42 protein-coding genes (1 of these 42 cut by a window edge) are annotated in these 46812 nt (G+C 64.9%); 28 read left to right on the top strand and 14 right to left on the bottom strand.

Features of this window, described 5'->3' with window-relative positions; genetic code table 11:
• Positions 1 to 374 precede the first annotated feature (374 nt).
• Positions 375 to 1073 carry an ArsR/SmtB family transcription factor gene (locus ACS5Q0_RS16400; RefSeq protein WP_473127721.1) on the bottom strand — a complete coding sequence of 233 codons (699 nt, stop codon included), beginning with the start codon at positions 1071 to 1073 and terminating at the stop codon, positions 375 to 377.
• A 134-nt stretch (positions 1074 to 1207) separates the two neighbouring features.
• Here ACS5Q0_RS16400 and ACS5Q0_RS16395 point away from each other — a divergent pair, with 134 nt between their 5' ends.
• Entirely contained in the window at positions 1208 to 2137 is a 930-nt protein-coding gene (locus ACS5Q0_RS16395; protein WP_473127720.1) for a DMT family transporter, read from the top strand.
• 76 nt (positions 2138 to 2213) lie between these two features.
• On the opposite strand, the gene ACS5Q0_RS16390 is transcribed toward ACS5Q0_RS16395, so the two are convergent.
• Positions 2214 to 4868 carry a glycoside hydrolase family 113 gene (locus tag ACS5Q0_RS16390; protein ID WP_473127719.1) on the bottom strand — a complete coding sequence of 885 codons (2655 nt, stop codon included), beginning with the start codon at positions 4866 to 4868 and terminating at the stop codon, positions 2214 to 2216.
• A gap of 294 nt (positions 4869 to 5162) precedes the next feature.
• Complete coding sequence (locus ACS5Q0_RS16385; protein WP_473127718.1) at positions 5163 to 5495, bottom strand: hypothetical protein; 333 nt, start codon at positions 5493 to 5495, stop codon at positions 5163 to 5165.
• A 222-nt stretch (positions 5496 to 5717) separates the two neighbouring features.
• On the opposite strand from ACS5Q0_RS16385, the gene gatB reads away from it, so the two are divergent.
• Together gatB and ACS5Q0_RS16375 are read left to right on the top strand one after the other, a co-directional pair.
• The gene (gene gatB, locus ACS5Q0_RS16380; protein WP_473127717.1) at positions 5718 to 7193 is read left to right on the top strand and encodes an Asp-tRNA(Asn)/Glu-tRNA(Gln) amidotransferase subunit GatB; all 1476 of its coding nucleotides are present in this window, start codon (positions 5718 to 5720) and stop codon (positions 7191 to 7193) included.
• A gap of 2 nt (positions 7194 to 7195) precedes the next feature.
• Complete coding sequence (locus ACS5Q0_RS16375) at positions 7196 to 7684, top strand: GNAT family N-acetyltransferase (RefSeq protein WP_473127716.1); 489 nt, start codon at positions 7196 to 7198, stop codon at positions 7682 to 7684.
• Positions 7685 to 7936: 252 nt separating this feature from the next.
• On the opposite strand, the gene ACS5Q0_RS16370 is transcribed toward ACS5Q0_RS16375, so the two are convergent.
• Both ACS5Q0_RS16370 and ACS5Q0_RS16365 read right to left on the bottom strand, forming a co-directional pair.
• Positions 7937 to 9343 carry a DUF5939 domain-containing protein gene (locus ACS5Q0_RS16370; RefSeq protein ID WP_473127715.1) on the bottom strand — a complete coding sequence of 469 codons (1407 nt, stop codon included), beginning with the start codon at positions 9341 to 9343 and terminating at the stop codon, positions 7937 to 7939.
• A gap of 174 nt (positions 9344 to 9517) precedes the next feature.
• Positions 9518 to 9928 (bottom strand): DUF4345 domain-containing protein, encoded by a 411-nt coding sequence (locus tag ACS5Q0_RS16365; RefSeq protein WP_473127726.1) that lies wholly within the window; start codon positions 9926 to 9928, stop codon positions 9518 to 9520.
• A 102-nt stretch (positions 9929 to 10030) separates the two neighbouring features.
• On the opposite strand from ACS5Q0_RS16365, the gene ACS5Q0_RS16360 reads away from it, so the two are divergent.
• Together ACS5Q0_RS16360 and ACS5Q0_RS16355 are read left to right on the top strand one after the other, a co-directional pair.
• Positions 10031 to 10672, top strand: coding sequence for a glutathione S-transferase family protein (locus tag ACS5Q0_RS16360; RefSeq protein ID WP_473127714.1), 642 nt, complete (start codon positions 10031 to 10033; stop codon positions 10670 to 10672).
• On the top strand, positions 10669 to 11127 hold the full coding sequence (locus tag ACS5Q0_RS16355) for a GNAT family N-acetyltransferase (RefSeq protein WP_473127713.1): 459 nt from the start codon (positions 10669 to 10671) through the stop codon (positions 11125 to 11127). The genes ACS5Q0_RS16360 and ACS5Q0_RS16355 overlap by 4 nt, the downstream gene beginning before the upstream one ends.
• Positions 11128 to 11407: 280 nt before the next feature.
• Here the strand turns inward: ACS5Q0_RS16355 and ACS5Q0_RS16350 are convergent, their stop codons facing one another.
• Positions 11408 to 12121 (bottom strand): hypothetical protein, encoded by a 714-nt coding sequence (locus tag ACS5Q0_RS16350; RefSeq protein ID WP_473127712.1) that lies wholly within the window; start codon positions 12119 to 12121, stop codon positions 11408 to 11410.
• Between the two features lie 157 nt (positions 12122 to 12278).
• Complete coding sequence (locus ACS5Q0_RS16345; RefSeq protein WP_473127711.1) at positions 12279 to 12533, bottom strand: hypothetical protein; 255 nt, start codon at positions 12531 to 12533, stop codon at positions 12279 to 12281.
• Between the two features lie 188 nt (positions 12534 to 12721).
• Between ACS5Q0_RS16345 and ACS5Q0_RS16340 the strand changes: the two genes are divergently transcribed.
• Complete coding sequence (locus tag ACS5Q0_RS16340) at positions 12722 to 13429, top strand: glutathione S-transferase N-terminal domain-containing protein (protein WP_473127710.1); 708 nt, start codon at positions 12722 to 12724, stop codon at positions 13427 to 13429.
• Positions 13430 to 13536: 107 nt separating this feature from the next.
• Here ACS5Q0_RS16340 and ACS5Q0_RS16335 read toward each other — a convergent pair whose 3' ends face one another.
• Positions 13537 to 13941 (bottom strand): DUF2147 domain-containing protein, encoded by a 405-nt coding sequence (locus ACS5Q0_RS16335; RefSeq protein ID WP_473127709.1) that lies wholly within the window; start codon positions 13939 to 13941, stop codon positions 13537 to 13539.
• A 177-nt stretch (positions 13942 to 14118) separates the two neighbouring features.
• On the opposite strand from ACS5Q0_RS16335, the gene ndk reads away from it, so the two are divergent.
• Together ndk and ACS5Q0_RS16325 are read left to right on the top strand one after the other, a co-directional pair.
• Positions 14119 to 14541, top strand: coding sequence for a nucleoside-diphosphate kinase (gene ndk / locus ACS5Q0_RS16330; RefSeq protein WP_473127708.1), 423 nt, complete (start codon positions 14119 to 14121; stop codon positions 14539 to 14541).
• 85 nt (positions 14542 to 14626) lie between these two features.
• The gene (locus ACS5Q0_RS16325; protein WP_473127707.1) at positions 14627 to 16780 is read left to right on the top strand and encodes a molybdopterin oxidoreductase family protein; all 2154 of its coding nucleotides are present in this window, start codon (positions 14627 to 14629) and stop codon (positions 16778 to 16780) included.
• 113 nt (positions 16781 to 16893) lie between these two features.
• Here the strand turns inward: ACS5Q0_RS16325 and purN are convergent, their stop codons facing one another.
• Both purN and purM read right to left on the bottom strand, forming a co-directional pair.
• Positions 16894 to 17538, bottom strand: a complete 645-nt coding sequence (purN, locus tag ACS5Q0_RS16320) for a phosphoribosylglycinamide formyltransferase (RefSeq protein WP_473127706.1) — start codon at positions 17536 to 17538, stop codon at positions 16894 to 16896.
• Entirely contained in the window at positions 17538 to 18605 is a 1068-nt protein-coding gene (purM, locus tag ACS5Q0_RS16315) for a phosphoribosylformylglycinamidine cyclo-ligase (protein ID WP_473127705.1), read from the bottom strand. Before purM ends, purN begins: the two co-directional genes overlap by 1 nt.
• A gap of 247 nt (positions 18606 to 18852) precedes the next feature.
• Between purM and ACS5Q0_RS16310 the strand changes: the two genes are divergently transcribed.
• The 6 genes from ACS5Q0_RS16310 to ACS5Q0_RS16285 all read left to right on the top strand — a co-directional run bounded on the left by ACS5Q0_RS16310 (position 18853) and on the right by ACS5Q0_RS16285 (position 25788).
• On the top strand, positions 18853 to 19383 hold the full coding sequence (locus ACS5Q0_RS16310) for a CDP-alcohol phosphatidyltransferase family protein (RefSeq protein WP_473127704.1): 531 nt from the start codon (positions 18853 to 18855) through the stop codon (positions 19381 to 19383).
• A gap of 30 nt (positions 19384 to 19413) precedes the next feature.
• Positions 19414 to 20526 (top strand): AI-2E family transporter, encoded by a 1113-nt coding sequence (locus tag ACS5Q0_RS16305; protein ID WP_473127703.1) that lies wholly within the window; start codon positions 19414 to 19416, stop codon positions 20524 to 20526.
• Entirely contained in the window at positions 20519 to 21211 is a 693-nt protein-coding gene (locus tag ACS5Q0_RS16300; RefSeq protein ID WP_473127702.1) for a P-loop NTPase family protein, read from the top strand. The genes ACS5Q0_RS16305 and ACS5Q0_RS16300 overlap by 8 nt, the downstream gene beginning before the upstream one ends.
• A 146-nt stretch (positions 21212 to 21357) precedes the next feature.
• On the top strand, positions 21358 to 23526 hold the full coding sequence (locus ACS5Q0_RS16295) for an RNA degradosome polyphosphate kinase (protein ID WP_473127725.1): 2169 nt from the start codon (positions 21358 to 21360) through the stop codon (positions 23524 to 23526).
• A gap of 1 nt (position 23527) precedes the next feature.
• Entirely contained in the window at positions 23528 to 25051 is a 1524-nt protein-coding gene (gene ppx, locus ACS5Q0_RS16290) for an exopolyphosphatase (RefSeq protein ID WP_473127701.1), read from the top strand.
• A gap of 113 nt (positions 25052 to 25164) precedes the next feature.
• A complete protein-coding gene (locus ACS5Q0_RS16285; RefSeq protein WP_473127700.1) occupies positions 25165 to 25788 on the top strand; it encodes a 2OG-Fe(II) oxygenase in 624 nt (207 codons plus the stop codon).
• A gap of 147 nt (positions 25789 to 25935) precedes the next feature.
• Here the strand turns inward: ACS5Q0_RS16285 and rnd are convergent, their stop codons facing one another.
• Both rnd and ACS5Q0_RS16275 read right to left on the bottom strand, forming a co-directional pair.
• Positions 25936 to 27096 carry a ribonuclease D gene (gene rnd, locus ACS5Q0_RS16280; protein ID WP_473127699.1) on the bottom strand — a complete coding sequence of 387 codons (1161 nt, stop codon included), beginning with the start codon at positions 27094 to 27096 and terminating at the stop codon, positions 25936 to 25938.
• A 44-nt stretch (positions 27097 to 27140) separates the two neighbouring features.
• Complete coding sequence (locus ACS5Q0_RS16275) at positions 27141 to 27527, bottom strand: hypothetical protein (RefSeq protein WP_473127698.1); 387 nt, start codon at positions 27525 to 27527, stop codon at positions 27141 to 27143.
• A gap of 365 nt (positions 27528 to 27892) precedes the next feature.
• Between ACS5Q0_RS16275 and aspS the strand changes: the two genes are divergently transcribed.
• Both aspS and ACS5Q0_RS16265 read left to right on the top strand, forming a co-directional pair.
• Positions 27893 to 29701 carry an aspartate--tRNA ligase gene (aspS, locus tag ACS5Q0_RS16270; RefSeq protein ID WP_473127724.1) on the top strand — a complete coding sequence of 603 codons (1809 nt, stop codon included), beginning with the start codon at positions 27893 to 27895 and terminating at the stop codon, positions 29699 to 29701.
• Between the two features lie 276 nt (positions 29702 to 29977).
• Positions 29978 to 32281, top strand: a complete 2304-nt coding sequence (locus tag ACS5Q0_RS16265; protein ID WP_473127697.1) for an NADP-dependent malic enzyme — start codon at positions 29978 to 29980, stop codon at positions 32279 to 32281.
• Between the two features lie 168 nt (positions 32282 to 32449).
• Here the strand turns inward: ACS5Q0_RS16265 and ACS5Q0_RS16260 are convergent, their stop codons facing one another.
• Together ACS5Q0_RS16260 and erpA are read right to left on the bottom strand one after the other, a co-directional pair.
• Complete coding sequence (locus ACS5Q0_RS16260; protein WP_473127696.1) at positions 32450 to 34300, bottom strand: hypothetical protein; 1851 nt, start codon at positions 34298 to 34300, stop codon at positions 32450 to 32452.
• Positions 34301 to 34391: 91 nt separating this feature from the next.
• Positions 34392 to 34718: an iron-sulfur cluster insertion protein ErpA gene (erpA, locus tag ACS5Q0_RS16255; RefSeq protein ID WP_473127695.1), complete on the bottom strand. Its 327-nt coding sequence runs from the start codon at positions 34716 to 34718 to the stop codon at positions 34392 to 34394.
• Positions 34719 to 34910: 192 nt separating this feature from the next.
• On the opposite strand from erpA, the gene ACS5Q0_RS16250 reads away from it, so the two are divergent.
• The 12 genes from ACS5Q0_RS16250 to surE all read left to right on the top strand — a co-directional run.
• Positions 34911 to 36119 (top strand): deoxyguanosinetriphosphate triphosphohydrolase, encoded by a 1209-nt coding sequence (locus tag ACS5Q0_RS16250; protein WP_473127694.1) that lies wholly within the window; start codon positions 34911 to 34913, stop codon positions 36117 to 36119.
• A gap of 47 nt (positions 36120 to 36166) precedes the next feature.
• Positions 36167 to 37930 carry an arginine--tRNA ligase gene (gene argS / locus ACS5Q0_RS16245; RefSeq protein WP_473127693.1) on the top strand — a complete coding sequence of 588 codons (1764 nt, stop codon included), beginning with the start codon at positions 36167 to 36169 and terminating at the stop codon, positions 37928 to 37930.
• A 107-nt stretch (positions 37931 to 38037) separates the two neighbouring features.
• Positions 38038 to 39483, top strand: a complete 1446-nt coding sequence (locus ACS5Q0_RS16240; RefSeq protein ID WP_473127692.1) for an SPOR domain-containing protein — start codon at positions 38038 to 38040, stop codon at positions 39481 to 39483.
• 59 nt (positions 39484 to 39542) lie between these two features.
• Positions 39543 to 40562: a beta-N-acetylhexosaminidase gene (nagZ, locus tag ACS5Q0_RS16235; RefSeq protein WP_473127691.1), complete on the top strand. Its 1020-nt coding sequence runs from the start codon at positions 39543 to 39545 to the stop codon at positions 40560 to 40562.
• 39 nt (positions 40563 to 40601) lie between these two features.
• Positions 40602 to 41411 (top strand): segregation and condensation protein A, encoded by an 810-nt coding sequence (locus ACS5Q0_RS16230; protein WP_473127690.1) that lies wholly within the window; start codon positions 40602 to 40604, stop codon positions 41409 to 41411.
• Entirely contained in the window at positions 41408 to 42142 is a 735-nt protein-coding gene (gene scpB / locus ACS5Q0_RS16225; protein ID WP_473127689.1) for an SMC-Scp complex subunit ScpB, read from the top strand. Before ACS5Q0_RS16230 ends, scpB begins: the two co-directional genes overlap by 4 nt.
• Positions 42139 to 43263 carry an ABC transporter ATP-binding protein gene (locus tag ACS5Q0_RS16220; RefSeq protein ID WP_473127688.1) on the top strand — a complete coding sequence of 375 codons (1125 nt, stop codon included), beginning with the start codon at positions 42139 to 42141 and terminating at the stop codon, positions 43261 to 43263. The genes scpB and ACS5Q0_RS16220 overlap by 4 nt, the downstream gene beginning before the upstream one ends.
• A gap of 56 nt (positions 43264 to 43319) precedes the next feature.
• Positions 43320 to 43559, top strand: a complete 240-nt coding sequence (locus ACS5Q0_RS16215; RefSeq protein ID WP_473127687.1) for a twin-arginine translocase TatA/TatE family subunit — start codon at positions 43320 to 43322, stop codon at positions 43557 to 43559.
• Between the two features lie 60 nt (positions 43560 to 43619).
• Entirely contained in the window at positions 43620 to 44147 is a 528-nt protein-coding gene (tatB, locus tag ACS5Q0_RS16210; RefSeq protein ID WP_473127686.1) for a Sec-independent protein translocase protein TatB, read from the top strand.
• Complete coding sequence (tatC, locus tag ACS5Q0_RS16205) at positions 44147 to 44953, top strand: twin-arginine translocase subunit TatC (protein WP_473127685.1); 807 nt, start codon at positions 44147 to 44149, stop codon at positions 44951 to 44953. The genes tatB and tatC overlap by 1 nt, the downstream gene beginning before the upstream one ends.
• A 99-nt stretch (positions 44954 to 45052) precedes the next feature.
• A complete protein-coding gene (gene serS / locus ACS5Q0_RS16200; RefSeq protein WP_473127684.1) occupies positions 45053 to 46414 on the top strand; it encodes a serine--tRNA ligase in 1362 nt (453 codons plus the stop codon).
• Between the two features lies 1 nt (position 46415).
• Positions 46416 to 46812, top strand: the 5' portion of a protein-coding gene (gene surE, locus ACS5Q0_RS16195) for a 5'/3'-nucleotidase SurE (RefSeq protein ID WP_473127683.1). It continues 365 nt past the right edge of the window; only the first 397 of its 762 coding nucleotides appear in the window; the start codon lies at positions 46416 to 46418; its stop codon lies off the right edge, out of view.

The following is a 46812-nucleotide window of genomic DNA, read 5'->3' as shown; positions in this document are numbered from 1 at the left end:
TGGTCGACAACAAGTACCAGCTCGTGCTGGAGAATTACGGCCGCAACCTGTCCTGGGACGCCGCCTCGCACATGCTGATCGCCTATTGAGCCCAGCCGCCGACCGACCACACGAAAGGGGCGCGTGGAGCGCCCCTTTCATCTGGCGGCTAAAGCATCGGACGGGACATCGTCCCCACGTTCACGCTTTAAGCTGCAGAGTTATGTGCATCTTTCCACGCAAAACCGGTGCTCACTTTTGTGTCCGATGCCCTTGCGCATCGTGCGGATCCGGCGTCCGTTCCCGACGATGCGCTCTTCCGGCGAAGGAAGCTCTGGCCGATCCAGAAGCACCAGTCCACTTTCACGTCACGTGCTGAGGCGATGTTGCCTGGATCATTCCATTCCGATCCCGAAGCTCGATCTCAGGCCGTCGCAGCCCATCGCCGTGATCGTCAGGGCGCGGCTGTCCTTGATGCGCTCGACCCAGCCCAGATCGAGCATTCTCGTGCAGAGCGCGGCTCCGAGGCGGCCTGCGAGATGCGGGCGGCGCTCGCTCCAATCGAGACAGGTGCGGCAGATGGCGCGCTTGTCCTTCTGTCCGCTCTCCAGGTCGATCCCGAAGCTGCAGAGAAAGCGCCTGCCTTTCCCGGTCAGCGCGCCGGCGCTGTCCGACAGAACGAGATGGCCCTGCGTGGTGAGGGCGTCCGCGAGCGCGATGCCGAGCCGTCCGGCCAGATGGTCGTAGCAGGTTCGCGCTCTGCGCAGGGCTTCGTCCTTCGGGCCGACGGGGCGGTGCCGTTTCGGTCCGAGGGAGGCGACCGCCATCAGCGCCTCGATGGCCTGGGCGATCTCGGAGGAGGCGAGCCGGTAATAGCGATGCCGCCCCTGCTTCGTCATGGAGATCAGGCGGGCCTCGCTGAGCTTGGCGAGGTGCCCGCTCGTCGTCTGCGCGCTCACGCCGCTGTGCCAGGCGAGTTCGCTTGCCGTCAACGCCCTGCCGTCCATGAGGGACGAGAGGATATTCGCGCGCGCCACGTCGCCCATGAGGGCGGCGATTTCTGCAAGCGCCATGCCTGAAACGATCGGTGCCATGGGCCGATCATAGAGCAGGGCGGGGAGCCGGTCAGCCCGGAACGCTTCGGCCGCGGCCGAAGCGTTATGCCGCGACGGGGCAGGGCTCGTGTGCGAGTTTGCCGCATCCTACGATCAAGAACGGATGCACGACCATGTCGCCGACTTCCTCTCGCCCTCCCGTCTTCGAGCTGGCTCTGCTGGCCCTTCTCGCAACGCTCTGGGGGGCCTCCTACACCTTCATCAAGGTCGGAATCGAAACGATCCCGCCCGTCACGCTGATCGCGGCCCGTACGCTCATCGCCGGTGGCGTGTTGCTGGTCATCCTGCGCATGCGCGGACTTCGGCTCCCGCGGGATGGCGCGACCTGGCGGAATTTTGCGGTTCAGGCCTGCCTCAACAGCGTCCTTCCGTTCACCCTCATCGCCTGGGCCGAGCAATCGGTCGATGCGGGCCTGGCCGTGATCCTCAATGCCATGACGCCCGTTTTTACGTTCCTCATCACCTGGTTCTGGTCCCGGCACGAGGCGACGACGTTTCGCAAATTCGCGGGGATCATGATCGGGCTCTTGGGAACCTGCATCATTGTCGGCACGCAGGCGCTGACCCAAGTGGGACAGGAGCTGGAGCTGGTCGGACAGCTCGCAATCGTGCTGGCGACGATCTGCTACGCAGGCGCGGCTATCTTCGGGCACAACTTCAAGTCTCTCGACCCGATCATGCCGGCCACGGGATCGCTGATCTTGGGCGCCGTGCTGCTGCTTCCCGTCAGCCTCGTCCTCGATCGTCCCTGGACGCTCTCTCCGTCGGGGGGCTCCGTCCTGGCTCTGTTCGGGCTGGCCGTCCTGTCGACCGCCTGCGCCTTCCTCATCTATTTCCGGCTCATCCGCACCCTGGGATCTCTGGGCACCACGGCTCAAGGCTATCTGCGCGCGCCCATCGGAGTCGGCATCGGCGCCTATGTCCTCGGTGAACGATTGGATCCGTCCGCGTGGATCGGTCTGGTCTGCATCCTGATCGGGGTTCTGCTCATGACGCTGCCGGAGACGATGCGCTTCCGGGTTCTGAAGCCGGCGCGCTCATGAGAAAGAGCCGCAGCGATGCTGCGGCTCTTTTCGAAACGGCACTTCTTGGTGCCCAGGGATCGCGTGCGGGCCTTCGTCAGATGAACACGAAGTGGCTCGTGTTCAGAAGGGCCTTGTCGATATTGGCCAGTTTGAGGTTGTTGCCCGCGCCCAGGTCGATGACCGCGTCCGTTCCCGACATCGCGGTGCGGGCCATCAGCTCCTGGAACGTGCTGAGGGAAAGGCCGTTCGCGTTCTTTGCGATCGCAATGACCTCACCCAGAGTCGCGATGTCGAAGTCCGTGATCGTGTCGGCGCCGCTCAAGGCTCCGATGTCGAAACGATCGGCACCCGTGCCGCCACTGAGGATGTCGTTTCCGGCCCCACCCCAGAGAGTATCGTTGCCGGCTCCGCCGCTGATCGTGTCGTTGTTATACCCGCCATCGAGCTTGTCGTTGCCGGCCGTTCCCGTCCAGGCGAGCCCCGTCACATGCGCCGGGCTCGAATAATGCGTGGTCACGATGTCGTTCGCAGGCTTCCATTGGGTCGTGTAATCGAGCTCTGACACGCCCGCCGCAGTCATGTCCTGCTTGGAGGCATAGGGGTAATAACTCCAGAGGAAGGAGCCCCCGAGCCAACGGCCGCCGTAGTTCTCCATCACCTTGTACAGGGCCGTATAGGCATCAGCCTGCTCCTGGTAATCGACCGTGCCGCTGCCGCCATGAAGGCCCGGATCCTTGTTGGCTCCGTCCATGCTGCGGTACCCGACTTCGGTGAAGACGACCTGCTTGCCGTATTGCTCGGAGAGGCTCTTGTAGTAGTCGATCGCGGACTTGCCCTGGTACAGGGTGTCCCGGATCCAGCTGTTGAAATGCGGTTTGGTCCAGGCATCCACCATCTGGTCGACGGTCGGCGTATTGGTGGTTGAGAGCGGGATGTAGGGATTGACGCCGATGTTATCGACCGCGCCCCAGAAGCCGACCTTGGTCACTTCCTCGTAGGTCGCTGCATAGGTGACCTGCCCCGAGAAGACGCCGCGCACGGCGGAGATGATGTCGACCCATTTCTGCGTGTAGCTCACGCCGTCGCTGCAGACCTTGGTCGGGTCCGTCATGCTCTTCATTTCGGCGCCGACGCTGATCATGGATGCGCCTGCGGCCTGGGCGACCTTGGCGTATTCCACGATCATGGCCTTGTAGCTGTCGAACCACGCCTTGGGATCGGTCGGCGCGATGTCGGCGCGCCAGATGCGGTTGTCCGTCTCGAGATGCGGCTTGAGCACGACCTTCAGGCCGCGAGCCGTCGCGTCGAGAACGGCTTGCCTGACCTGATCGAAGGTGTCGCTTTCGCTGAGCCAGGGCTTCGTCGGATCCGTGCTCAGGTTGAGCTTCACCGAGTTGCTGTACTGGTTCGCCATGAAGAAGTTGGGCACGAGGGTGATGGTGTTGGCGCCCGAGGCCTTCACCTGATCCATGGCGGAAAGGCCGCCCGCCGTCTGGAAGTTGCCGCCCCAGTAGGAGGGCAGAGTCGTGCCTTCCCAGCTGAGGATGCCATCAGAAGGCGCGGAGCCGCCGCCACCACCATCGGGAGGGGGCGCCGGATCGAACTTGAACCAGCTCGCCTGAGGCGCCGTGCCGTTGGCCAATGTCACCGTCGTCCCGTCGCCGAGCCCGATCACGACATTCGAGCCCGATATGCTGATCTGCAATTGCTCGATACCGGTGATCCCCGTGCCGGTCAGGTCGATGAGATCGCCCTGCGCCGCGTTGAAATCGGTGATCGTGTCCTGGCCGCCCGCTTTCGAGAAGCGGAAGACATCCGCTCCGGTGCCGCCGGTCAGCACGTCGTTGCCGGCTCCGCCATCGACGGTGTCGTTGTTCGCGCCGCCGTCGATGGTGTCGTTGCCGGCCTGGCCCAGCAGCACGTTCGCGCCGTCGTTGCCCGTGATGCGGTTGGCGAGATCGTTGCCCGTGCCGGTCAGGTTCGCAGCGCCGGTGAGGACGAGGTTCTCCACATTGGCCGCGAGCGTATGGTTCAGAGCTGTCTGAACGGTGTCGGTGCCGTCGCCGGCATATTCGCGGACGATATCCGTGGTGCTGCGCACGATATAGGTGTCGTCGCCTGCGCCGCCTGCGAGCGTGTCGATCTTGCCCGCGGCATTCACGCCGCCGTCGAGCGTGTCGTTGCCTGCGCCGCCCGAGAGCAGGTTGGAACCCGCATTGCCGGTGAGCTGGTTGGCGAGGGTGTTGCCCGTGCCGTTGAGATTTGACGAGCCGGTGAGGACGAGGTTCTCGACATTGCTGCCGAGCGTGTAGGAAACGGAGGATTGGACCGTGTCGTTGCCCTCGTTGGCGAGCTCCGTGACGCTGTCGCGGGTGGAATCGACCACATAGTAATCGTTCCCTGCGCCGCCGCTCATTGCATCGTTGCCCAGCCCGCCGACGAGGCGATCGTCGCCGATGCCCCCGGTGAGACGATCGGCACCGTCTCCGCCCGTGAGCGTGTCATTGCCGCCCGCGCCATTCAGGGTGTCGTTGCCTGACCCGCCCGTCAGGGAATCGGCGCTATCCGTGCCGTTGATCTGCAGACCCGTCACCCTGGCGGTCTTAATGGTCCCCGCCGTCTTCACCAGGGTGGCGCTTGCCACATACGCATCCTGCTCGACCGGATACCACTGATGGGCCTTCTCAAACAGAACCCGGCCGGGCTTGGTCGAGGCCTCCAGGAACTCCGCAATGGCGGGAGTGGACATCAGGTGAGATTTCTTTTTCCGACTGGTCACGGCGTTGTCTCGCTCTCCGAGGCCCAACTTCTTGGGACGACTGCAGCTTTGGGAAAGGCAGCTGCTATGCGGCCCTTCTCAGTAAGAATATATTATTACTATGCTGCATATAGGCTCAATTGCAATTTATATGCATTTTTGCAATTGGCAGAAGCTCGGCTGCAGTCGACTATGCGCCTCGGCAGGAGAGGAACGGCCTTCAGGCAAAGCAAAAGGGCCTGACCGAAGTCAGGCCCTTGCGGCAGTTTTACGCAAGACGCGCGGTTACTGCTGCGGGGAAGCCGGAGCCGACGGCGAAGCGGGAGCCGACGGGGCTGCCGGAGCCGGAGAACTCGGGGAGGCCGGGGTCGCAGGGGCCGTGGACGAACCGCCAGCCGCGCCGCTCGGCCGCGAAGAGCTTTCCGTCTGCGTCCCGGTGCTGCCGGTCGTGCTCGGCTCGTTGCCGCCATCATAGAAGAGGAAGGCGAGCAAGCCGAGGGCGATAACAAGACCGCCGATCACGTAGGCAAGAGTATTGGAGCCGCGCGCACTGTTATCGTAGACGTTTGTCTCACGATTGTAGACGTTCGGTTCGCGATCCATGGGATCCATAGCCATTTGTAACCTCCTTGACCGTTTTACCTCCCGTTCAACGCCCAATGTTGGCAGCGGTTTCATCCGAGCGTGGCATTAATCTTAAATGTCTGTGCATAAAGCGGAATTAATCTTGGGCGTAGTGCGGCAAATCTGAACGGCTGTTCATCTTGAAAGGGGTTGACCCGGTATCGCGTCGCTCTTACTCCGGGCAGGCAGACGCAAGAGATTGAAGGCGCAAGGCTCATGAACGCTCCGGTGAACCCGAAGAAGCTCATCAAAGGTGCGACAGGCGATTGGGAAATCGTGATCGGCATGGAGATCCATGCCCAGGTGACGAGCCAGGCCAAGCTGTTCTCCGGCGCCTCGACCGCTTTCGGTGGCGATCCGAACAGCCATGTGTCCCTCGTCGACGCGGCCATGCCCGGCATGCTGCCCGTGATCAACGAGGAATGCGTGCGCCAGGCGATCCGCACGGGCCTCGGCCTCAAGGCCGAGATCAACCTGAGGAGCACTTTCGACCGCAAGAACTATTTCTATCCGGACCTGCCGCAGGGCTACCAGATCAGCCAGTACAAGAGCCCCATCGTGGGCGAGGGCGAGGTGATCGTGGACGTGCCGGAGACCGGCGAGACGATCACGGTCCGCATCGAGCGCCTGCACCTCGAGCAGGACGCCGGCAAGTCGATCCACGACCTGCACCCGACCATGAGCTTCGTCGACCTCAACCGCTCGGGCGTGGCGCTCATGGAGATCGTGTCGAAGCCCGATCTGCGCTCGTCGGACGAGGCGCGCGCCTATGTCACAAAGCTGCGCACGATCCTGCGCTATCTCGGCACCTGCGACGGCGACATGGACAAGGGCAACCTGCGTGCGGACGTGAACGTCTCCGTGCGCCGTCCGGGCGAGGAACTGGGCACCCGCTGCGAGATCAAGAACGTCAACTCCATCCGCTTCATCGGCCAGGCCATCGAATACGAGGCGCGTCGCCAGATCGCGATCCTGGAGGACGGCGGCGCGATCGACCAGGAAACCCGCCTCTACGATCCAGGCAAGGGCGAGACCCGCTCCATGCGCTCCAAGGAAGAAGCGCACGATTACCGCTATTTCCCCGACCCGGACCTGCTGCCGCTCGAATTCGACCAGGCTTACGTGGACGATCTGGCGCAGCACCTGCCTGAATTGCCGGATGCCAAGAAGGCCCGCTTCATGGGCGATTACGGCCTCTCGGCCTATGACGCGAGCGTGCTCGTGGCCGAGCGCGCCTCCGCCGACTTCTTCGAGGAGGTGGCAAAGGGCCGCGACGGCAAGGCCGCCGCGAACTGGATCATCAACGAGCTGTTCGGCCGCCTGAACAAGGAAGGCAAGGACATCACGGACACTCCCGTCTCCGCGCAGCAGCTCGGCGCCATCATCGAGCTCATCGGCGAGAACGTGATCTCCGGCAAGATCGCCAAGGACCTGTTCGAGATCGTCTTCACCGAAGGTGGCGATCCGCGCGAGATCGTGGAAAAGCGCGGCATGAAGCAGGTGACCGACACCGGCGCCATCGAGCAGGCTATCGACGCGGTCATCGCGGCCAATCCCGACAAGGTGGAGCAGGCGAAGGCCAAGCCCACGCTGCTCGGCTGGTTCGTGGGTCAGGTGATGAAGCAGACGGGCGGCAAGGCCAACCCGCAGGCCGTCAACGAGATCCTGAAGGCCAAGCTCGGGATCGAGTGATCGTGAGCGGAGCGGTCGATCCCGTTCTGCGTGTCGCCGAGGACCGCGACGCGCAGGACCTCTTCGGGCTTCTGTCCCTCTGCTTTGCGGATTATCCCGGCTGCTTCGTCGATCCTCACGATGACCTGAAGGACCTGCGCGCGCCCGGATCGTCCCGGTCGAACGACGGCATCCTGTGGGTGACGGAGGACGAGAACGGGCGCGTCTGTGCCTGTGCCTGCATGGATTTCCCCGACGCCGGCACCGCGGAGCTGCATCGCCTCTACGTGCGCCCGGACCGGCGCGGGAAAGGGCTCGGCTCCTCCCTCGTTCGCGCCGTGGAAAGCCGCGCCCGCGAGATGGGGGCGGCTCGCATGGTCCTCTGGTCCGACACCCGCTTCACCGACGCCCACCGGCTCTACAAGAAGCTCGGATACACGCAGACGAGCGATCTGCGTGATCTCGGCGATATCTCGAATTCGTCGGAATATTTCTTCCAAAAGGAACTGTGACGTCTCTCACCGGAGCTTTCTCCGGCCATCCACGTCTTGGGAAACGCCGCGCTTTCAAGACGTGGATCCCCGGGACAAGCCCGGGGATGACGATGGAGGACGTCAGGAAGCGCATCCTTGACCGTCATCGTCCCTCTCATGCCCTCTCCCGTCATGGTCGGACTTGATCCGGCCATCCACGTTTCGAGAAGCGCCGCGTCACAAGACATAGGTTTCCGGCACAAGGCCGGGATGGGCATCACGAAGGCGTGTTCACGGAATCTCGTAGACCGAGAACTCGTTGTTGATCCCGCGCAGCGTGGTCTTCTGAAGCGTCGGGTGGAGGCCCTCCGTCTCGATGACCTCCTGTGCCTCCGGATTTTCCACGACGGATCCCGTCGCATAGATCGAGTGCGAGGCCGCAAGGTTCTGAACCCGCGAGGCGATGTTCACGGTCTGCCCGAAGTAATCTTGCCGCTCGTTCAGGACCACGGCCAGGCACGGCCCTTCGTGGATGCCGATCTTGAGGAGCAGATCTTCCCCTCCGCGCTGCTCGTTGAGGCTGCGCATGGCGTGGCGCATCCGGAGCGCGGCCGAGACTGCATGATCCGGCGTGGGGAATGTGGCCATGACGGCGTCGCCGATGGTTTTCACGACGGCCCCGGCCTCCGAGGCGACGATCTCGTTCAGCACGCGGAAATGCTCCCGGACGAGATCGTAGGCCACGAGGTCGCCGACGCGCTCGTAGAGCTCCGTCGATCCCTTGAGGTCCGTGAAGAGGAAGGTGAGGCTCGTGATTTTCAGGCGCTGGTCGACATCGAGCGTGTCCGTCCGGAACATGTCGCGGAAGGTCTGGTTCGTCAGCAGGCGCTTGGCGGTCAGGAACGGGCGGCGGTGCTCCATCAGGCGGTGGAGAGCGTCGTTCGCCAGCCATACGGTGGGCAACGTGCGCCGCTTCGTGTGGTTCTCGAGCGAGAGCCGCAGCGGGCCGGGGCGCAGCTCCAGGGTGCGGTTTTCCGTGTGCAGCTCGCTCAGGACCAGAGACAGGTTCTGGCGCTCGCGCGTGGGTTCGCCCTTCACCGCGATGAACTGGGCCGCATGGGTGACGGGGTCGAAGACGATGACGAATTCGGGCGGGAGCTGCAGCGACAGGATCACCCGGTCTCCGGGAGGCAGCTCGACGGAATCGAGCACGATGCTGTCAAGCTGCTGCTCGAAATCGTCCGGAAGGTCGATTCCGGAACTCCAGAAAACCTGTCGCAGATATTCCGGCATCGAGAGCTTGTCGGGATCGTGAGCCGCGATCTCGCGGATCCGCGGGCTGACCGTGAACGTCACCTCGACCATCTCGTCGAGGGTCGGCTCGTAGCCGGCGGCGCAGAGAGCGCAACTATATTCCTCCCTTTTGAGAGACTTGAGGCTGGTGCCCGCATCCATGACGCCACCGCATCCCGGGCACAGGACGTTCCAGGACATCTCGAAAAGACCGAGCCGGGCGGCGTGCAGGAAGGCCGCGATGGTGCGCTCCTCGTCGAGGTGATGCTTGGCGGCGAAGGCGAGGGCGTTGATGCGGTTCAGTTCGTGGTCAGCCGCATCGTGGATCAGGCGTCCGATCAGGTCCACGATCTCAGGATCTGCTGACTGCCTGAGAACGGCAAGGAGTTTCTGAGCTTCACTCATGGTCCGACCTCCTTCGAGGTGGAGAGATTCGCTTTTGGGCCCGAATATCAGTGCTTCAAGGCCTGGCATGCGGCGTACAGAATAGCACCTAATCGCCCTAAAGGCTTGTAAAACAAGGAATTGAGCCCACAATCCGGCAGCAGGAAGGTCACACGGTGTAATCGCTCCTGACCGCTATTGCTCGGCCACGCCGAATTCCTCGGCGTAGCGGTTTGCGACCCGCGTTTGCCACAGGCACAGAACCGGCGCGACGACGAGTTCCACGATCAGGCCGCCGAGCATGAAGAGGGAAGGCAGGCCGGTCAGGGCAAGCCCGATGAGCCGTCCCACTCCGCCGATCACCACGAGCAAAGTGAGCAGCCGGAAGCGGTTCGTCTTGTCCTCGATCCCCGGCAGCGTGCTCCAGAAGCAGAGGCCGATGCCGAGCAGCAGGCCCGACAGGAAGCGGAAATGACTCTCCGCCGAGATGCTCACCGCGTCGCCCGTGAGCGCCGGTCCGAAGAGAACACCGTAAAGCCCCGTCGCCACCGGTATGGTGGCGACGATGGCCACGCTCTGCTGCAGCAGCTTCCGCTCACGATCCATGCTGGGCATAACTCCTCCTGTCGTTCATTCCTGCGGCTTCCGTATCCAAGTGCAATCCAATAGAGTCCGAAGAGACAAGATGATCAATCGAGGAATACGCTCATGTCGGCGCGCTTTGAACTCCATGGGATCGCCTTTTCGGGCCCGACCTACAAGGTTGGCCTGATGCTGACGCTGGCGGGCGAGCCGTTCGACTACGTGCATGTGAACATGATGCAGGGCGATCATAAGCAGCCGGCCTATGTGTCGAAGCAGCGCTATGGTCAGGTGCCGCTGCTGATCGACCGCAACAACGGGCGGCAGCTTTGCCAGTCTGCCGCGATTTTGGAATACCTCTCGGACACGCTCGGCAAATTCGGCGGCGCCACCCTGGACGAGCGCCTGCGGGCGCGGGAATGGCTCTACTGGGATTTCGACCGTCTGGCCTCGCAGATCTATCGCGCCCGGACCATCAAGCTCGGCATCCGTCCGGCTGCTCCTGAGGTGTACGACGCCCATGTCGCGGGAGGACATGCCGCCCTGAAGGTGCTCGACGACCATCTCTCGGGCCGCGACTGGATCGTGGGGGAGGGCGTCACCATCGCCGATATCGACATCTACGGCGTCGTTGCCTTCGCAGAGGAAGCCGGTTTCGACCTCACCGGATATGCCAACCTCCAGTCCTGGGTGAAGCGGTTCGAGGCATTGCCGCATTTCGGTTCGAGAAAGACCCTGCTGCCGATGGAATCGCAGGTGGCGGCATGAGCGATCTGGAATTCCGCGAGGCGAGGGCGGACGACCTCGAAGCGATCATCCGCCTTCACGAAGAGGACGAGCTCGGAGCGCACGGGGACGTGTGGTCGGAGGACACCAGACCCGCCTATGAGGCGGCTTTCGTCGCCATCGCGCGCAGCCCCGAGAACAGGCTGTTCGTGGCGGTCGACGGCGACGAGGTCGTCGGCACGTTCCAGCTCACCTTCATTCCCAACCTCACTGGGCGCGGCGCGCTTCGCGTGAAGGTGGAAAGCGTGAAGGTGAAGGCGTCGCGCCGCTCCGGGGGCATCGGCGGCCGGATGATCGCCTATGCCGAGCAGCAGGCCCGTCTTGGCGGCGCCAGGGCGATGGAACTGACCTCCAACAAGACCCGAAAGGACGCTCACCGCTTCTATGAGCGGCTGGGCTATTCGCGTTCGCACGAGGGCTTCAAGAAGAAGCTCTGACGAAGCCTCCTGCGAGGCCGAGCCAAAGAAAAGAGCCGATTCCGCGCAAGGGGAAGCGGCTCTAGAGCATCGTGCGGAAAAGTGGATCCGGTTTTCCGCGTCGAACGATGCTCTCGTCTCAGGAGAAAACATCGGATGGGTCCCAAAAGTGCAAGTCCACTTTTGGGTCCGATGCTTTAGCGCATTGGACGGGAAACCGTCCCCACGTCCGATGCTTTAAGCTGCCGATTGATGCGCATCTTTCCACGCAAGACCGGTGCCCGCTTTTGCGTTCGATGCCTTAGCTGTTCCCGAGCGATGACGGGAAGCGACGGGCATGGGGCCAGGTTTCGAAATACTCGTTGAAGACCCGAGCCCATGCCAGAGGTTCGCCTCGCCATTCGCTCGGGTCCCTGTCGATGCGATAGACTTTCACGTTATCTCGATCGGGATTGCTGTCGAGACGATCGGCATAGCTCACGACGACATACTCGCATCGGCGTCCGAAGAAGCGGTCGGTCGCATCGCAGAGGTCTTCGATATGCGCGGCCGACATGTCCGGTGTGAGGGCTCGGGTCCGATCGGCCACGAAGTCCAGATTGTTCTGCGAATTGGAGAGCACGAACACGAGACGCCGCATCTTGTTCAGATCGCGAAATTTTTCGGCGAGGCGCTCGTATTTGTCTCTGGTGCCCTGAAAGTCGAGCGACAGATCGTAACGCCGATCCTCATCGAGGAAATCGTGCCAGAAATAGGCGTGGTAATCCCGCCAATACGGGGCGTGATCGATTTCCAGCGCGTCGCGATGCTCCGGGAAAAACCGGCCGGTTTCCAGCATCCTGAGCGCCGAAGAGGGCGGGCAGATCAGCCAGTCGAACGGCAGCCGTGAAGCGTCGAGAGATTCCCCATTCTCCAGGCGGGACGAGATGAGTTTGGCGTGCAACCGGATCTGATGGGCCGACTGGCAGGACATGCCTAAGCTGACGACTGCCGTATGAGTCCCGATCAACGACATCACGCCCGCCCATGATCTGCTGCTGCCGCTGCCCTTCGGTTTTCGCCGGAACGGGAATGCGAGGCGCGGCGTGGGCGAAAATTCGGGTCGATCTGAGCCCATGAAGAAAAATGCATGATGGTCTCCCCATCATGCACTTAGCCCAATTTGAGGAGATTCAAGCCTTCGTGCCGCCCTTCAGGCGCGTATTGCAGGCGCTCCAGAATTTCGGCCATTTCATGCCGGGCTCGATCTTGCCGCTGGCCTTGGCGGCCTTCCACTCGGCGCTGCATTTGGTCAGGCGCTCGCGGGCGGCGAGCTGGGCGGCGCTCGGCTCCTTCCCCGCCTTCGTCTGGGCGGCCGCTGGAAGCGGGCTTGTGACCGCCAGGGCCAGAGCCGCGGCCAGAGCGGCGTGCGTCAATCGGTTCATCATGATCTCCCCCATGGAGCGCTTCGAACGGCGCTTCTTGCATCTCATGATGAAACAGTGAAACATGCAAGGCCCTGAGGGCAGTCATGCGGTCTATCCACCGTAAAGCGCATGTCTTGAGGATGCGAGGCCGAGCGCAATACCTTACCTTAAAGGTCAGATCCGCATCGTCACAGAAGGAGAGGCCTGCCATGGCGGCATCCGCCCAACAACCGATCGATCTCTATTATTGGCCGACCCCGAACGGATGGAAGATCACCATCATGCTCGAGGAGTGCGGGCTGCCCTATGCGATCCATCCGGTGAATATCGGCAAGGGCGATCAGTTCAAGCCCGAGTTTCTGGCGATTGCGCCCAACAACAAGATGCCTGCCATCATCGATCCCGCCGGGCCCGACGGGCAGCCGATCTCGATCTTCGAATCCGGCGCGATCCTGCAATATCTCGGCCGCAAGACCGGACAGTTCTATCCTCGGGACGAGCGCGGGCGCGTCGAGGTCGACCAGTGGCTGTTCTGGCAGATGGGCGGCTTCGGCCCGATGCTGGGGCAGACCCATCATTTCCGCATCTACGCGCCCGAGAAGGTGCCCTACGCCATCGATCGCTACACCAACGAGACCAACCGTCTCTACGGCGTTCTCGACAAGCGCCTGGCGGACCGGGACTACGTGGCGGGCGAGTATTCCATCGCCGACATGGCCATCGCTCCCTGGGCCAAGATGTGGGAGCGTCAGGGGCAGAACATCGAGGACTTCCTGAACGTCAAGCGCTGGCTGGCCGCCGTGCTGGACCGCCCGGCCGTGAAGCGGGCCCTCGAAGTCAACGCCGAGGACCGCGGCTCCTACGACATGAAGGATCCGGCCGTTCAGGCCGTTCTCTTCGGTCAGAGGGCGCGGTGATCCATTTCTGAAGCCTCTTCGTCATCCCCGGGCTTGTCCCGGGGATCCACGTCTTCAAGCCGCTGCAGATCCCAAGACGGGGAGGGGAAAAGGACGGAGCGGGCTCCTCAATTCAGCTTCGCCCAGGTCTGAGAGCGGCAGATGAGGCCGCCGAGGACGCAGCCGGAAAGCTGCATGGACTTGCCGGCGAAGGTCATCTTGCCCGAATAGGTCCTTCCGTCCTTGTAGTTGTAGAGCTGGCCCGTGAAGCCCTCGCCCGAGGGCCGGATGTCCGAGATCATCTGGATTCCCACGAGGCTGCGTCCCTTCAGGCTGGAATCCGGGTTGTTCGCGTCCTTCGCGTCGCCCTGAACGGAAATGATGGTTCCGCAATAGGCTTGGCCGCATTTGGCGATCCGCACCCGGGTTTCGCCGCTTTCGCTCAGATAGGTTCCGCTGGGGTCCTGGGTTTGGGCGCGGGCCGCCCCGGTCAGCAGGGTAAGGCCTATGGCGGCAAGGGTGAGAGACTTCATGGATTTCCTCCGCGCCGGTCTTCATGGGGCCGGTCGGCAAGGAGATTAGGGGATGCGGCCGAGCTTTCCAACGCGGCGATAACCTTCGCAATCGCGAAAAGGCGCTTGAGGGGGAGGGGCCTCGCCGCTATAAGCGCCGAACTTCCCGATTTTTTCTCTTGAAAAGGGTGACCTGTCATGGCCATCGAGCGTACTTTCTCCATCATCAAGCCCGACGCGACCGAGCGTAACCTGACCGGCGCCATCAATGCCGTCATCGAGAGCGCCGGCCTGCGCATCGTCGCCCAGAAGCGCATCCTCATGTCCCGCCGCGAGGCCGAGACCTTCTACGCGGTCCACAAGGAGCGTCCCTTCTTCGGCGAGCTCGTGGACTTCATGATCTCCGCTCCGGTTGTCGTGCAGGTCCTGGAAGGCGAGAACGCCGTGCTCCGCTACCGCGAGATCATGGGCGCCACCAACCCGGAGAGCGCCGCCGAGGGCACCATCCGCAAGCTCTACGCCAAGTCGATCGGCGAGAACTCGGTCCACGGCTCCGACAGCCTCGACAACGCCAAGATCGAGATCGCCCAGTTCTTCTCGGGCAACGAGATCGTCGGCTAAGGCCTTCTGGCTTTCCGACAAAACGATCAGGCCGCCTTCGGGCGGCCTTTTCTTTGGCCGCCCGCTCCGTCATGATGCGCCGGCCATGAACCAAGCTCCCCGCATCGAACGCCGCGCTTCCGTCTGCCCGCACGATTGCCCCTCCGTCTGTTCCCTCGACGTGGAGGTGGTGGACGGGCGCAGCATCGGACGCGTGCACGGGGCGAAGACCAACAGCTACACGGCGGGCGTGATCTGCGCGAAGGTGGCGCGCTACGCGGAGCGCATCCACCATCCGGACCGGCTGCTCTATCCGTTGAAGCGGACGGGCCCGAAGGGCTCGGGCCAGTTCGAGCGCATCTCCTGGGACGAAGCGCTCGATACGGTCGCGAAGGCCTTCCTGAAGGCGGAAGCCGAGTTCGGCCCAGAATCCGTCTGGCCCTATTACTATGCGGGCACCATGGGCTTGGTGATGCGGGACGGCATCAACCGGCTGCGTCATGTGAAGAAATATTCCGGCCAATATTCGACCATCTGCACGCCCATGGGCTGGACCGGCTACGTGGCCGGGACGGGCAAGCTCGCGGGCTCCGACCCGCGCGAGATGGCGGTATCCGACTGCGTGGTGATCTGGGGCACCAATCCGGTTCACACCCAGGTCAACGTGATGACCCATGCCATGCGCGCCCGGAAGGAGCGCGGGGCGAAGATCGTCGCAATCGACATCTACATGAACGCCACCATGAAGCAGGCCGACATGGCCCTTCTGGTGAAGCCCGGCACCGATGGCGCGCTCGCCTGCGCGGTCATGCACGTGCTGTTCCGCGACGGCTACGCGGATTGGGAATACCTTGATCGCTACACCGATCATCCGCGCGAGCTGGAGGCTCACCTCAAGACCCGCGATCCCGCCTGGGCCGCCGCCATCACGGGCCTGTCGGTAGAGGAGATCGAGGCCTTCGCCAAGCTCGTCGGCACGACCAAGCGCACCTTCTTCCGCCTGGGCTACGGCTTCGGCCGCCAGCGCAACGGCGCGGTCAACATGCATGCGGCGGCCTGCATCCCGGCCGTCACTGGCGCCTGGCAAGTCGAAGGCGGCGGCGCCTTCCACTCCAACAGCGGCATCTATCGCTGGAACAAGGCGCTCATCGAGGGGCACGAGGCCGTCGATCCGTCCGTTCGCCTGCTCGACCAGTCCCAGATCGGCCGCGTGCTCACCGGCGATGCGGAGGCTCTCTACAACGGCCCGCCCGTCAAGGCGCTCCTGGTCCAGAACACTAACCCGGTCACCGTCGCGCCGGAGCAGGAGCTGGTGAAGCAAGGCTTTTCCCGCGAGGACCTGTTCGTCTGCGTGCACGAGCAGTTCATGACCGAGACGGCCATGATGGCCGATATCGTGCTGCCCGCGACCATGTTCATGGAGCACGACGATCTCTATTCCGGCGGCGGGCACCAGCATTTCCAGATCGGCCCGAAGCTGATCGACCCACCCGGCGAGTGCCGGTCGAACCACGAGGTCTTCCGTGGGCTCGCCAAGCGCCTCGGAGCGGAACATCCGGCCTTCGCCATGGAGCCGCGCGAGATCATCGACTGGACCCTGCGCAATTCCGGCTGGGGCTCGATCGAGGAGCTGGAGGCCGTGGTTCACAAGGACGTGCAGCCGCCCTTCGAGGAGGCGCATTACCTCAAAGGTTTCGGCTATCCGGACGGGAAGTTCCGCTTCAAGCCGGACTGGACGGCGGTGCCGTCCTACAACAACGGGCCGATGGGACCTCATGCCCAGATGCCCGCCTTCCCGGACCACTGGGGCGTGATCGAGGCGGCGACGGACGATCATCCCTTCCGCCTTGCGACGAGCCCCGCACGGAGCTTCCTGAACTCCACCTTCACCGAAACGCCCGGCTCGGTGGCCAAGGAGGGCAGGCCGGAGGTGATGATCCACCCGCTCGATGCCGAACGGCAGGGGATCGTGGACAGCGACTGGGTGAAGCTCAGGAACCACCGCGGCGAGGTTTATCTGCGCGCTAGGCTGTTCGACGGCGTGCGGCGCGGCGTTCTGATCGCGGAAGGCATATGGCCCAACAAGGCGCATCCCCTGGGCCGGGGCATCAACACGCTCACGGGCGGCGATCAGGTGGCGCCCTATGGTGGCGCGGCCTTCCACGACAACCGGGTGGCGCTGGAGAAGGCAGATGCCGACCTCGTGGTCGAGCCTCCTGCTGTCATCGTTCGAGAACGAGCCGAGCCGGTCGCGGGCTGATACTGCTCTCACGTCATCCCCCGGGCTTGTCCCGGGGATCCACGTCTTTGGAAACGCTGCGGGCTCAAGACGTGGATGGCCGGGAGACACGCCCGGCCATGATGGAATGGTGCTCAGTCCGGCGAGCGCAACGCGCCTTCGCCGTTCCATGTGCCTGAGAACACCACGCGCCCGTTTTCGAGGCGGGCGCTGCCGTCGCAGATCATGCGCAGGGCCTGCGGATAGAGCCGGTGCTCCTGCACGAGAATCCGCGCCGCGAGGGTTTCCTCGGTGTCGCCCGGGATCACGGGGATTGCGGCCTGGGCGATGATCGGGCCCGCGTCGAGCTCCGGCACCACGAAATGCACCGTGCAGCCGTGGATGAGGACGCCTTCCTCCAAGGCGCGCCGATGGGTGTGCACGCCGCGGAACAGAGGCAGGAGGGACGGGTGGATGTTGATCATCTTGCCCGCCCAGCGTTCCACGAACCAATCGGTGAGCACGCGCATGAAGCCCGCGAGGCAGACGAACTCGATCCCGTGCTCGACGAGCACCGCATCCATCGCCTGCTCGAAGCTCTCGCGGGTGGGGTGCGTCTTGTGGTCGATGACGGCCGTCGCGATTCCGGCCTCCCGCGCCCGCTCCAGGCCGCCCGCATCGGGGCGGTTGGAGAGCACGAGCGCGATCTCGGCCGGGAAGTCTGGTTGAGTCGCGGCCTCGATCAGCGAGACCATGTTGGACCCGCGCCCGGAGATCAGAACGGCGACGCGGCGAGCCATCAGAGCTTCAGCGACCCGGAGGTCTGAACGCGCTCGCCGCCGGTATGCGGAATGGTCTCACCGATGCGTGCCGGGCTCTCGCCGGCCTGACGGAGGCGTTCGATGACGGCATCCGCCTGCGACGCGTCCGCCACCACGATCATGCCGACTCCGCAATTGAAGGTGCGCAGCATCTCCGCTTCGGCGACGCCGCCGGTCCTGGAGAGCCAGCCGAAGACGGGCGGGGCGGCGATGGCGTCGAGATCGAGCCGCACGCCGACGCCCTCGGGAAGGACGCGCGGGATATTGTCCGGGAAGCCGCCGCCGGTGATGTGGCAGAGTGCATTGATGCCGTCGCCGCCCTTCAGCACCTGGAGGAGGGCCTTCACATAGATCCGGGTCGGCTCCAGAAGGGCCTGGGCCAGGGTCTTGCCCTCGGCGAAGGGAGCGGGCGCGTCCCAGGCGAGGCCCGAGCGTTCCACGATGCGGCGAACGAGCGAGAAGCCGTTGGAATGGACGCCGGAGGAGGGCAGGCCGATGAGCACATCGCCGACCTTCACGTCTTTGGGGAGAAGGGTGCCGCGCTCGGCCGCGCCCACGGCGAAGCCCGCGAGGTCGTAGTCGCCCTTGGCGTAGAGACCGGGCATTTCGGCCGTTTCGCCGCCGATCAGGGCGCAGCCTGCCTGGAGGCAGCCCTCGGCAATGCCCTTCACGATATCGACGCCCACGTCGGGCGAGAGCTTTCCGGTGGCGAAATAGTCCAGGAAGAAGAGGGGCTCGGCGCCCTGCACGATGATGTCGTTCACGCACATGGCCACGAGATCGATACCGATCGTGTCGTGAATGCCCGTGTCGATGGCGATCTTCACCTTGGTGCCCACGCCGTCATTGGCGGCCACCAGGATCGGATCCTTGAACCCTGCGGCCCTGAGGTCGAAGAGGCCTCCGAAGCCGCCGATCTCCGCGTCCGCACCGGGGCGGCGCGTGGACCGCACCAAAGGTTTGATCTGGTCGACCATGGCATTGCCCGCGTCGATATCGACGCCCGCTTGGGCATAGGTCAGGCCGTTCGTCTGCTTCTCGCTCATGGGCACACCCCGTGTTGCGGTGGGGAGTAAGGCGAGAGAGGGCGGGAGGCAAGGGGTTTCCCTCGCAAGAAAGGAAGAGCCTGCCTCGTCATCCCCGTCTTCGGCCCCGGGATGCCTCGCATCGTCATGCCCGGCGCAAAGCCGGGCATCCACGTCCTTTGAGGCGCGGCGTTTTCCGCAACGGCTCCTCCGGACAGGGCCTCGAGACATTGAACTTGCGCTCCCGACCCTCCATCATCGTGGCACGATGACCATACCGAACATCATCACCATCGCTCGCCTCATCATGGTTCCCATCGTGATCGTCATGATCATTCAGGAGCGGTGGGCGGCGGCCTTCATTCTGTTTGTCGTGGCGGGCGTTTCGGACGCCGTCGACGGCTTCATCGCCCGTCATTTCGACATGAGGAGCGAATTCGGGGCCTATATCGATCCCCTGGCCGACAAGTCCCTGCTGGTCTCGATCTACGTTTCTCTCGCCATCGTGGGCGCGATCCCGAGCTGGCTGGCGATCGTTGTCGTATCGCGGGACGCCATGATCGTGTCGGCCGTGCTCCTCTCCTGGGTCATGAGCCGCCCGGTGGAGATCAAGCCGATCATGGTGAGCAAGCTGAACACCGCGGCTCAGATCGGCTTTGCGGCCTTTGCGCTCGCGGCCAACGCCTATGGGGTGGAGCTGGGCGGGCTCGAGGAGATTGTGATGCTGGTCGTCGCCACCTTGACCGTGGCTTCCGCAGGTGCCTATCTCGGGGGCTGGCTACGGCACATGGCTGCCTAAGGCCCTTGAGGTTTCGGGAATGGAGTGCCGATGACGGTCCAACGGCAGATCGGGTTCTGGATTGCGGCGCTGGTCGCCGCGGTGCTGCTGCTGTTCGTGCTGCGGGGCATCCTCCTGCCCTTCGTCGCCGGCTTCGCGCTGGCCTATCTGCTCGATCCGCTGGCCGACCGGCTGCAGAAGACGGGCGTCGGGCGCCTGGGCGCCAGCCTGCTGATCCTCATCCTGTTCGTCCTGCTCTTCATCATCTCTCTGATGATCCTCGTGCCCTTCGCGGCGCAGCAGGTGGGGGCCTTCGTGGAGAGGCTACCGGGCTACGTGGCGCGCCTTCAGGAGCTGGGGGCCCAGCAGCTCGGCCCGGTCATCCGCAAGCTCGGCATCGAGGATGCGCTGCCTGCCGCGCCGACCTCCGTCGGCAACCTCATCAGCCAGGGCATCGCCTGGCTCACGGCCTTCCTGCAGGGGCTCTGGTCCGGTGGGCAGGCCCTGATCGGCATCTTCTCCCTTCTGGTCGTGACGCCGGTCGTCGCCTTCTACATGCTGGTCGACTGGGACCGCATGGTGAGGACGGTGGATTCCTGGATGCCCCTGCGCCACCGGGACACGATCCGCGTCATCGCGCGGGACATCGACCGGGCCATCGCCGGGTTCGTGCGCGGGCAGGCGCTGGTCTGCCTGATCCTCGGAACGTTCTATGCGGTCAGCCTCGCGCTCATCGGGCTCAATTTCGGGGCCATGATCGGCATGACGGCGGGGCTTTTGAGCTTCATTCCCTATGTAGGCTCGCTCACCGGCCTCATCCTCTCGGTCGGCGTGGCCATCGTCCAGTTCTGGCCCGACTGGACCATGATCCTGGCGACCCTGGGCATCTTCGTTTTCGGCCAGTTCGTGGAAGGCAACATCCTGTCGCCCAAGCTCGTGGGCGATTCCGTCGGCCTGCATCCGGTCTGGCTCATGTTCGCGCTGGTCGCCTTCGGCGCGCTCTTCGGCTTCGTGGGCCTGCTGCTGGCCGTGCCCCTCGCCGCCGCCATGGGGGTGATCGCGCGCTTCGCCCTGCGCCAGTATCTGGCGAGCCCGCTTTATCGCGGCGCGGGTCCGGTGATCATCCACCCGAAGGTCGAAGACAAGGTCGACCTCGATGCGTGACGCCCCCAAGCAACTGGCGTTCGACCTGCCCCTGGACCCGCGTTTCGGGGCGGAGGACTTCCTCGTCAGCCCGTCCAACGAGCAGGCCTATGGACTCATCGAGAGCTGGCCTGACTGGCCCGACACGATTCTCCTGTTGATCGGGCCTCCCGGCAGCGGCAAGAGCCATCTCGCCTCCATCTGGGCCGTGCATGCCCATGCCTGGACGATCGACGCCCGCGAGATCACCCAGGACAAGGTTCCGCACCTCGTCTCCAACGGGGCGCTCGCGATCGAGGACATGGATCGCGGCGAGCGGGACGAGGCGGCCCTGTTCCACCTTCTCAACCTGGCGCGGGAGCGCAAGGCCTCCCTGCTGATCACCAGCGAGACGCCGCCGGACCGCTGGGGCCTGAAGACGCCGGACCTCCTGTCCAGGCTGCGCCTTGCGCCGGCCGTGTCTCTCGAACCGCCGGACGACGCCCTGCTCAAGGCCGTTCTTGTGAAGCTGTTCGTGGACAGGCAACTCGTGGTCGACACTTCCGTTGTCGATTATATTTCGCTTCGGATCGAGCGGTCTCTGGCCAAGGCTTCGGACCTGGTGGCGCTTCTGGACAAGGAGGCGCTCAGCCGGGGACGGCGCGTTTCGCGCGCGATCGCCGCCGAGATCCTCGGAGCCGCGCAAGAAACGGATGAGAACGAGTGAAGTCTGACCCTACCGCCCTGTCCCCGAACCGTCGTGAAATCGTCACGAAGCCCAGAGCAAAACGGACGCCGAAAAAGGAATCGGCGGAGATCGAGGTGCGGGACGCGAAGGCCCTGAGGGACGTGGAGACGGTCAGTGAGGCGCCCCTGCCGAAGGCCCCGCCGGATATCGAGCTGGACGGGGCGGTGCTGCGCCAGTTTCCGCAGCGCTTCATCAACCGCGAGCTGTCCTGGCTGCAGTTCAACCGCCGGGTGCTGGAGGAAGCCTCCAACCGCAACCATCCGCTGCTGGAGCAGCTGCGCTTCCTGTCCATCTCGGCCGAGAACCTCGACGAATTCTTCATGGTCCGCGTCGCGGGCCTGCGTGGGCAGGTGCGGTCCGGCGTGTCGACGATCTCGCAGGACGGCCTCACGCCCCAGGAGCAGCTCGCCAAGATCGCGGTCGAGGTCTCGAATCTCGCCTCCGATCAGCAGCGGCGCTGGGGCGAGCTGCGCGACGCCTTGCAGGGGGAGGGGATCGTCCTCGTCGAGGGCGCCGGTCTCACGAAGGCTGAGGCCTCCTGGCTCGAGGATTACTTCCTCAACCACATCTTTCCCGTGCTGACGCCGCTCGCCATCGACCCGGCGCATCCGTTCCCGTTCATGCCGAATCTCGGCTCGTCCATCGCGCTCAAGCTCGTGCGCCAGAGCGACGGCAAGGTTCTGAACGCGCTGATCCGCCTGCCGTCACGGGCCGAGCGCTTCGTCCGGCTGCCGGACTTCTCCGAGACGGGTTCGGCCCGATTCATCGCCCTCGAACAGATGATCGTGCTCTACACCAGCCGCCTGTTTCCCGGCTACGTGGTCCAGGGGCAGGGCGCGTTCCGGGTCATCCGCGATTCCGATATCGAGGTCGAGGAAGAGGCCGAGGATCTGGTGCGCCTGTTCGAGACGGCCCTCAAGCAGAGGCGCCGCGGCAGCGTGATCCGCCTCGAGGTCGAGGCCGCGATGCCGGAGGACCTGCGCCTGTTCGTGGCCGAGGAGATGGAGGTTTCCCGCGACGAGGTGTTCGTGGTCGAGGGCATGATGGGCCTGCGCGACCTGTCGCAGCTCGTCGCGCTGGACAGGCCGGACCTCAAGTTCAAGCCCTATAATCCGCGCTTTCCGGAGCGCATCCGCGAGCACAGCGGCGATTGCTTCGCGGCGATTCGCGAGAAGGACATCATCGTCCACCACCCGTATGAATCCTTCGACGCGGTGGTGCAGTTCCTGCGTCAGGCGGCACGCGATCCGAACGTGGTCGCGATCAAGCAGACCCTTTATCGCACGTCCTCGGACTCACCCATCGTTGCGGCCCTCGCCGAGGCCGCGGAGGCGGGCAAGTCCGTCACGGCTCTGGTGGAGCTGAAAGCGCGTTTCGACGAAGAGGCGAACATCCGCTGGGCGCGCGATCTCGAACGCGCGGGCGCTCAGGTGGTCTATGGCTTCATCGAACTCAAGACCCACGCCAAGCTCTCGATGGTGGTGCGGCGCGAAGGCAGCCAGCTCATTACGTATTGCCATGTGGGCACGGGCAACTATCACCCGATCACGGCGAAGATCTACACGGACCTGTCCTTCTTCACCGCCGATCCGGTGATCGGGCGGGACGTTTCGCGCATCTTCAACTTCGTCACGGGCTATGCGGAGCCGGCGGAACTGGAGCGCATGGCCGTGTCGCCGCTGACCCTGAGAAAGCGCCTGCTCCAGCACATCGACGAGGAGATCGCCCATGCGCGAGCCGGGCGGCCCGGCGCGATCTGGGGCAAGTGCAACGCGCTCGTTGACCCTGACATCATCGACGCGCTCTACGATGCGAGCGCGGCGGGCGTGCAGGTGGATCTCATCGTGCGCGGCATCTGCTGCCTGAGGCCGGGCATCAAGGGTCTGTCGGACAACATCCGCGTGAAATCCATCGTCGGCCGTTTCCTGGAGCACACGCGCATCTACGCCTTCGGCAACGGGGCCGGCCTGCCGAATCCGAAGGCGCATGTGTACATTTCCTCCGCCGACCTGATGACCCGCAATCTCGACCGGCGCGTCGAGGCGCTTCTGCCGATCGGCAATCCCACCGTCCATCAGCAGGTGCTGGATCAGATCATGCTCGCGAACCTCCTCGACAACGAGCAGAGCTGGGCGGTGCTTTCCGACGGCACGAGCCAGCGGATCGTGCCCGGCAAGGGCGAGGAGCCGTTCAACGCCCACAAGTATTTCATGACGAACCCGAGCCTTTCCGGCCGTGGCAAGTCCCTCAAGACCTCCAGTCCCAGGGCGCTCGCGAAACGGGGACAGCGCTGACATGCAGAACATCTCCCGAGAAGCCCAGGGACGGCTCAAGATCGGCCAGCCCGTCGCCATCATCGATATCGGCTCGAACTCCGTGCGCCTCGTGGCCTATGAGGGCATGGCCCGGGCCGTGACGCCGATCTACAACGAGAAGGTCCTCTGCGGCCTCGGCCGCCATGTGGCGACGACGGGCCGCCTCGACGAGGATGCGGTGGATCGGGCCCTTCGAGCGCTCGCCCGGTTCCGGGTGCTGTGCGACACGATGCGGGTCTCCGACGTGTTCGTGCTGGCCACCGCCGCCGCGCGCGACGCCACCAACGGTCCCGCCTTCCTGGAGGCGGCCGAGAAGGCCTGCGGGCGTCCCATCAGCCTGCTCTCGGGCGCCGAAGAGGCGCGGGTCTCGGCCCTGGGCGTCGTGGCGGGCTTCTACGAACCGGACGGGCTGGCCGGCGACATGGGCGGCGGCAGCCTCGAACTCGTGGACGTGAGGGGCTCGACCGTCGGCCAGGGCGTCACCATGCCCTTGGGCGGCCTCGCCCTGCAGGACGTGAGCGGCGGCTCCCTGAAGAAGGCGCAGAAGATCGTGCGCGCGGCCTTGGAGCGCGCCCCGGAATACCTGGAAAACCTGCATGGCCGAACCTTCTATGCGGTCGGCGGCACCTGGCGCGCCCTGGCGCGCCTCCACCAGGCGGCCACGGATTATCCCCTCCATGTGATGCACGGCTACGTGATCGATCCGAGGGACGGCCTCGACTTCCTGCGCCTCGTCGAGGCGGCGGATTCAAAGACCCTGAAGGACATCGAGAGCGTTTCCGAGGCGCGCCGGCCCCTTCTGGGCTATGGCGCCATCGTTCTGGAAGAGATCATCCGCCTCGGCTCGCCGAAGGAAGTGGCGATCTCGGCCTTCGGCGTCCGCGAGGGCGTGCTGTTCGACAAGCTCGACCCGGACACCCGAAAGCGCGATCCGCTGCTCGCCGCCGCGAGCGACCTGAACCTGCTGCGGTCCCGCTCCCCGCGGCACGGCGAGGAGCTGTGCGACTGGACGGAGGCCTTCCTCCGGAGCCTCGGCCTGCTCGAAACCGAGATGGATACGCGGCTGCGCCGGGCCGCCTGCCTCCTGGCCGATATCGGGTGGCGGGCGCATCCCGATTACCGGGGCGAGCAGAGCCTCAACCTGATCGCCTATGGTGCATTCGCGGGGCTGGATCACCCGGGCCGGGCCTATCTCGCCCTGTCCATCTTCTTCCGGCACGAGGGGCTGTCCCCGGACAAGGTGGGGTCGCGCATCAGGACCCTGGCCGGGCCCCGCTATCTGGAGCGCGCCCGCCTGCTCGCCGCGCTCATGCGCATCGCCTATCCGGTTTCGGTTTCGATGGAGGGTATACTGCCGCAGGCGCCCTTACGGGCGAGAGGCAGGCAGGTGGTTCTGCAATTGCCCTCTCCCATGCAGGATCTCGCCAACGAACGGCTGGCTGGCCGCATGAAAGCGCTCGGCAAGCTCCTCGGGATGGAGCCTGTGATTGAAATCCTAGCTTAGGGCGGCGGCCGGGGCCTGCGCCTTTCGGCTGGTTTTCACAGCGCTTAACTTGGGTTAAATGGAATTCCGCCGCTCATCTCAAGAGCGGAAGCAGGATTTGGCGGGAACCTTATATGAGCCTCATCAATCTGTCGGCCGTGCAGAATGCACAACATTCGCGCGATCCCTACGATCACCTCCTGGCGTCCGAGTTCCTGAAGCAGGACGCCATCGACGATCTCCGGCGCGACTTTCCCGAGATCAACAAGCCCGGTTATCTCACCGTCGACGAGGTCAAGCTCCATGGCCGCTTCAAGCAGCTGATCGATGAGCTCGAAGGCCCCGAACTGACCGAGGCCCTGTCGAAGAAATTCGGCGTCGACCTGCACCCCTATCCGCGCCTCACGACGATCATGAGGAAGTCGCAGCCCAAATACGGCGCGATCCACACGGACGGCCCGTCCAAGGTCATGACCATGCTCGTCTACATGAACGACGCATGGCAGCAGGACGAAGGCGGACGCCTGCGCGTGCTCTATGACGGCCAGAACTTCGAGCCCTACAAGCTCGAAGTGCCGCCGATGATGGGCACTATGTTCGCCTTCCTGCGCTCCGACAATTCCTGGCACGGGCACCTGCCGTTCGTCGGCGAGCGCCGCGTCGTCCAGATCGCCTGGGTGAAGAGCCAGGCCGACGTGGACCGCAAGAAGAAGCACAACAAGATGGCCCAGTTCTTCAAGGGCATCTTCGGACGGTAGGTCTTCCCCCTCAAATCAGAAGCATCTTTCGTCATGCCCGGCCTTGTGCCGGGCATCCACGTTTTAGACGCAGGCGCATCAAAGACGTGGATGGCCGGGACGAGCCCGGCCATGACGAGAATGACAAATGTGTGTTGTAAGCAGTGCTTACGCGCCCTGAATCGTCCGCAGCTTCACCCTGCCGCGCTCGAGCACGAGGCCGAGCTGGCCGTTCTTGAGGGCGAGGGCCTTTTCGCCGAAGAGAGCCCGGCGCCAACCGTGCAGGGAGGGTACGTCCGCCATGTCGCTCTCGGCGATGGCCTCCAGCTCCTCGACGGTGGCGATGATCTTGGGGGCGACGCCCTCCTGCTCGGCCACGGCCTTGAGCAGGACCTTCAGCAGATCGACGACGGCTCCGGTGTTGCCACGTCCACGGCTGCGCTCGGGCATCGGTACGGTGGCCGGATCGCGCGTGACGCCGCGCTCGACCGCCTCAAGGATGTCCGCCCCGGTCCGGGAGCGCTCGAAACCGTTCGGAATTGAGCGCAGTCGCCCCAAAGCCTCTACGCTGCGGGGGGCGGAGGTCGCGATGTCGATCATCGCGTCGTCCTTGAGAATGCGTCCCCGGGGCACGTCGCGCCCTTGCGCCTCGCGCTCGCGCCAGGCCGCCACCTCCATGAGCACGGCCACCTCCTTCGGCTTGCGCAGACGGCCGGCGAGGCGGCGCCAGGCATTGCCGGGATCGGCCTGGTAGGTCTCGGGAGAGGTGAGAACGGACATCTCCTCGGCGAGCCAGTCGAGGCGGCCGTTCTTCTGGAGCTGGCCCATCAGCGCCTCGTAGACCTTCACCAGATGGGTGACGTCCGAGAGGGCATAGGTGAGCTGGGCGTCGGTGAGGGGACGGCGCGACCAGTCCGTGAAGCGGGAAGACTTATCGATCTTGGCCTTGGCGAGGTCGTTCACCAGCTGCTCGTAGGAGACAGAATCGCCATAGCCGCAGACCATGGCGGCGACCTGGGTGTCGAACAGGGGCTCGGGGACCATGCCCCCCAGGTTCCAGACGATCTCCAGGTCCTGCCGGGCGGAATGGAACACCTTCACCACGGCCTTGTCGGACATGAGCGCCATGAACGGCTCGAGGCTGATCCCCTCGGCCAACGGGTCGATGAGATAGGCATCCGACGGGTCGGGCCCGGCCATCTGGATCAGGCAAAGCTTCGGGTAATAGGTGGTCTCGCGCAGGAACTCCGTGTCGACGGTGACGAACGGATGCTGGCTCAGGCGGGAACAGGCGTCGGAGAGCGCCTCGGTGGTCGTGATCAGATTCATGGCAAAGTCTTTTAGCGGAAGCTGCTTGTGCAGGCGACTCCCCCTTAAGCCCTGCGAAGGGCTTTCCTCCGCTCTTTTGCCTGCTTTTCGGCCCGCTTCACGAGCCAGTCGAGAATGTTCCGGTGAACCACGAAGCCGGTTTCCGCGTCCTCCAGACGCTCGATCCGGTCCACCCGGAAGCCGCGATAGCCGTCGTCGGACATGTCGATGCCCCCGAGCAGCATCTTGCCAGGACCCACCTTCAGCTCGCGCGCGATCACCCAGCGCCGGGTCGCGTTGCCGACCTGGTCCACGTAATCGATCTCGAGGGCGCCGTCGAAGGGATAGACATGCCAGTTCCCCTCGATCCGCTCCTCGATGGGAGCGTTCGGCCCGTGTTTCAGCAGGGTTGTCGCATGGGTGAGTGTCATGCAGTGGATATGGTAATTCACGCTTTGTTCTTCAAGGGAAAAGCGTTGAAAAATAAGGGGTTGAGGGCAAAAATCGGCGTTTCCGTCCGGCCGGTGTGAGCGGGATGACACCCTCGCCGTCATCCCCGGCCTCGGGCCGGGGATCCACGTCTTCTGACGTTGCGCTTCCAAGACGTGGATGGCCGGATCAAGTCCGGCCATGACGGGCCGGAGCGACGAGCGTGGATGGGCGCGACAAGCGCGGCCATGACGGGGGAGCCATGGTAGGGCAGGGGCCGAAATCCGGCCCATCCGCCCTCATTTCCGCCTTCCGCCTTGACTTCCCGGGCCTCCCATGGATGTTGCGCGGAACACCGAACCAGCAGGCTTTTTCCATGTCCGCCTCCATGCACCGTTACCGTTCCCACACCTGCGGCGCGCTCCGCGAATCCGATGTCGGCCAGGTGGCCCGCCTTTCCGGCTGGTGCCATCGCATCCGCGACCATGGCGGCGTGCTGTTCATCGACCTGCGCGACCATTACGGCATGACCCAGTGCGTGATCGATCCGGATTCCCCGGCCTTCAAGCTGGCCGAGACCGCCCGGTCCGAGTGGGTGATCCGCGTCGACGGCAAGGTGCGCAAGCGCCCGGCGGGCACCGAGAACCCGGAGCTGCCCACCGGCATGATCGAGGTCTACATCACCGACATGGAGGTGCTGGGCCCGGCGGACGAGCTGCCGATGCCGGTCTTCGGCGACCAGGAATACCCGGAGGAGACTCGTCTCAAGTACCGGTACCTGGACCTGCGCCGCGAGAAGCTGCACAGCAACATCATGAAGCGCGGCGCGATCATCGACAGCCTGCGCACCCGCATGAAGACCAGCGGCTTCTTCGAGTTCACGACCCCGATCCTGACGGCCTCCTCGCCCGAGGGCGCGCGCGACTTCCTGGTGCCCTCGCGCATCCATCCCGGCAAGTTCTACGCGCTGCCGCAGGCTCCGCAGCAGTTCAAGCAGCTGATCATGATCTCCGGCTTCGACCGGTACTTCCAGATCGCGCCCTGCTTCCGCGACGAGGACCCGCGCGCCGACCGCCTGCCGGGCGAGTTCTACCAGCTCGACGTGGAGATGAGCTTCGTCACCCAGGAAGACGTCTTCCAGACCATGGAGCCGGTGATCCGCGACACCTTCAAGGAATTCGCGGACGGCAAGCGGGTGACGGACGTGTTCCCGCGCATCCCCTATTTCGAGGCGATGCTGAAATACGGCTCCGACAAGCCAGACCTGCGCAATCCGCTCGTGATCGCCGACGTGTCGGAGGTGTTCGAGCGTGAGGACGTGACCTTCAACGCGTTCAAGAACGTCATCAAGTCGGGCGGCGTCGTGCGCGCCATCCCGGCCACGGGGGCCGCTTCGCAGCCGCGTTCCTTCTTCGACAAGCTCAACGACTGGGCCCGCTCGGAAGGTGCGCCGGGCCTCGGCTATATCGTCTTCGAGGAAGAGGGCGGCCAGATCCAGGCCAAGGGCCCGATCGCCAAGTTCATCCCGGAGGCCGCGCAGGCCGTGATCCGCGAGAAGGCCGGGATCAAGGCGGGCGACGCCGTGTTCTTCTCGGCCGGCGCCGAGGACAAGGCCGCTTCGCTCGCCGGCAAGGCGCGCGTGCGCATCGGCGACGAGCTGGGCCTCGGCAACAAGGACCAGTTCGCCTTCTGCTGGATCGTCGATTTCCCGCAATACGAATGGAACGAGGAAGAGAAGAAGATCGACTTCTCCCACAACCCGTTCTCCATGGGCAACATGGACCACGACGCGTTCATGGCCCTCGACCCGTCGGACAAGGACAGGATCCTCAAGATCACGGCCTTCCAGTACGACATGGTCTGCAACGGCTACGAGATGGCTTCCGGCTCGATCCGCAACCACCGCCCCGACCGGATGGTGAAGGCCTTCGAGATCGCCGGCTACGGCGAGAAGGAAGTGATGGAGCGCTTCGGCGGCATGTACCGCGCCTTCCAGTACGGCGCACCGCCCCACGGCGGCATGGCGGCGGGCGTGGACCGCATCGTGATGCTGCTCTGCGGCGCGCATAACCTGCGCGAGATCACGCTGTTCCCGATGAACCAGAAGGCGGAAGACCTGCTGCTCGGCGCTCCCTCCGAGGCGACCCCCAAGCAGCTGCGCGAGCTGCACATCCGGACGAATCTGCCGGAGAAATAAGGCTCCCCGTCTTGGGACGTCAGTTCAACTGATCGCGTCATGGCCGCACTCGCTGCGGCCATTCGCGTCTTTGAGCCAGGGCTTCGAAACACCTTAGGCCGGGGTGTTGGTTTGCCAGGCTGGACCGCTCACGATCCGGGCCGCTTGCGCTCCGGGCAGACCTGTCATGCCGCGCCCGCGTTTCGCCCTTCGCTCCGAGAGAAGAGCGTTGACGCAAAGAGCAAGGGCGCGCACAAGGTTCTTTCAATTGAACGGCTGGTGTAAGGAGCGTTGGCGATGCCGGAGAACATCTCGCAGGATCTGAAATCGGGGGCGATGTTCTACCACCAGTATCCGCGTCCTGGTAAGCTCGAGATCCAGCCGACCAAGCCGCTCGGCAACCAGCGCGATCTGGCTCTGGCCTATTCCCCCGGCGTGGCCGCGCCCTGCCAGGCCATCGAGGCCGATCCGGCGCAAGCCGCCAACCTGACCTCCCGCCAGAACCTCGTCGCCGTGATCTCCAACGGCACCGCCGTGCTGGGCCTGGGCGACATCGGGCCGCTCGCCTCGAAGCCGGTCATGGAGGGCAAGGCCGTCCTGTTCAAGAAGTTCTCCGGCATCGACGTGTTCGACATCGAGGTCGCCGAGAAGAACGTCGACAAGCTCGTCGAGGTGATCGCCGCCCTCGAGCCGACCTTCGGCGGCATCAACCTGGAAGACATCAAGGCGCCCGAATGCTTCGAGGTCGAGGAGCGGCTGAAGGCCCGCATGGGCATCCCGGTCTTCCACGATGACCAGCACGGCACCGCCATCATCGTGGGCGCCGCCGTCATGAACGCCCTCGAGCTGGCGGGCAAGGACATCGCCGAGGTCAAGATCGTCACCTCCGGCGCGGGCGCCGCCGCGCTCGCCTGCCTCAACCTGCTCGTGTCGCTCGGCGCCAAGCGCGAGAACATCTGGGTCACCGACATCGAGGGCGTGGTCCACGACGGCCGCAACGAGCTCATGGACCGCTGGAAATCGGTCTATGCGCAGAAGACGGACCTGCGCACGCTCGCCGAGGTGATCCCGGACGCGGACGTGTTCCTGGGCCTGTCGGCCGGCGGCGTTCTGAAGCCCGAGATGGTGGAGAAGATGGCGCCGCGCCCGCTGATCCTGGCGCTGGCCAATCCTTACCCTGAGATCATGCCGGAGGAGGCCGAGGCCGTCCGGCCCGACGCCATGATCTGCACCGGCCGCTCCGACTATCCGAACCAGGTCAACAACGTCCTGTGCTTCCCCTACATCTTCCGCGGTGCCCTCGACGTGAATGCCACCACGATCAACGAGGCGATGAAGGCGGCCGCCGTGCGGGCGATCGCGGGCCTCGCCCGCGAGGCGCCGTCCGAGGTGGTGGCGCGGGCCTATGGCGGCGAGGCGCATCCCTTCGGGCGCAAGTCCCTGATCCCGAGCCCGTTCGATCCGCGTCTGATCCTGCGCATCGCTCCCGCGGTGGCTCAGGCGGCCATGGAAACCGGCGTCGCCACGCGCCCGCTGGAGGATCTGGAGGCCTATACGGAATCGCTCGGCCGCTTCGTGTTCCGCTCCGGCTTCATCATGAAGCCGCTGTTCTCGACGGCGAAGACCAACCCCAAGCGGGTGATCTATGCCGAGGGTGAGGACGAGCGCGTGTTGCGGGCCGTCCAGGTGATCGCGGAGGAGGGGCTGGCGAAGCCGATCCTGATCGGCCGTCCCAGCGTGGTGGAGGCGCGCATCAAGCGCTTCGGCCTGTCCATGAGCATCGGGCGCGAGTTCGAGCTGGTGAACCCGGAGGACGATCCGCGCTATCGCGATTATGTGGCCACCTATGTGGAGGCCGCGGGCCGCAAGGGCATCACGCCGGATGCGGCGAAGACGCTGGTGCGCACCAATTCCACCGTCATCGGCGCGCTGGCGGTCCGGCGCGGCGATGCGGACGCGCTGATCTGCGGGCTGGAGGGGCGTTTCCAGTCGCGCGTGAAGCACATCAAGGACATCATCGGCCTTGCTCCCGGCGTGCACGAGATGGCGGCATTGTCGCTGGTGATCACGCCCAAGGGGGCGTATTTCCTGGCGGACACGCATGTGCAGTTCGATCCGAGCGCGGAGGAGATCGCCGACATGACGATCGCCTGCGCCAGCCACGTGCGCCGCTTCGGCCTGGAGCCGAAGATCGCGCTGCTCTCGCATGCGGATTTCGGCGCGGCGGACACGCGCTCGGCGGTGAAGATGCGCGAGGCGCTGGCCTGCATCAACGAGCGGGCTCCCGATCTCGAGGTCGACGGCGAGATGCAGGCGGATGCGGCTCTCTCGCAGATGATCCGCGACCGGGTGAACCCGGACTCGCGGCTGAAGGGCGAGGCGAACGTGCTGATCATGCCGAACCTGGACGCGGCCAACATCGCGTTCCAGTTCACGAAGATCCTGGCGGATTCGCTGCCGGTGGGCCCCATTCTCATCGGCCCGGCGAAGCCCGCGCACATCCTCACCCCATCCGTCACCGCCCGCGGCATCGTCAACCTCACCGCCATTGCCGTGGTGGAGGCCCAGGCCGTCGAGCAGGACCAGCCGGTGCTGATTTAGTTCAGGTTCGTTTCGTCATGGCCGGGCTCGTCCCGGCCATCTACCTCTTGGGATCTACAGCGTCTCAAAGACGTGGATCCCCGGCCCAAGGCCGGGGATGACGGAATAGGGGATTTGAAACGAAAACGGCCGCAGCAGGTGCGGCCGTTTTTCTGTTTGGACGTCGTTTCACTCCGCCTTCGCGGTGATCTTGAGCTTGTTCAGGAGCGCCTTCGGATCGGACGTGAGCATCACATCCATCACGCCGAAGCCCGAGGGGCTCTTCGGCTCGGCAGCGAGGGTAAGTCTGCCGGGCTTTTCGATGAAGCGCGCGACAGCCTTGCCGAGGGCCTGTGCCTGCTCCGAATTGCCGATCATGCTCGACACGACGAGGGGCGTGGCGCCCGCGTACAGCTTCCGCAGCGCCTCGGGCGAGGTGCCTTCTTCCTTTGCTGCACTGGCCAGATAGCGCTCGACCAGGCCCTTGTTCTCGATCACGACGCTCGCAGCCTTCGCCTTGGCGCCGATCAGTGCGGCCGAGGCGGTTGCCTCGTCGGGGCTGAAGAGGTCCGGGCTGACATTGCCGATGAGGCCGGTCATGCGCAGGCTTCCCATGTCCTTTCCGTCCATGGAAAGCTCCTTGATGGCGATTTCCCGCGAGGCCTCGTTCCAGGCGGCGGCGATCACCAGGGAGCCGTCGATGGATGTGTAGCCGAGGGCCTGAAGTTGCTGGACGAGTTCGTCGTCGCTGTCCCCCGGAAGCGTCGTGGAGAGGTTGCGCTGCTCGAAGCGGATATTCGTCGGAATGCCGTTCACGGGCTTGTCGGCGGTGAGCTCCATGAGACCCAGAGCGACGCGCATCCGCTCGTCGGGCTTGTCCTCGGCAGCGGGGACATCGATGTCCATGTCCGTGATGCGCAGCGTTCCGAGAGTGGGAACGAGCCTGCGCAGCGCGGCGCTGTCGAGATCGGTCAGCGACTTGCTGTCGAGCGTCTTGAGCCCTTCGAGCGTCGGCGCGAGAGAGAAACCGGAAAGGCTGATGGCGCCGATCTTGACGCGGCCGTCCGCATCCGTGACGTCGAGGCCCTCCACACGAATCTCGGGGGGCTGCGGACCGTTCGCACCGGTATAGGCCAGGCGTGCGATGGAGCCCGTTCCCTTGTTCTCCTTCCCGTCGCCCTTGAACGTGACGCCCGTGGCCTCCACGAGGCCTGCGTCGAAGGCGCCGAGGAGGTCGGCGACGATATGCAGGAGCCGGGTCTGCTCTTCAGACGTGGTTTCCTGTTTCTGAGCCAGTTCATTGATGGCCGCGATCGTGCCGTTCCAGGAATCCCGCGTTGGCCGGGCCATGATGTCCCGGCCATGGAGCCAGGCGACCTGAAGGCTGAAGTTGCCGTCGCCGTCGGCCATGTCGATCCGGTCGACGGAGAAGGCGCTGTAGATCTTCGTCAGGGGGGCGGAGACCTCCTTCGTGTCATAGAGCTTCACGAAGGCGGGCGCGTCGAAATCGCTGAGCGTGATCCGGCCGTAGTTGATCAGGCTCTTGCCCTGATCGCCCGCCTCCTCGACCGCGCTGGCCTCGACGGTCGTCGATGCGATCCTGCCCCGCACGATGTCGTTCAGGGAGATGTTCCGGTGGAGGGAGGTCTGCGTTTGCTGGCCGAGCGTCTGGGTGATCTTCAGCTCGGGAATGGTCACCTGCTTGGCGTCGATCCTGGCGAGCTTGTCCGCGATCAGGCCGGAGCCGGACGAGAAGAGGCTTTCGATGTCCCCGCGCGTCACCGAGGCGCCGCTGAATGAGACCTGCTTGGCCTCGTAGGTGGCTCCGCCCCAGCTGAAGCGGACGTTCTCCAGGGTGAAGCTGTCGGCCGTCTGGGCGAATGCCGCGCTCCAGAGGGACGTCCTCACGGCCCCGATGGAAAGCCGCTGCGCGCCGTTGTCGGTCACGAGGTCGCGAAGGACCGCAGGCTCGAATTGCATGGCCGCCGTTCCGGCCATGAGGGCGAGTGCGCACACGCCTGAACGGTGAAGAAGCGTCATTGTGATGATCCCCGCGAATAGCCGAAGGCCCGAAGGTCGGAGCCTTCAGGCCGCAATGTCTTTGCGAGAAGCTAAAGCGGGAGACAAAGTTTCACAAGGAGAACGACGTGCCGCAGCCACAGGAAGCGGTGGCGTGGGGGTTTTCGATCTTGAAGGATTGGCCGATCAGGTCGTCCACGAAGTCGATGACGGAACCGTCCATATACTGGATGGAGACCTCGTCGACCACAACCGTGGCCCCGTCCTTTTCGATGAGGAGGTCGTCGTCCTGACGGGTCCGGTCCACGTCGAAGGCATATTGGAACCCCGAACAACCACCTCCGTTGACGCTGATTCTCAGCATCGACCCTTCCGGTTCGGTGGCCATGATCTCGTTGATGCGGCGCGCCGCGCGCTCGGTCAGGGAAATTCCAGTCATCGTACTTCCGGTCCTCATCAGGACATATGAGCATTTTCAGGCGATGTGGATACCGGTTCGCCACCTGAAAATGCGTGAGTACAACATGTTCTTTGGTCACTTGCTGCCAAAACAGCAAATGACCATAGTCTTGGACAAGCTCCTGAGACAAGGTAAGTGCGCCCTGACGAGGCTTCAACCCGAGGATGATCCGTGCGGCCCTTTGGCGAGAGATGGCGAGCCCCCTATGCCTGCGATCCGTGGGCGAGTCGCGGGCGGCTTTATCCGACGGCGGTGTCTCCGACCCGCAGCGAATTCCAGCGGGACCGGGACAGGATCATCCATTCGTCGGCCTTCCGTCGCCTCAAGCACAAGACGCAGGTCTTCGTGTATCACGAGGGCGACCACTTCCGCACCCGCCTGACCCACACCATCGAGGTCAGCCAGATCGCGCGGGCCCTGGCCCGGTCGCTCGGCCTCGACGAGGACCTGGCCGAAGCCCTGGCCCTGTCTCACGACCTCGGCCATACGCCCTTCGGCCATACGGGCGAGGACACGCTCGAGGAGTGCATGGCCGGATTCGGGGGCTTCGACCACAATGCCCAGGCGCTGAGGGTCGTCACTCGCCTGGAGCGCCGCTACCCCGACTATGACGGGCTCAACCTCACCTGGGAGACCCTGGAAGGGCTCGTGAAGCACAATGGCCCGCTCCTCGATGCACAAGGCAGGCCGACCCTGCGCTATGCGGAGCGCGGCGTGCCCCTCGCGATCATGGAATACAATGCGGTGCAGGACCTGGAGCTTGCCACCTTCGCCAGCGGCGAAGCCCAGGCCGCTGCGATCGCCGACGACATCGCCTATGACGCCCACGACATCGACGACGGCCTGAGGGCGGGCCTGTTCCGGATCGACGATCTGCGCGAGGTGCCTCTCCTCGAAGAGATCCTGGCCGAAATCGACGCGCGCTGGCCGAATCTCGATCTGTCCCGGCGCATCCACGAGCTGACCCGGCGGGTCATCACCCGCTTCGTGGAGGACGTAGTCGCGGAAGGGGACCGGCGGATTTCCGCGCTGTCGCCCAAAACCGCCGAGGATATCCGCAGGGCGAGCGAGACGATGGTCTGTTTCTCCAGGCCAATGCGCGAGGCCGATGCCGCCATCAAGCACTTCCTCTATGCCCACATGTACCGGCACCCGGAGGTGATGCGGGTCCGCGCCCAGGCCGACCAGATCCTGCGGGACCTGTTCCGCCGCTTCAAGACCGAGCCTGAGCTGATGCCGGAGGAATGGCGGAGGGATCTGCCGGAGGAGGACGAGCCCCGTCTCGCCCGCCGCGTGGCGGATTACATCGCGGGCATGACCGACCGTTATGCAATCCTTGAACACCGACGTCTGTTTGACGTAACGCCGGACCTGCGTTAGGCGGCACAACAGCATTCAGGGCCATGGGCTCTTCAGAGATAAAGTACATGAACATTTTCGGATTGTTTGAGAAGCGGGTCGCCGATGCCCTCGGCCGTCTGGCCAGCGACGGCAAGATTCCAACGGGCCTGGACGTGAGCCGCGTCGTGGTCGAGCCGCCGCGCGATCCGTCCCACGGGGATCTCGCCACCAATGCCGCCATGGTGCTCGCCAAGGAAGCGCGCATGAATCCGCGCGCGCTGGCCGAGCTGCTCGTGGCCGACCTCAAGGACGATCCGCGCGTCACGAACGTGGACATCGCGGGTCCCGGCTTCATCAACATCCGTCTTGCCCCGCAGGTCATGCACGAGGTGCTGCGCGCCGCCGTGGTGGATGCGGCCGGGTTCGGCCGGAGCGGGCAGGGGGGCGGCGAGCCTATCAACGTGGAATACGTCTCCGCCAACCCGACCGGTCCCATGCATGTGGGCCATTGCCGCGGCGCGGTGTTCGGCGATGCCTTGGCCGGACTGCTCGATTTCGCCGGCTACAAGGTGACCCGCGAATACTACATCAACGATGCGGGCGCTCAGGTCGACGTGCTCGCCCGCTCGGCCTACCTCCGCTACAAGGAGGCTCTCGGCCAGGACATCGGCGAGATCCCCGAGGGGCTCTATCCGGGGGATTATCTCAAGCCTGTCGGCGAGCGTCTCGCCAAGGAATACGGCCAGGGCCTGCTCGACAAGCCGGAAGCCGAGTGGCTGCCGCTCGTCCGCGAAGCGGCCATCAACGCCATGATGGACATGATCCGCGACGATCTCGCGGTGCTCAACATCCACCACGACGTGTTCTTCTCCGAGCGGTCCCTGCAGCTCGGCCCCGACGGGGATCAGGTGAAGGAGCTCATCACGGACCTGCGCGGGCGCGACCTCGTCTATATGGGTCGCCTGCCGCCGCCCAAGGGCCAGAAGGACGAGGATTGGGAGGACCGCGAGCAGCTTCTGTTCCGGGCAACGTCCTTCGGCGACGAGGTGGATCGTCCGCTGCTGAAGTCCGACGGCTCCTACACCTATTTCGCCTCCGACATCGCCTATCACCGCTCCAAATACGAGCGCGGCTTCGCCTCCATGATCGACGTCTGGGGCGCGGATCACGGCGGCTACGTGAAGCGCATGCAGGCGGCCGTGAAGGCCGTCACGGACAACAAGGGCGATCTCGACGTCAAGCTCTGCCAGCTGGTCAAGCTCCTGCGCGGCGGCGAGCCCGTGAAGATGTCCAAGCGTTCCGGCGACTTCGTGACCCTGCGTGAGGTGGTGGACGAGGTGGGCCGCGATGCGGTGCGCTTCATGATGATCTTCCGCAAGAACGACGCGACCCTGGATTTCGACCTCGCCAAGGTGGTCGAGCAGTCCAAGGACAATCCGGTCTTCTACGTGCAGTATGCCCATGCCCGCTGCGCCTCGGTCTTCCGTCAGGCGGCGGAGGCTTTTCCGGGGGAGGACTTCTCCGCGGCCGAGCTCCAGAAGGCCGATCTCGCGATTCTCAGTGACGAGGCGGAGACCGATCTCATCCACCGGATCGCCCAGTTCCCGCGCGTGGTGGAAGCGGCGGCCGAAGCTCACGAGCCGCACCGGGTCGCATTCTACCTCTACGACCTCGCCAGCGCCTTCCATAGCCTCTGGAATAAGGGCAAAGACTTGCCGCAATTACGCTTTGTTAATCTAACTGATAAAGATTCAACGAAAGCGAGGCTCGCTCTCGTGCATGCCCTAAGGGGGGTGCTCGCATCTGGCCTCGCAATCCTGGGCGTCACGGCACCCGACGAAATGCGCTAGTATTTCCCCAGACGGATCAACCGCTTGGGACAGGTGCGTGCCGGACGCTGTCACGTCGTGCCGGCGGAGCGTTGAGGGCTCCTGTCGCGTAACTGGAGAACCGGCGCATGAGCGAATCAGTGAAGCCCCGATTTGCCGTCGATCTGAACGACATCGAGCGGCATCTGGCCCAAGCGGGCTCCCATCCGTCCCAGCCCGCCGCCGCAACGCGCAACGATCCGTTGGCGGAATTGGCCAAGATCGTAGGCCAGGACGACCCTTTTCAGGCCATTTTGGCCAATGACGGGGCAGCGCGGCCGCGCCAGCAGCCGTCGCCGATCGACGATCTGTTCGCGGCCCGCGACAATGTGACGCCCGTGACCCGCCCGGCTCAGCCCCAGGCCCGGGAGGAGATGTTCGAGGTCTCGGCCTACGACCGGAGCGGCTACGCCCGGCAGGAGGCTCCTCGCGGTCGTGCCCAGGCCTATGGCTATGAGCAGGCCGCACCGGCCCAGCAGCAGGAATCCTATCATCAGGCGGCCTATGCGGACGGATATTACGAGCAGGCCGGCGGCTACGATCAGGCGGATAACGGTTACGCTCAGGACGATTACGCACAGCCCGAGCGCCTCGATTATCCTGCGGTTCAGAGGCCGCGGTCCCGCAAGGGACTGGTGACCATGGGCGCTGTCCTCGGCGCGATCGTCATCGGCGGCGGCGGTGCCTATCTTTTCATGAATTCCTCCAGCCCCGTGGGTGGAAAACCGGTCCTGGTCCAGGCGACCAAAGACCCGGTCAAGGTCCAGCCGCAGAACCCGGGCGGGGTCGAGATTCCGAACCAGAACAAGCAGATCTACGAGCGCACCCAGAACACCGACACCAAGGTGGTGAACCGCGAGGAGCAGCCGGTCGACGTCAAGCAGGCCATGCACGCGAACGGCTCCGCCACGGCGGACGCCACGGGCGCGACGGCTGCCGCCGCCCCGAGCCGGAGCGCGCCGAACAGCCTGAACCTCGGCGAGCCGCGCAAGGTCCGCACCGTCACGATCCGTCCGGACGGAACCGTGGTCGGCGCGCCTGAAGCCCCCGGTGCCCGTTCGACGGCGGCTGCGGCGCCGGCCATGACCATGCCGGCTGCGGCTCAGCCGAAGCCCGCCTCGGCCACGCCGGTTGCGGCGCCGGCCACTCCTGCGCCTGCGCCGAAGCCTGCGCCCGCGGCCTCGACCCCGGTCAATCCGGCGCCTGCGGCCGCTCCCGCGCCCCAGAGGGTGGCCTCCGCTCAGCCCGTTGCCATGCCGGCCCCCACCGCGGCCGATACGACGACCACGGCTGCCGGCGGCTATGCGGTTCAGCTGGGTCTGGCCAATTCGGAGAGCGCAGCGGAGACCGCCTTTGCCTCCTACCAGCGCAAGTATTCCGACCTGGAGGGGCTGCCGTCCATGATCCGCAAGGCCGAAGTGAACGGCAACACGATCTACCGCGTCCGCGTCGGGCCCATGACCAAGGACGAGGCGTCCTCCCTCTGCTCCAAGCTGCAGGGACAGGGAGGTCAGTGCTTCGTGGCCAAGAACTGAGGCGCCGTCCGGCGACAAGACTTCTTGACCCCTTCCATCAAGGGACTTAAGGCGCGGGCATGAAAACCCGCGCCTTTATTGCTGGCTGCTCCGGCCATGAGCTGACCCCCGACGAGATCGCCTTCTTCAGGGAGGCGGCCCCATGGGGATTCATCCTGTTTCGCCGCAACGTCGACAGCCCCGAGCAGGTGAGGGCGCTCTGCGCCTCGCTGCGGGAGGCGGTCGGGCGCGAGGACGCCCCGATCCTCATCGACCAGGAGGGCGGCCGGGTTCAGCGCCTCGGGCCGCCCCATTGGCCGAAATACCCGTCCGGCGCCACCTATGGCGCCCTCCATGCCAACGATCCTCTCGTCCAACGGGAGCTGGCCCGCCTCGGGGCGCGGCTGATCGCGCATGATCTGCGTTCCGTCGGCGTGACCGTGGACTGCCTGCCCGTCCTCGACGTGCCTTCCCCCGGCGCGCACGACGTCATCGGCGACCGGGCTTACGGCAAGACCCCGGAAAAGGTCGCCGTCCTCGGCCGCGCGGCCGCCGAGGGGCTTCTGGCGGGCGGCGTCCTGCCGGTGATCAAGCACATCCCCGGCCACGGCCGGGCGGGGGCCGACAGCCACTTGGCCCTGCCGGTGGTTGAGGCGACCCGCGAGGAGCTGGAGCGCCACGATTTCGCGCCGTTCCGCATGTTGACCGACATGCCCCTCGGCATGACGGCCCACGTGGTCTACACGGCCCTGGATCCGGAGCATCCCGCCACGACCTCCGCCACCATCATTCGCGACATCATCCGCGGCCATATCGGCTATGACGGTCTCCTGATGACCGACGATCTCTCCATGAAGGCCCTGTCGGGCTCTTTCCGGGAGAAGACGGAAGCTGCCTTTGCGGCAGGGTGCGACATGGCCCTGCATTGCAACGGTCAGATGGACGAAATGTCCGCCGTAGCCGAAGCATCTCCCGTTCTCGAGGGCGAGGCCCTGCGCCGGGCCGAGGCCGCGCTGGCCCGGATCCGGCACGAGCCGGAGCCGCTCGATCCTGTGGATGCGCGGGCAAGACTCGACGCCGCACTTGCGGTGACGACTTAAGCGCCGCAAGGTCGAACCCGCTTCAGTTGAGTACGCCCCATGGCCAAGCCCCTACCATTCGAGGATGTCGAGCCCACCGCCGAGCGCGCGGAAAGCGAGCCCGCGCTCCTCGTCGACGTGGACGGGTTCGAGGGCCCGCTCGATCTTCTGCTGGAGCTGGCGCGCCGCCAGAAGGTGGACCTGCACCGCATTTCCATCCTGGCGCTGGCGGAGCAATACATCGCCTTCATCGAGGAAGCGCGCCGCATGCGCCTGGAGCTGGCGGCCGATTACCTCGTCATGGCGGCATGGCTCGCCTATCTGAAATCCCGCCTTCTGCTGCCGGAGCCGCCGAAGGGCGAGGAGCCGAGCGCGGAGGAGCTCGCCACGGCCCTGGCCCTGCGGCTGCGGCGCCTGGAAGCCATCCGCGAGGTGGCCAAGAAGCTCGGGGAGCGCTCGCTCCTGGGCCGCGACATCTTCGCCCGGGGCGCGCCCGAGCCGGTGGTCATCCACCGGGATGCGCGCTACGAAGCCAGCCTCTACGAGCTGCTCAAGGCCTATGCGCAGCAACGGCAGGTGCAGTTCAACAGCAGGGTTTCCCTTCACAAGCGCAACGTCTGGTCGCTGATCGACGCCCGCGATGCCCTGGAGCGCCTCGTCGGCCACCTCAATGACTGGGTGACGCTCGATACTTATCTGATGGAGTACATGGTCGAGCCCTCCATGCGGCCGACCATTCTGGCCTCGGCCCTGTCCGCGACCCTCGAAATGGTCCGCGAGGGCAAGCTGACGGTCAGGCAGGACGAAGCCTTCGCTCCGGTCTGGGTCAAGCCCGTCGTCGACCCGGCCGAGTCAGGAGCCCAACCATGATGGACGAAACAGCCGAGATGCAGGACGTCGAGGAATCCGCCGGGAACTCGGCCGAGAGCCACGTGCCCGATCACGGAGAGGCGATGCGCATCGCCGAAGCGCTGCTGTTCGCCTCCGCCGAGCCGCTCGGCACGGACGAGCTGGCCGGGCGCCTGCCGGAAGGCGCGAATATCGAGCAGATCCTCAAGGATCTCCAGGAGCTGTATGCGCCTCGCGGCGTCAATCTCGTGCGGGTGGCGGGCAAATGGGCCTTCCGCACGGCGAGCGATCTGGCCTTCGTGCTGGCCCGCGACGTGGTCGAGCAGCGCAAGCTCTCCCGCGCTGCCATGGAGACCCTGTCGATCATCGCCTATCATCAGCCGGTCACCCGCGCCGAGATCGAGGAGATCCGCGGCGTGGCCACCTCCAAGGGAACGCTGGACCTCCTGCTGGAAACCGGGTGGATCCGCCTTCGCGGCCGCCGCAAGGTGCCGGGACGTCCCGTCACCTACGGCACGACGCCCGCCTTCCTGGACCATTTCGGCCTGGATGCGATCGAGGACCTTCCGGGCCTCGAAGAGCTGAAAGGGGCGGGCTTCATCGAAGGCCGCGTTCCTTCCGACATGTCCGTGCCGGTTCCCTCCGATGCGGAGGCCCTGCGCGAGGACGAGGACCCCCTGGACCAGGACGAGTCGTTCCAGGAGCCTCTCGAGATGCACCAGACAGTCACGGGCGAGACCGGCGAGGAATGAGCGACAGGCCTACATTCTCCGCGCGCGACCGGTTCAGGCTGCCCCGGTGGGGCCAGCGCGGCACGGCGGGCGCATCGATCCCGGCCCAGCTTTCCTTCGAGGACATCGTCCAGACCTACAGCTCCACTCAGGCGCTCAAGGGCGTGTCGCTGACGGTCGAGCCGGGTGAGCTGGTCTGTCTCCTCGGCCATTCGGGGTGCGGCAAGACAACGCTCCTGCGCATCGCGGCGGGCGTGGAGGCTCCCACGTCCGGGCGCGTGCTGATGGATGGGCGGGAGGTCAGCGGGCCAAGGAATTTCGTGGAGCCGGAGCGGCGCGGCATCGGCCTCATGTTCCAGGATTATGCGCTGTTCCCGCATATGACGATCCTGCAGAATGTGATGTTCGGGCTCAAAGACCTCTCGGCCTCCGAGGCCGACATCGCGGCCCGCCGCGCTTTGTCGCGGGTCGGGCTCGAGCATTACGCGAACGAGTTCCCGCATACCTTGTCCGGCGGCGAGCAGCAGCGCGTGGCGCTGGCGCGTTCCATTGCGCCGCGGCCCGGCGTGCTGCTTATGGACGAGCCGTTCTCCAACCTCGACCGGCGCATGCGGGACGCGATCCGTGATGAAACTGTCGCAATCCTCAGGGAAACCGGCGCGACGACCATCGTCGTCACGCACGATCCGGAGGAAGCCATGCGGATCGCGGACAGAATCGTGCTGATGCGCGCTGGCGGAATCGTCCAGCAGGGGACTGCCGAGGAGATCTATCGCAAGCCCGTGAACCTCTTCGCTGCGCGGTTCTTCTGCGACTTCAACGAGATCGAAGGCCAGGTGCGGAACCGGCAGGTGACATGCCCCGTCGGCGTGTTCCCGGCCCCGCATCTGCCGGACGGCCCGGCCGTCGTCTGCGTGCGGCCCCAGGGGGTGCGGCTGAGGCCCCAGGGCTTCTGCCTGCCGGGGCGTGTGGTATCACGCCGCTTTCTCGGCGAGGTCGATTTGGTGCATATCGATGTTCCTGGACTCGACCGTCCGCTTCAGGCCCGCGTTCACGATCTCGCTGGCGTGAAGGAAGGTCAGGATGTGGGCATCGATGTTGAACCAAAGGATGTCCTTGTTTTCGCCGCGTCCGACGCATAGGTTGGCCGCAAGTTCATATTCCGAGACCGCGCCTTTCACGGCGCAGGAGGATTGCCATGGGTGGCGCTAGTATTTGGCACTGGATCGTTGTGGGTCTGATCGTTGTCCTGCTCTTCGGACGCGGCAAGATCTCCGACATGATGGGCGATGTCGCGAAAGGCATCAAAGCCTTCAAGAAGGGCATGGCCGAGGATGATACTCCGAAGCCCGTGCAGCCTTCCGAGCCGGTGCGCACGCTCGATCATCAGGCCGGCGCTCCGACGAATGCCGCGACGACGGATCACAAGATCGGCTGAGTGTTGAGTGGCAGCCACGAGCGTGGCTGCGGTGAGTAAAGTCAGGGTCGAGGCCACGCCATGTTGGACATGAGCTGGGGTGAGGTCATGGTGATCGGCGCCGTCGCGCTGATCGTGATCGGCCCGAAGGATCTGCCCCGCGCCTTGCGGACGGTCGGACAGGTCACGGGCAAGCTGCGCCGCATGGCGGCGGAGTTCCAGGGGCAGTTCAACGAGGCCATGCGCGAGGCCGAGCTCGACGATGTGAAGAAGCAGCTGCAGGACGTGAACGACTCCGTGTCCAGCGCCACCAGCACGAGCTTCAATCCCATCCAGACGATCCGCGACGAGCTGAAGACCGCCGTCGAAAAGCCGGTGACGCCTGCGCCTGTGGCTGGGGCCGCCCAGCCGACGGGCGACGCCACCGCTCAGGCTGTCGTGGAGGGGCGGGCGCCTGCGCCGTCCGAGCCGCTGATCAAACTGCCGCCTCCGCCGGTGGACGACCCGGCCGAGGCCATTGCCGAATCCCTGCGCCGTGAGGCAGAGATCGAGGCGCAGAAAACGGCTGCTGCGGAAGCAGCCCCTGAGAAACCGGACGCAAAGGCCTGATGACCACCACCCCCGCCGAAGAGGATGAGGTCGAGGCATCGCGCGCGCCTCTGATCGAGCACCTGATCGAACTGCGCTCGCGCCTGATCAAGGCGCTCGTGGCATTCGTCGCCATGTTCTTCGTGTGCTTCGCGGGCGCGAAGTACATCTACAACGCGCTCGTGTGGCCTTACGTGCTGGCGGTCGGCTCGCCGGAGAGGGCGCATCTCGTCTATACGCACGGCCTGGAATACCTGTTCACGCAGATTCAGGTGGCGGCCTTCGGCGCGGGCTTCCTGGCTTTCCCGGTGATCGCCGTTCAGATCTACAAGTTCGTGGCGCCCGGCCTCTACAAGAACGAGCGGCGGGCCTTCCTGCCGTATCTCGTCGCGACGCCGATCCTTTTCGCCGTCGGCGCGGCCTGCGTGTATTTCATCGCCATGCCGCTGCTGATGCGTTTCTCCGTCGGCATGCAGCAGCTGGCGACCGATACCGCCCCGGCGATCGAGTTCCTGCCCAAGGTCAGCGAGTATCTGTCGCTGATCATGACCCTGATCTTCGCCTTCGGAATCTGTTTCCAGCTGCCGGTGATCCTGACCCTTCTGGCCCGCGCGGGGATCATCGACTCGGATTTCCTCAAGGCCAGGCGGCGCTATGCCATCGTGATCGTCTTCGTGATCGCGGCGGTTCTGACGCCCCCGGATGTGATCAGCCAGTTCGCCCTTGCGATCCCCACCTTGCTTCTTTACGAGGCGTCCATCTTCTCCGTCCGCATGGTCGAGAAGAGGCGCGCGGAAGCCGAGGCCGCGCGCGCGGCGGAAGGGTAGGCTTTTCAAGCCACGGGAAGGCCGCTCATCCTTGGCGTGAACACAGGGGCGGCTTGTGCTAAAGGCAGGGCCGGCTCATCAATCAGGTCCCAGATTCCCATGCACGACATCCGTTCCATCCGCGAGAATCCCGCGGCTTTCGACAAAGGCCTCCGGAACCGGGGCATGGAGCCCCTGTCCGAGCGCCTGATCGCCCTTGACGATGCCCGCAAGGGCGCCGTTTCCGCCCTTCAGGCCGCCACCGAGCGCCGCAACGCCATGTCGAAGGACATCGGCCAGGCCAAGGCCAAGAAGGACGAGGCCCGCGCGCAGGAGCTGATGGCCGAGGTCGCCCGCATCAAGGAATCCATGCCGGAGCTGGAGGAGGCGGAGCGCGCTGCCGACAGGGCCCTGTTCGAGGCTCTGGCCGCGATCCCCAACATCCCGCAGGAGGATGTGCCCGTCGGTGCCGACGAGCACGGCAATGTGGAGCGCCACCGCTTCGGCACGCCGCCGACGATCAATGACGCCAAGCAGCATTTCGAGATCGGAGAGGCCCTCGGCCTCATGGATTTCGAGACCGCCGCCAAGCTGTCGGGCTCCCGCTTCGTCGTTCTGAAGGGCCAGCTCGCGCGCCTGGAGCGTGCGCTCGGCCAGTTTATGATCGACCTGCACACCAGCGAGCACGGCTACACGGAAGTGAATCCGCCGCTGCTGGTGCGGGACGAGACCATGTTCGGCACCGCGCAGCTTCCGAAATTCGAGGACGATCAGTTCTGGGCGTTCCCGGGGAACTCTCTGGAACAGGCTCTTGCAGCGGCTCTCGAAGGCCAGCCGCGCGAGGCTGTCCGCAAGATCATCAAGGACACCCGCTACGGCATGATCCCCACGGCGGAAGTGACCCTCACCAATCTGGTGCGCGAGCAGATCCTCTCCGAGGAGGAGCTGCCCCTGCGCTTCACCGCGCTCACGCCGAGCTTCCGCGCGGAGGCCGGTTCCGCCGGCCGCGACACGCGCGGCATGATCCGCCAGCACCAGTTCGTGAAATGCGAGCTGGTCTCGATCACGACGCCGGATACCTCGGCCGACGAGCATGAGCGCATGCTCGCCTGCGCCGAGAACGTCCTGAAGAAGCTGGAGCTTCCGTTCCGCACCATGACGCTCTGCACGGGCGATATGGGCTTCTCCTCGACCAAGACCTACGACATCGAGGTCTGGCTGCCGGGGCAGGGCATGTATCGCGAGATTTCGAGCTGCTCGGTCTGCGGGGATTTCCAGGCGCGTCGCATGAATGCCCGCTACCGCTCACCTTCCGAGAAGTCGCCGCGCTTCGTGCACACGCTCAACGGTTCGGGTCTCGCGGTCGGCCGCACGCTCGTGGCCGTTCTGGAGAACTACCAGAACGCGGACGGCAGCGTGACGGTCCCGGCCGTCCTGCAGCCCTATATGGGCGGTCTCGCCCGCATCGAGCGTCAGGCCTGATATGCGCATCCTCTGCACCAACGACGACGGCATCCATGCTCCGGGGCTGAAGGCCCTGGAGGCCATCGCACGCGCCCTGTCGGACGATGTATGGGTGGTGGCTCCCGAGACGGACCAGAGCGGCGTCGCGCACTCGCTGTCCCTCAACGATCCGCTGCGCCTGCGCGAAATTTCCGACCGGCATTTCGCCGTCAAGGGAACGCCGACGGATTGTGTGATCATGGGCGTGCGCGAGCTGATGCGCGAGCACAGGCCTGACCTCATTCTGTCCGGCGTCAATCGCGGGCAGAACGCCGCCGAGGACGTGACCTATTCCGGCACGGTGGCCGGAGCCATCGAGGGCACGCTGCTCGGCATCCCCTCCATCGCGCTGTCACAGGCCTACAGCGCGGGAAACC

The organism is Microvirga sp. HS2 (assembly GCF_055792805.1).
The sequence above is the reverse complement of the archived record's forward strand: the minus strand, read 5'-3'. Positions and strand labels throughout refer to the sequence as shown.

Coding starts and splice junctions, on each gene's coding strand:
- ACS5Q0_RS16400 (WP_473127721.1), bottom strand. CDS start 1,073: ATGGCACCGATCGTTTCAGGCATGGCGCTTGCAGAAATCGCCGCCCTC.
- ACS5Q0_RS16395 (WP_473127720.1), top strand. CDS start 1,208: ATGTCGCCGACTTCCTCTCGCCCTCCCGTCTTCGAGCTGGCTCTGCTG.
- ACS5Q0_RS16390 (WP_473127719.1), bottom strand. CDS start 4,868: ATGTCCACTCCCGCCATTGCGGAGTTCCTGGAGGCCTCGACCAAGCCC.
- ACS5Q0_RS16385 (WP_473127718.1), bottom strand. CDS start 5,495: ATGGCTATGGATCCCATGGATCGCGAACCGAACGTCTACAATCGTGAG.
- gatB (WP_473127717.1), top strand. CDS start 5,718: ATGAACGCTCCGGTGAACCCGAAGAAGCTCATCAAAGGTGCGACAGGC.
- ACS5Q0_RS16370 (WP_473127715.1), bottom strand. CDS start 9,343: ATGAGTGAAGCTCAGAAACTCCTTGCCGTTCTCAGGCAGTCAGCAGAT.
- ACS5Q0_RS16365 (WP_473127726.1), bottom strand. CDS start 9,928: ATGGATCGTGAGCGGAAGCTGCTGCAGCAGAGCGTGGCCATCGTCGCC.
- ACS5Q0_RS16360 (WP_473127714.1), top strand. CDS start 10,031: ATGTCGGCGCGCTTTGAACTCCATGGGATCGCCTTTTCGGGCCCGACC.
- ACS5Q0_RS16355 (WP_473127713.1), top strand. CDS start 10,669: ATGAGCGATCTGGAATTCCGCGAGGCGAGGGCGGACGACCTCGAAGCG.
- ACS5Q0_RS16350 (WP_473127712.1), bottom strand. CDS start 12,121: ATGTCGTTGATCGGGACTCATACGGCAGTCGTCAGCTTAGGCATGTCC.
- ACS5Q0_RS16345 (WP_473127711.1), bottom strand. CDS start 12,533: ATGATGAACCGATTGACGCACGCCGCTCTGGCCGCGGCTCTGGCCCTG.
- ACS5Q0_RS16340 (WP_473127710.1), top strand. CDS start 12,722: ATGGCGGCATCCGCCCAACAACCGATCGATCTCTATTATTGGCCGACC.
- ACS5Q0_RS16335 (WP_473127709.1), bottom strand. CDS start 13,941: ATGAAGTCTCTCACCCTTGCCGCCATAGGCCTTACCCTGCTGACCGGG.
- ndk (WP_473127708.1), top strand. CDS start 14,119: ATGGCCATCGAGCGTACTTTCTCCATCATCAAGCCCGACGCGACCGAG.
- ACS5Q0_RS16325 (WP_473127707.1), top strand. CDS start 14,627: ATGAACCAAGCTCCCCGCATCGAACGCCGCGCTTCCGTCTGCCCGCAC.
- purN (WP_473127706.1), bottom strand. CDS start 17,538: ATGGCTCGCCGCGTCGCCGTTCTGATCTCCGGGCGCGGGTCCAACATG.
- purM (WP_473127705.1), bottom strand. CDS start 18,605: ATGAGCGAGAAGCAGACGAACGGCCTGACCTATGCCCAAGCGGGCGTC.
- ACS5Q0_RS16310 (WP_473127704.1), top strand. CDS start 18,853: ATGACCATACCGAACATCATCACCATCGCTCGCCTCATCATGGTTCCC.
- ACS5Q0_RS16305 (WP_473127703.1), top strand. CDS start 19,414: ATGACGGTCCAACGGCAGATCGGGTTCTGGATTGCGGCGCTGGTCGCC.
- ACS5Q0_RS16300 (WP_473127702.1), top strand. CDS start 20,519: ATGCGTGACGCCCCCAAGCAACTGGCGTTCGACCTGCCCCTGGACCCG.
- ppx (WP_473127701.1), top strand. CDS start 23,528: ATGCAGAACATCTCCCGAGAAGCCCAGGGACGGCTCAAGATCGGCCAG.
- ACS5Q0_RS16285 (WP_473127700.1), top strand. CDS start 25,165: ATGAGCCTCATCAATCTGTCGGCCGTGCAGAATGCACAACATTCGCGC.
- rnd (WP_473127699.1), bottom strand. CDS start 27,096: ATGAATCTGATCACGACCACCGAGGCGCTCTCCGACGCCTGTTCCCGC.
- aspS (WP_473127724.1), top strand. CDS start 27,893: ATGCACCGTTACCGTTCCCACACCTGCGGCGCGCTCCGCGAATCCGAT.
- ACS5Q0_RS16265 (WP_473127697.1), top strand. CDS start 29,978: ATGCCGGAGAACATCTCGCAGGATCTGAAATCGGGGGCGATGTTCTAC.
- ACS5Q0_RS16260 (WP_473127696.1), bottom strand. CDS start 34,300: ATGACGCTTCTTCACCGTTCAGGCGTGTGCGCACTCGCCCTCATGGCC.
- erpA (WP_473127695.1), bottom strand. CDS start 34,718: ATGACTGGAATTTCCCTGACCGAGCGCGCGGCGCGCCGCATCAACGAG.
- argS (WP_473127693.1), top strand. CDS start 36,167: ATGAACATTTTCGGATTGTTTGAGAAGCGGGTCGCCGATGCCCTCGGC.
- ACS5Q0_RS16240 (WP_473127692.1), top strand. CDS start 38,038: ATGAGCGAATCAGTGAAGCCCCGATTTGCCGTCGATCTGAACGACATC.
- nagZ (WP_473127691.1), top strand. CDS start 39,543: ATGAAAACCCGCGCCTTTATTGCTGGCTGCTCCGGCCATGAGCTGACC.
- ACS5Q0_RS16230 (WP_473127690.1), top strand. CDS start 40,602: ATGGCCAAGCCCCTACCATTCGAGGATGTCGAGCCCACCGCCGAGCGC.
- scpB (WP_473127689.1), top strand. CDS start 41,408: ATGATGGACGAAACAGCCGAGATGCAGGACGTCGAGGAATCCGCCGGG.
- ACS5Q0_RS16220 (WP_473127688.1), top strand. CDS start 42,139: ATGAGCGACAGGCCTACATTCTCCGCGCGCGACCGGTTCAGGCTGCCC.
- ACS5Q0_RS16215 (WP_473127687.1), top strand. CDS start 43,320: ATGGGTGGCGCTAGTATTTGGCACTGGATCGTTGTGGGTCTGATCGTT.
- tatB (WP_473127686.1), top strand. CDS start 43,620: ATGTTGGACATGAGCTGGGGTGAGGTCATGGTGATCGGCGCCGTCGCG.
- tatC (WP_473127685.1), top strand. CDS start 44,147: ATGACCACCACCCCCGCCGAAGAGGATGAGGTCGAGGCATCGCGCGCG.
- serS (WP_473127684.1), top strand. CDS start 45,053: ATGCACGACATCCGTTCCATCCGCGAGAATCCCGCGGCTTTCGACAAA.